Origin of the sequence: Agromyces binzhouensis (assembly GCF_042672355.1) — a bacterium.
In the GTDB taxonomy this organism is placed as follows: domain Bacteria; phylum Actinomycetota; class Actinomycetes; order Actinomycetales; family Microbacteriaceae; genus Agromyces; species Agromyces binzhouensis.
On the sequence record NZ_JBHXVJ010000001.1, the window covers coordinates 1 to 53,255 of the forward strand.

Genomic DNA, 53,255 nt, shown 5'->3' on the forward strand with positions numbered 1-53,255 from the left:
TCCTCGTCGAGGACGGCCGCGTCGCCTGGGTCGGCCCCGCCGCGCATGCGCCGGCGGACGCCGACGTCGAGGTCGTCGACCTCGGCGGGCGCGCCGTGGTCCCGGGCTTCGTCGACAGCCACACCCATCTCGTCTTCGGCGGCGACCGCGCCGAGGAGTTCGCGGCGCGCATGTCCGGACATGCATATGAAGCCGGCGGCATCCGCTCGACGGTCGCGGCCACGCGCGCAGCGACCGACGACGAGCTGCGCACTCGCCTGGCGGCATTGGTCGCCGAGCTGCGCCGCCAGGGCACCACGACGTTCGAGGTCAAGACGGGATACGGGCTCAGCGTCGACGACGAGGCGAGGCTCGCCCGACTCGCGGCCGAGGTCACCGACGAGGTCACATTCCTCGGTGCGCATGTGGTGCCGTTCGAGTACCGCGAACCGGATGGGCCGGGCGCCGACGCCTACGTCGACCTCGTCGTCGGCGAGATGCTCGAGGCCTGCGCGCCCCACGCGCGGTGGGTCGACGCATTCTGCGAACGCGGCGCGTTCACGGCCGAACAGTCCCGCCGCGTGCTCGAGGCGGGGCGCGCTGCGGGCCTCGGAGTGCGCGTGCACGGCAACCAGCTCGGCGACGGGCCGGGCGTCGCGCTTGCGGTCGAGCTCGGCGCGGCGTCCGTCGACCACTGCACCTACCTCTCAGACGAGGACGTCGCCGCCCTGGCCGGCTCGTCGACGGTCGCGACGCTGCTGCCGGGCGTGGAGTTCTCGACGCGCCAGCCCTACCCCGACGCGCGCCGGCTCATCGACGCGGGCGTCACCGTCGCCCTCGCGAGCGACTGCAACCCGGGCTCGAGCTTCACGAGCTCGATGCCGTTCTGCATCGCGGTCGCGGTGCGCGACATGGGGATGACGCCGGCCGAGGCGGTGTGGGCGTCGACCGCCGGAGGTGCGCTCGCGCTCCGGCGGTCCGACGTCGGCGCGCTCCGGCCGGGCATGCACGCCGACCTGGCTGTGCTCGATGCGCCGAGCAGCATCCATCTCGCGTACCGCCCGGGCGTGCCGATCGTCACGCAGACGTGGAAGGACGGGCGCCGGGTCGCCTGACCGCGCGCGACGTGGGCGTCACTCGTCGTCGGTGCGGCGGAGCCGTCGGCGCGCCGAGAGCAGCGTCACCTCGGGATGGGCCGCCACGAGCCGTTCGGCGCGATCGAGCACCTCGGTCACGCGGTCCGCCGCCGATCCCGCCACCGCGACGCCGAGCTCGACCCGCCGGTGCAGGTCATGCGCCCCGACCTCGGCGACCGAGGCCTCGGTCGCTCGCCGGAGCTCGGCGAGGATGGGCCGCACGATCGAGCGCTTCTGCTTGAGCGAGTGGACGTCGCCCAACAGCACGTCGAACTCGATCCAGCCGATCCACATCCGGACAGCATCCCACGACCACCCGCAGGCGACGAGCGCGCCCGTCGCGGGCGGGCTGGGCGGACCGGCGTCACGGCTCGGGCCGTCCGTCCCGTGGCATCCGGCTCCGCAGGAGCACGATGGACTCGGGGACTCCTCGAGGAGGTGGGGATCATGGATCTCGCCATCGACCGCGCTGCCGGAACCGAGCAGGTCCGCATCTGGGCCGGGCTGCAGGGGTTCGTGAGCATCGCGGCGCTCGTCGCGCTCGTCCTGTTCTTCGTGCTCGCGACGCCGTTCTCGACCCCGCACTCCAGGTGGTCGTGGCTCGGCCCCGTGAACGACTGGCTCGCGGTCATCGGCGCCCTGCCGTGGATCGTCGCGATGGTGCTGCTGGCCCGGTACGTCGTCGCCGGACCATGGCTGTGGGCGCTCACCGTGCTCGCCTGCGTCGGTGCCGCCGCCATCGCGATCGTGACGGTGCTCATGCTCGCCGGCGTGGCCGACCTGCTGGCACAGTCGATCGTCGCGGCCGCGGCGACGGTCGTCGCGTTCACCTGGTCGGCCGTCGTGTCGGCGGCAGCGCGCGATGCCGGCGTGCTGCCGGCCTGGCTGATGTCCTTCGCCATCGCCATGATCGCGGCGTTCGCGGTGGGCGCGATCGTGGGCGGCATCGCATCGGTCGTCGCGGAGGGGTCGGTGCTCCGCCCGACGCTGCTCGGGGTCGCCGTCGCGATCGGCGGCCTGGCGTGGGTCGCGTTCCCGATCTGGTGGCTCGCGGTCGCCTCGACCGTGACGTGATGCGGATCGGATCCGCGATCCGCTCCGTCGCGGGGCCTTCCCACGATGCTCCCGTCTCGACCGGTCGGCGTGGCGCCCGGGACCGGCGCGGGCGCGTCCGACCCTCTGGTCTCGGGCGCCCGAGTCTGCGAGACTCGGCCGGGGGAAGGTGCAGCGACGCAGCTGCGCAGCGACAGGGGGTCCGCCATGTTCCGGAAGGTGTTCGCATCGATCGCCGCGGTGAGTGCGGCGACCCTGGTGGTGGCGGGTTCGGCCTCGGCCGCCGTACCCACCTTCGAGTCGACGGCGACCTCGCGCGAGATGGTCGTCACCGCGAACCCGCTCGCGACGGAGGCCGGCGAACGGGTCCTTCGATCCGGCGGCAGCGCGGTCGACGCGATGATCGCGGCGCAGACCGTGCTCGGCCTCGTCGAACCCCAGTCCAGCGGCATCGGCGGCGGCGCGTTCGTGGTCTACCACGATGCGGCGACCGGGACGACGACCACCTTCGACGCCCGCGAGAAGGCGCCGTCGGCCGCGACCGAGGACCGCTTCCTCGGCCTGGGATTCTTCGCAGCCTGGCAGAGCGGGCTCTCGGTGGGCGTGCCCGGCGTGCCGCGGCTCCTCGAGGACCTGCACGAACGGTACGGCGAGCGGCCGTGGCAGACACTGTTCAACCCGGCCAAGGCCCTCGCCCAGGACGGCTTCGCGCTCACCCAGCGGACCTCATCGCAGGCGGCGAGCCTGCTCGCGCTCAACGCGTCGTGCACCGACCGGCTGTTCTTCCGCGACCCCGCCGCCCTCGCCTACTTCGCCGACGCGGCGACGTGCGAGGCGAAGCCGGCCGGGACGATCGTCACCAACCCCGAGTACGCCGACGTGATGAAGGCCCTCGCCAAGGGCGGCGCCGACGCCTTCTACGAGGGGCCGATCGCCGAGGCGATCGCGGACGCGGTCCAGTCGGACCCGGCCATCCCCGGCGACATGACGACCGCGGATCTCGCCGCCTACGACGTCGTCGAGCGCGACCCGGTGTGCCTGGACTATCGCGGCAACGAGGTCTGCGGCATGGGGCCGCCCTCGTCCGGCGGCCTCGCCGTCGGCCAGATCCTCGGGATCCTCGAGAACTTCGACGTTTCGGGCGCGGGCGCCGGCGACCCGCTCGACGACGAGGTCGTCCACCTGTTCACACAGGCGGGCCGCCTCGCCTTCGCGGACCGCAACCTCTACGTCGGCGACCCCGACTTCGTGACCGTCCCCGCGGCCGGGATGCTCGACGAGGCCTACCTCGCGTCGCGGGCCGCCCTCATCACCGACGCCGACATGGGCACTGCCCTCCCGGGCACCCCGCCCGGCGAGTTCGACCCGACCGCGCCCGACGAGACCGCGAAGACGAGCGGCACCAGCCACATCTCGATCATCGACCGCTGGGGCAACGCGCTCTCGATGACGACGAGCGTCGAGAGCTCCTTCGGCAACGGCGTCATGGTGCACGGGTTCCTGCTCAACAACCAGCTCACCGACTTCTCGTTCGCCCCGGTCGCGGGCGACGGGACGCCGATCGCCAACCGCGTCCAGCCCGAGAAGCGTCCGCGCAGCTCGATGTCGCCCACGATCGTGTTCGACGCCACGGGCGCGGTCGAGCTGGTGACCGGATCGCCCGGCGGTTCGCGGATCATCGGCTACACCGCCCAGTCGATCGTCAACCACGTCGACTTCGGCCTCGACCCGCAGTACTCGATCGCCGTCCCGCACTACCAGAACCGCAACGGGTCGACCGAGATCGAGACGCCGGTGCCCGGCGTGACCCTCGACTACGACGCCGCCGCGCTCGCCGCGCAACTCCAGGCCCGTGGCCACAACGTATCGATCGCGACCCTGGAGAGCGGTCTGTCGATCATCGAGGTGACCCCAGACGGCCTCCTCGGCGGCGCCGACCTCCGCCGTGACGGGACGGTCGGCGGCCGCTGACCCCACCCCTACGACCGGATGGCCGCGACCACCGCGGCACCTCGGCCGTGCTCGCTCCACCGAGCTCGTCCTGTCTCCCGGTAGGAGTTCGACCGCAGAGGAACGCTCGTTCCGTGCAGCACAGGCCGGATGCCGCTGTGCCTCTGCTGCACAGGTCGACCGCGTGCCGCTTCACCGGGGAGCTGCAGTCGGACAGCTGGCGCGAGGGGACGTTCGACCCGTCCTCGGAGCGTGCGTTCCGCGTACCCTGACGGCATGTGGACCGCGATCGTAATCCTGCTCGTCGCGTGGGCGATCCTCTCGATCGTGGGCTTCGTCTTCGAGGGCCTCCTGTGGCTGGGCATCATCGGCATCGTGCTGTTCGTCGGGACGCTGATCGTGGGGTTCATCCGCCAGAGCGCCCGGAACCGCAAGGCAGAGTCGTGAGGTGCGCGCCGCCTGCCCGGACCGGCGGCGGCTGAGCCGTTGCCGGGTGGGAACGTCGTCACCATCGGCGGGTGCGAAGCCCGTTGGACCCACCGAAACCGACGACGATCGCCGCCGTCCATCCCCGGCTGAGGCGTCGCTATCGCTCGCCGCGCCGCCGCCGATCCAGCCCGAGATGGCCTGCGGGGCGACGACGAGAGTGAAGTCGTACGGAACCCTGGAGCGAATGGCGCTCAGGAACCCGCGCTCATGCTGAGACGCGTTCCTTCACCGCAGCATGGCCGGCTGGGACGGCCTCGTCGGCTTTCTTGACCCGGGTGGCTGATGGGAAGATCAGGATCGGGGCCGGCTCGTCGACGATGCGGAGCCCGCGGAGACTGGTCGCAGTCTTGCTCAGGGCCTCCAGCCAGTCACGGTTGATCGCGGCGTGGAACTCCGACTCGTATTCGAATCGGAGCGGGATCGACGAGTCCATCCAAAGGGAATGGGCGATGCCACCCTCGCTGTCGGGTGCGGTGAGGGCCAGGGCGAAGCGTTCGTTGCGCCGGAGCTTGCTGTAGATGACGAGTTCGAGGTGCGCCAGCGTGCGATCGTCGATGACGACCCTGTGCGAGTCGAATCCGTAGTAGATGATGCCCATGTCGTCTCCAGGGTCGTGTTGGCATTCGGCCAGTCGACCAGGGTCCGGGGGCAACTGTTCGGATAGTACGTCAGCGCAGGTCGCCCCACAATGCGATCGTCGGGCAGAGACCGGTCGGAAATCCGCGCGCGGCGGTCGACGGGAGAGGACTACTTGGCTCTGGCTCGAGCGGTTGCCGGCAGGGTGAGGGCGCGTTCGGCCACTTCCTCGGCGACGGTGCTGAGTTTGAGTTGATGGTGACGGGCGTAGTCGCGGAGGATCGTGAACGCGGTGTGCATGTCGACGCCGGTCTGCGCGGCGATCACGCCTTTGGCCTGCTCGATGATGACCCTGCTGTCGAGGGCGCGCTGCAGTTGGTCGGCCACCAGTGTCGAGTCCCGCAGGGAACGTTCCTGCAGGATGCCGATCGTGGCGACATCGGCCAGGGCTTGTGCGACGGCGACATCCGACTCGCTGAGCTCGCCGGTGGCGCCGCTGAAGAGTCCCATCGCGCCGATCGTCTGCCCGCGCAACCGCATCGGGAAGGCGTGCATCGACTGGAACCCCTGCCCGGTCGCGGCGGCACGGAACGCCGGCCACCGATCTTCCACGGACATGTCCGGGATGGTGACGCCCGCGCCGGTCTGGAACGCTTCCATGCACGGCCCCTCACCCGCGTCGAGTTGGATGACTTCCACGAACTCGGCCGCCTCGTTGGTGGACGCGACCAGCTGCAAGGTTCCCTCCGTGTCGGCGATCAGTAGCCCCCCGGCATCGGAATCGACCAGGATGACGCATTCCTGCGCCAGCGTGTCGAGCAGGTCGACCACGTCGTAATCGTCGATCAACGTGTCCGCCACCTTCACGAACGCAGCGCTGAGCCGGGCATCCCGGGATCGTTCGGCCATCATCATCGTCCTTCGCCCAGTCTGCTGCACATCATGCAGTCTCGCTATCTGTCGGGTCGTCAGTGAAGTCGAGAACCCCGGCGACCACATCACGAGCCACCTCGTCCACGCTTCGGCCGGCCGCGTACGCGTGCCCGCGAAGGCGGGCGAACGCGTCCGTGACCGACGTGTCCAATTGGACCGCCATCATGCCGGTCGCCTGGTGGACCTGGCGTCGCGTCCCCGCGACCAGCTCATCTCGTCCCTCGCCGTCGGCGTCCGCAGCCGCGTAGGCTGCCGCCTTCCCCGCGATCGCTCCGGCAAGCGCGGCAGCGTGGGCGAGGTCGAGGTCGGAGAGGTCACCCGGCGACAGTCGGTGCAAGTCCACGACGCCCACGGTCACCGCCCCGATGCGCAGCGGGAACGAGAACACCGCCCTCGCCTCGGTCTGCACGACAGCCTGCCCGAACATGGGCCATGCCGAGTGATCGGCCGATCGCACGTCGGCCACCAGTACGGGCTTTCGACTCTCGAGCGCCCGATAATGCGGCCCCTCCCCGAGGTCGAACTGGAGCTGCTCGAGACGGGTGGCCAGCGCATCGCTGGAAGAGACCGTGGAATGGCTCCCAGCAACCGTCACCACGGACACCGACGCGCCATCGACGGGCAGGCGCGCCAGGAAACTGGCGTGCAACGGAACGGGCTGCAGCGGGCCGGATGCGCCGGCACCACTTCCAGTGCCCACCATCAGCCTCCTCGCCCTCGAAACCAGCAGAGGACGCACACTCGTTCTGCCGGGCCGCGCGGACCCGGCGTCCTGGTCGTGACTCTACAGGCCCAAGCTCCCAGCGGCCGCGGATCGGGTTGCGTCGTCACGCTCGTCCCTAGATGGCCCGTCGCTGCGCGATGAGGGGGCAGTCGAATGGGTCGCGCTCGCCGAGACCGACACGATCGATGTACCGCAGGACGACACCGTAGGACTGGAACAGCCCGGTCTCCGTGTAGGGGATGTCACGCTCCCGGCAATAGGCCTTGACGATCGGGGCGGCACGACGCAGGTGCGGTCGCGGCATCGATGGGAAGAGGTGGTGTTCGACCTGGTAATTGAGGCCGCCCATGAGGGTATCGATGACGCGGCTCCCGCGAATGTTCCTGCTCATGAGGACCTGGCGTCGGAGGAAGTCGAGTCGTGCGGTCCTCGGTACGAGCGGCATGCCCTTGTGGTTGGGGGCGAAGGACGCTCCCATGTACACGCCGAAGACGGCGAGCTGCACCGCGAGGAACGCGGCCGCGACTCCTGGCGACAGGATGATGAACACCAGCGCGACGAAGCCGCCGAGCCGGACGCTGAGGAGGAGGATCTCCACCCAGCGCCGGTCCACCTGTTCACGCTTGAGGACGCGAGCGACGCTCGACGCGTGCAGGGAGAGCCCTTCGAGGGTCAGCACCGGGAAGAAGAACAGACCCTGGTGGGCGATGAGCCACGCGGTCACCGGATTGCGCCGGCGTCCCGCCTGTTCGGGCGTGAAGGAGATGACGGGCAGCTCGAGGTCGGGATCGGTGCCGACCTTGTTGGGGTTCGCGTGGTGGCGTGTGTGCTTGTGCCGCCACCATCCATAGCTCATCCCGACGAAGAGATCGCCGAGAAGCAGGCTGATCCAATCGTTCCACCGCCCTGACAGGAAGATCTGTCGATGGGCGGCGTCGTGACCCAGGAAGGCGATCTGGGTGAAGAGGATACCGAAGCCGACGGCCGTGAACATCTGCCACCACGTGTCGCCGAGTACGACGAAGAGCACGATCGCGCCGGCGAGGAGCACCGGTACGAGGATGAGTTTCGCCCAGTAGTAGCCGTACCGGCGTCGCATCAACCCGGCCTCTTGGATGAGCATGGCGAGACCCGAGAAATCACTGGCCTGCCCGGCCCGGTCAACGGCAGCCGAACCGGCGGGTGTGGTCCGGACCATGGAATACCGGCCTTTCGAATCGTGGTGGCCGGGGTCCGGGGCCGAGATGTGCGGAGGAATGTGTGATCAGGCCGGGACACGGTGCTTTCTGTCGTCGGCTGATCCGGCGGCGAGGAGCGCGTCCTCGACCGAGGTCGGAGGCGCGGGGACGTTGCGAAGCCGTTCGGCGTCGACGCTGACTGCGCCAGCGCACGCGACCATCCTCGGTTCACGTCGTGGCATGCCGAGGCGGCGAACTCGAAACGAACCGGGTCAGCGGTGTCGACCTCGAGCGCATACCCGTCCGGGCCGGACACGAGCTTGCCCATGAGATCCCCCAGCCGTGAGCGAATGACTTTCAGCGGCCGGGATCTGGGGCAACTGCTAGGGAAGGTACTCCGCCGCCTCTACCGACGACAGGGGGTGACGTCCTCCGCAGCGCGTGTTACGATCCGGCGCCGCGACCGGCGCACGAGGCGGGCGGGTGTTCTGGTCGAGGTACCTCCCGAACGTGTCCGGTGGTCGTTCGGGACTGCTCGCCGGCGCCGTGGGCCTCGTTGCGCCCGATGCGTCGGCGTCGTTCGAGTGGTTCGCGGGACGACGCGCTGCCCGCTCGCCGGCATGTGCGGAGAGGGACCAGGAGGCCGCGATGGTCGGCTGGCGGGCTAGAGAGATGGTGCGGGCGGGCCTGCGTTCGTATCGGCGCGCCAGGGCGAGCGCCAGTCCGCGGCCGGCCAGCCATCCATGATGTAGATGCGCTCGTGGGCGATCTTGTCGTCCCTGAACTCGATGAGATTGACGGTGTACATCCACGGGTCCCCGTTGTAGCTGATCAGGTTCTCCGCCACCACGAAGTCATCGCGGTGGGTGATCCGCCGAATGTGGAACCTCAGCTTCGCGGGGTACTGGCTGCGCCATTCCTTGAAGTTCTTCAGGCCCTCGAAGCGCTCCCCCGACTGCGGGAACTCGAGCACGGCATCGTCGTGATAGATCTCATGACAGGGAGCGCACCGAGTTGGCCGACGCCCAGTCGTGACCGAGGCGGAACTCGCTCCCGGTGTCATCGCCTGGGCATCGCTCGAGCCGGTTCGTGGTCGGGAGCAGGGTGGCCACAGGCCGGTGCTGGTGATCGCCTCCGCCGGATACCTGGACGCGGTCACGACCCTCGCGATCGTGCTGCCGATCACGACCACCGACCGCGGATGGCCCAACCACGTCCGGGTCGACGGGCACAGCGGTCTCGATCGGCCGTCATGGATCATGACCGAGCAACCGCGAACCCTCTCGCGTGACCGGCTGACGAGGATCTCGGGTCAGGTATCGCCCGAGTGCCTCGAAGCCGTGCGGATGTGGCTCGGTGACTTCCTCGATCTCTGACCACGACCGGCACCCGACATCATCCGCGGCCTCCACGTCGCGCTGAGGGATCCTGTGCGCCTAGCGTGGCGATTCAATTCGACGCCAGCGGAGCGCCCCGCGAGTACACGATGGTCGGCATCCCGTTCGACGACGGACCGACCCGCGTCTCCCGATAGGAGGAAGCCGTCCACATCATCCGCGCTCTGCATCGCGGGGACACGGTGACCCAGTCCGGCCGGTTCTACCACCTCGACGAAGCCGAGCTCCTCTTGGAGCCCGTGGAGCAGCCGATCCCGCTGCTCCTCGGCGGCGGCGGCCCCCACATGACCCGCTTCGCCGCCCGCAACGCCGACATCATCGGGTTCGTGCCTCGCTCACTGCCCGACGGCGGACTCGACCCCGCCGAGTCCGCCGTGCACGCTCTTGGTTCGCCTTGAACCAGCGCGACCGTGGGCACCATCACCTGCCCCGCGGTGCGCTGTCAGTTCCTCTCTACGCGGGCGACGGGCTCATTCTCCTGCTGCAGCGGTACGGAAGCGGGCGCGCCGGCCCGCGCCGGCTCGTTCGCCTTGCTGAGCTGGATTCCGACCAGGATGAGCCAGAGGACCACGAGCGGACCGGAGACTCGCAGCAGCAGGAGAGCGGACTCCGTGAAGCCGCCACCGAGGGAGGCGCCAGCCATCCCGAGCGCGACGATGAAGCCGACCCATTGAGACACGCCGCTCTGCCTCAAGCTCGCACCGAAGAACCACGTGGCGGCGGCAAGATGGATGCCCCAGCGAAGCGGATTGATGATCTCTGCGCTCGTGCTGTACAGCGTCAGCATCAAGATCATGTTGTCGACGACGACCCAGACGTAGCCCGACGCGGTCGCCCAAGCCGGAGCCGGAAGGGCGGAGATCACGGGCAACAGCGCGAAGTGGAATGCCAACCCGGCGAACACATACACGATCACGCTTGGCGGTGGTGAGCCTTCGAACTCATTCTGCACTCCCGGACCGATGATCACGATCATCCCGAGAACAAAGAAGAGTGCGGCAGCGAAAGCGGACGTGGAGGCGATGGTGTGGCTGATGCTGTTCCGATCGCTGGGTGTCGTCTTGCTTCGGCGTCTGCCCGCGAGTGCAGCGGCGATTCCGATCGCGAGGGTCGCGACGCCGATCAGGAGAGACGTGACGGCTGGCCCGGCGTGATCGATGAACATCCATGGCGTCGGCTCGCCTCGGGCTTCTGAGATGATCCAGAAGCCCGCAGCCTGGACGAGAGAGAGCGCGCCGATCGTCCACATCACGATCGCCGCGGCCACCCACCATCGGTTGGTTCTGATGCCCTCCATCGTCTGTTCCCCTTCTTCCGGCTTCGCACAGCGGACCTTGTGGCGGTCGTTGGGGCAGCGATCCCATGATCAGCACTTCTTGAAATGAAGCATGCTCCTTGAATTGCCACGTAGTTCAGAGCTTAGAGTATGACTTCACTGAGTACAATGAGCTCATGTCATCGACTTCGTCGCGGAAGCCAAGTCTGCGTGAGTTGCAGAAGGAGGCGGGTCGCGCGCACATCTCCGAAGCGGCGGGACTGCTGTTCCTGCAGGAGGGCTACGCGAAGACCACCGTTCGAGACATCGCCCGGGCCGCCGGCGTCGCGGAGGGGACGATCTACAACCTCTTCGGCGACAAGGCGACGCTTCTCATCGAGGCGCTCAAGCGTCGGCTCATCGAGGCGCTCAAGAATCGGGCGCCGTCGGCACCACACGATCTCCAAACGATCCTCGCGGGGATGGATGCCGCGGCCACCGGCTCGGACATCATCGACCGCTTCGTCGAGCACGACCTCGAGGTGGCAATGCAGGCCACAGGAATGGCCAGGCTCCTGCTCGAGGCTGCCGCTCTCGATCCGATCGTCGCCGAGCACTGGCGCCGCCAGGAAGAGGCCCGATTCGAATCGCAGCAATGGATCATCGACGTGCTCGAGCAACGAGGATTTCTGCGGGAGGACCGCCCCCGGGAGGAGCTGGCCAGATTCCTGTGGATGACCGTATCGCCGGAGACCTGGGTCAAGGTCATTGACAGCGGCATCTCGCGCGACGTGCTCCAAGAGTGGAAGGCAGAGACGCTCAAGTCCGTGCTCCTGAAGGCAGACTAGACACCGCCTACGAGGATCATGGCAGGTCGGCCGGGAGATCGGGATACCTCGACCGCGGCCTCAGGGTTTCAGCTGTGCGCCGCGCCGAGTTCGCCCTTGCGGTCGAGGACTTCATACGACCCCGGACGCTTTCGACGCCACACGAAATACAGCACCGCCGGCTGGATGATGCGCAAGCTCGACTATGAGGATCTCCGGCCAACTGTCGGCAGATTGCCTCGGGGCCGTGCGGATGTGGCTGGGGGATTTCCTCGACCTCTGACGACGGCCCGGCATCACCCTCGACTTCCCGTCCGCTGAGTGATCGTGGATGCGCGCTGCAGGGTCGTCGAGCCAGGTTGGGGACCGCTCGATGTTCTCGTCCGACCGGTGATCGGGTGGGCCACGGCGTGGAGTTACGACCGGCTCCGGATCTGGCTCGAGCAAGGTGCGCCGCCGGAGCGTTGGCCGCTGGCGAGCGCGGCCTGTGATGAGTGAGGTTCGGCGCGGCCCGTGGTGGACCGTGCCGTTCCTGCAGATCGGCCAGCGGCGAAGGTTCGACCGACGACGATCCTGGTCGGCTGGGGGGCTAGAGAGATGGTGCGGGCGGGTCTGCGTTCGTATCGGCGCGCCAGGGCGAGCGCCAGTCCGCGGCCGGCCAGCCATCCATGATGTAGATGCGCTCGTGGGCGATCTTGTCGTCCCTGAACTCGATGAGATTGACGGTGTACATCCACGGGTCGCCGTTGTAGCTGATCAGGTTCTCCGCCACCACGAAGTCATCGCGGTGGGTGATCCGCCGAATGTGGAACCTCAGCTTCGCGGGGTACTGGCTGCGCCATTCCTTGAAGTTCTTCAGGCCCTCGAAGCGCTCCCCCGACTGCGGGAACTCGAGCACGGCATCGTCGTGATAGATCTCATGCGAGATGTCGTAGTCCTTGCCCTCGTAGTCCCAGTGGCGTTCCAAGGCCACGAGCAGGTCCGGTTCGCTGAGCATCTGCACCACACTCCTCACGGTCCGTCTGCGCTGACGCCGTCGGGTTCGCGGCCACCCGGTGCACTGCCGCGCGCCCCACGTGACTGCCGTGTCACCGCACCCCGGCACGCGCCAGTGTCCTCCCCGGAACGGCAGCACGCAAGGGGGACGGCCGCAGGCCCGACAGTGGACCTCCGGAATCCAGCCTCGTGGCGACGAAGGCGTCGCCATCGCGGCAGGCCGCCATGGCCCGTCGAAGCCCGGCCGTCCGCGATTCGTTCCGGTCGGCTAGCGCCGCACCTCGATCGCGGTGACCCCGCCGAAGTCGATCCAGGCGCGCTCGCCGGTGTCGACGAGCACCGCGAGCACGTTGTCGCACGTCGCGCACCGCACCACCGTGCCCGCGCCGCTGACGTAGACCATCGCCCGAGCGAGTTCGGCGACGGTGCCGCAGGCCCTGCAGCGGCCGGTCGCCGTCGTGATGTCGAAGGAGAAGAAGTCGGCGAGCGGTCCGGCGATCGCGTTGCCGTCGACATGGCCGGTCATCAGGTGCCTCCGAAGCGCTCGGTGCGGATGTCGCGGGGATCGTGCCCGAGCTCGATGAGCCAGGCCGCGACCTGCTCGACGAAGCCCGTCGATCCGCAGACGAACACGACGGGTCGATCGGCCGCGGGGATCACCGCCGCCTCGAGCTGCTCGCGCGTGATCCTGCCCGGCGGCGTGGGCCAGCCGTCCGGGGCGCGGCGCGAGTAGATCACCTCGAACCGGAACGGCGAGCGCGCGTCGGCCAGTGCTGCGAGTTCGTCGGCGAAGTACACGTCGTCGGGCGTTCGCACGGCGTACAGCAACCGGAACGGCGTCGGGTCGTCGGCATCGGCGTGGGCCTGCGCCATGGCGAAGAGCGGGACGACGCCGGACCCGCCGGCGATGAGCTGCACCGGGCGGGCATCGCCACCCATCGACGGCGGCCGCCACACGAAGAACGCCCCGAGCGGCCCGTGCACCTCGAGCATGTCGCCCGCGCGCAGGACCTCGACGAGGAACGGCGAGACTTCGCCGTCGGGCAATTCGTCGACCGCGAGGACGACCCGGGAGCCGGCACCCGACGAGGCGATCGAGTACGACCGAGTCGCCGTGTAGCCGTCCTCCGCCGTGAGGCGCACGTCGAGGTGCTGTCCGGCGGCGTTGCCCGGCCAGCCGTCGACGTCGAGCTCGATCCGCGCGGCGCTGGGGGTCTCCCGCCTGGTGCGGGCGACGGTCGCGACGTGCCATCCCGCGCGCGACACGGGGGGAGCAGCGCTCACCAGTACCGCTCCTCCTTCCACGGGTCGCCCCGCAGGTGGTACCCGTTCTGCTCCCAGAACCCGGGTTCGTCGTCCTCCATCATCTCGAGCCCCCGCACCCACTTGGCGCTCTTCCAGAAGTAGAGGTGCGGCACGAGCAGCCGCGCCGGCCCGCCGTGCTCGGGATCGAGCGGCTCGCCGTCGAACTCGAACGCGATCCAGGCCTTGCCGTCGAGCAGGTCCTCGAGCGGCACGTTCGTCGTGTAGCCGCCGTAGCTGTGCGCCATCGTGAACGCGTAGTCGGTGTCGACGTCCTCGAACAGCGTGTCGAGGGCGACCCCGCGCCATCCGGTGCCCAGCTTCGACCAGTGCGTGACGCAGTGGATGTCGGTCGTGACGTCCTCGATCGGCAACGCCATCAACTGGTCCCAGTTCCAGGAGTGCTGGGCGCCCGACTCGGTGCGGATCGTGAACTCCCACTCCGCGGTGTCGACCTCCGGCGTCGGACCGGCCGACAGCACCGGGAAGTCGCCCACGAGCGTCTGCCCCGGGGGCAGCCGATCGTCGCGCTCGCGTGAACGTCCTGAGAAGCCCCTCGTGATGAACGACATGGCGCCCCCTCCCCCATCGGTCTCACGATAGTGACGGCGGGCACGGATGTCACCGGTCGATCCGCTTCGTCATCTTCACGAAACGTGAGACGGGCGCGCACCGGCGGTGCGCTGCGTAGGGTGGGGACATGGCTGCCATCGCGCTCGGCATCCCGGCCGTCCGCCGGGGTGGCTCCGACGTGCCGTCGATGGCGGGCCGACCGGATGTCGCGGGGCTCGTCGACCGCTTCGGGCGCGTCGCGCACGACCTCCGGATCTCGATCACGTCGGCGTGCTCGCTGCGCTGCACGTACTGCATGCCGGCCGAGGGCCTGCCGGTGATCCCCCGTGACGAGCTCCTGTCCGCAGCCGAGATCGGTCGCCTGGTCGGCATCGCGGTGCACGAGCTCGGCGTCCGCGAGGTGCGCTTCACCGGCGGCGAGCCGCTGACGCGCGGCGACCTCGTCGAGATCGTGCGGCGCAGCGCCGAGGCGGCACCGGGCACGCCGCTCGCGCTGACCACCAACGGGATCGGCCTCGACAAGCGCGCCGAGGCGCTGCGCGACGCGGGGCTCTCGCGCGTGAACGTCTCCCTCGACACCCTCGACCGCGAGCACTTCGCCCGCCTGACGCGGCGCGATCGACTGCCCGCCGTGCTCGCAGGGATCGCCGGCGCCCACCGGGCGGGCCTCGGGCCGCTGAAGGTCAACGCGGTGCTCATGCGCGAGACGCTCCACGACGCCCCCGCGCTGCTCGAGTGGGCGATCGAGCACGGGTGCCGGCTCCGCTTCATCGAGCAGATGCCGCTCGACGCCGACGAGGCGTGGCGACGCGAGCACATGGTCGACGCCGAGGAACTGCTCGCGGTGCTCGGCGCGCGCTTCGCGCTCACGCCGGTCGGACGCGAGGACCCGGCGGCGCCCGCCGAGGAATGGCTCGTCGACGGCGGCCCCGCGACGGTCGGCATCATCGCGTCGGTGACCCGCCCGTTCTGCGGCGCGTGCGACCGGACGCGGCTGACCGCGGAGGGCTCGGTCCGTTCGTGCCTGTTCGGCGACGACGAGACCGACCTGCGGGGACTGCTGCGCGCGGGCGCGGGAGACGACGAGATCGCCGAGGTCTGGCGCGCGGCGATGTGGGCGAAGAAGGCGGGCCACGGCATCGACGACGTCGACTTCGTGCGACCGGTCCGGACGATGGGGGGCATCGGTGGCTGACACGGCGACGACCGGAACGACGACCGTGCTCGTGCGCTACTTCGCTGCGGCGGCCGAGGCGGCCGGAGCCGAGGAGGAGCGGATCGACATGCCGGGCGACGGCGGCGCCGCCACGGTGGGCGCCCTCGCCGACCTGCTCGTCGCGCGCTACGGTCCGGCGATGGCGCGCGTGGTCGCGAATGGCTCGTTCCTCGTCGACGGCGTGGTGCGCCGCGACCGCGCGGCCTCGATCGGCGCGCAGGTCGACGTGCTGCCGCCGTTCGCGGGCGGCTGATCGCCGAGCCGGACGACGCCGGCCGTCAGAGGTTCACCCACTCGCTCGTGCCGCCGTCGAGGTGCTGCCGCTTCCAGATCGGCGTGCGCTCCTTGATCCGGTCGACGAGCAGGGCGCACGCGGCGAACGCCTCGGCACGATGCGGTGCGGCGACGGATGCCACGAGGGCGACGTCCCCGATCCCGAGCGCGCCGACGCGGTGCGCGGCCGCGACCGCGAGGCCCGTCTCGTGCGCGACCTCGGTGCACGTCTCGCGCAGGAACCGCTCCGCGTCGGGGTGCGCCGAGTAGTCGAGCGCCGACACGGTCTCGCCGTGGTCGTGGTCGCGGATGACGCCCTCGAACGTGACGAGCGCGCCGTCGCGCCGCGAGAGCACGAAGGCCTCGACGGCCGCGCGGTCGAGCGGCGCGTCGGTGACGACGGCGTAGACGTCGGGGGCGACGCGCGGCGTCGCGGAGTCGGACGGCGGACCCTGCTCAGGCATGCGGGGCTCCCCCGTGTTCCATCCGCTCGGACTCGCCGACGGGCTCGTCGCCCCCGGCGCCGGCGATCGGACGGCCCGCGTGGTCGCCGCCGGCGACCTGGTCGACGAGGTGCGGGAGGAGCTCGTCGAGCACGGCCAGGCCGTCGGCGACCCCTCCGCGTGAGCCGGGGAGGTTGACGACGATCGTGCGGCCGGCCACGCCGGCGAGGGCACGGCTCAGTGCCGCCGTCGGCGTCGCGGCGCGACCCGCGGTGCGGATCGCCTCGGCGACGCCCGGCAGCTCCCGGTCGATGACGGCGTGCGTCGCCTCGGGCGTGCGGTCCGTCGGGCTCACGCCCGTGCCGCCGGTGGTGAGCACGACGGCGGGCTGCTCGTCGACGGCGGCGCGGAGCGCCTCCGCGATGTCGGCATCGGCGACCACGCGCGGCTCGGCCGCGTCGAATCCGCGCGAGCCGAGCCATCCGGCGATCACCGGGCCCGTCGTATCGACGGCGGTGCCGGCCGCGGCGCGGGTCGACGCGACGAGCACGATCGCCCGCCGCGAGGCGCCATCCGATGCGAGCGCATCGTGCTCGGGCGACGCCAGCGCGTCCGCCCGCCAGACGCCCCGCTTGCCGCCGCGCTTCTCGACGAGCCGGATGCCGCCGAGCTGCGCGGCCGGGTCGACGGCCTTGACCATGTCGTGCAGGGTGAGGCCTGCCACGGCCACGGCGGTCAGCGCCTCCATCTCGACGCCCGTGCGACCCGTGGTCGACGCGGTCGCGCGGATCGTCACGGCGGCCTCCTCGAAGCCGAACTCGATCGACACGGCGTCGAGCGGCACGATGTGCGCGAGCGGGATGAGCTCGCTCGTGCGCTTGGCCGCGGAGATGCCGGCGATGCGGGCGGTCGGCAGTACGTCGGCCTTCTTCAGCCCGTCGGACTGCACGAGGCCGACGACCTCGGCCGTGGTGTCGAGGCGACCCGCCGCGATCGCGATCCGGCGCGTCACGGGCTTGCCGCCGACGTCGACCATGCGTGCGCGGCCGTCGTCGTCGAGGTGCGTGAGCTCGCTCATAGGAACACGGTATCGACCAGGTCGCCGGCCGCCAGGGCCTCGACGTCATCGGGGATCACGATGAGCAGCTCGGATGCCGCGAGCGCGGCGACGAGGTGCGAGCCCGGTCCGCCGACGGCCAGGGCGAGCCCTCCCTCGGTGCGGGTCCCGCGCAGGAACTGTCGCTTCCCGGGGACGGAGCGCACGGCGTCGGCGAGGGGCATCCGCTCGGTGCGGGCCGGCGGCAGCCCGGCGATCGCGCGCAGCGACGGCGCGACGAAGAGCGCGAACGAGAGTTGCGCGCTGACCGGGTTGCCGGGGAAGCCGATGAGCGGCACCCCGCGGTACACGCCGGTGGCCTGGGGTCCGCCGGGCTGCATGGCGACCGAGCCGACCCACGCGCCGAGCGGCTCGATGAGCTCTCGCACGACCTCGTACGCGCCCTGCGAGATCCCGCCGCTCGTGAGGACGAGCTCGGCCCCCGCGTCGATCGCGGCGTCGAGTTCGGCGCGGAGCCGGGCGACCTCGTCGCGGACGCGTCCGGCGTGCACGACGACGGCCCCGCACGCGGCGACCGCTGAGCGCAGTGCGATGCCGTTCGCGTCGGGAAGTTCGCCCGGTCCGAGCGGTGCGCCCGGTTCGACGAGCTCGCTGCCCGTGCTGATCACGGCGACGCGGACGCGCTCGCGAACGAGCAGCTCGGTGAGTCCCGAGGCCGCGGCCGCGGCGAGGTGACGCGGCGCCAGCCGGATGCCCGCGGGCAGCACGTCGTCGCCGGCGACGAGGTCGGACCCGGCCGCGCGGACGTACTCGCCCGCCGAGCGGGAACGGAGGACGCGCACGAGCTCGGAACCGTCGATCGCCTCCGTGTCCTCGACCGGGACGACCGCGTCGGCCCCCTCCGGCACCGGCGCTCCGGTCATGATCCGCACGGCGGTCCCGGCCGCGAGCGGAGCCGGCGTACCGGGGGCCGCCGCCGACTCGCCGACGACCGGAAGCTCGACGGGCGCGCCCGCGACGTCCGCCGCCCGCACCGCCAGGCCGTCCATCTGCGCGTTCCGGAAGGGCGGGAGGTCGATCGGCGACTCGACGGGCGAGGCGGTGATGCGCCCGAGCGCATCGCCCACTGCGACCCGCTCCGTCGGCCGGGCGCCGAGCGGGGCGAGCAGGGACCGCACGAACCGGGCGTGCTCGTCGAACGGGATGCGCGTCATCAGTACCTCGTCAGTTCGGGGTCGACGGTGAGCGACCACGCGTCGATGCCGCCGGTCAGGTTGCGCACCTCGGCGAACCCCGCGGCGATGAGGTGCTCGGCGGCGAGCCGCGAGCGCACGCCGAGGTGGCAGTACACGACGACGGATGCCGCGGGGTCGAGCTCCCTCGTGCGGGCGCCGAGCTCGTGCAACGGGATCAGGATCGAGCCGGCGATCGCGACCAGGTCGGCCTCCCACGGTTCGCGCACGTCGAGCAGCAGCGGGGGCGCGCCCGAGGCGAGCTCCGCGGCGAGCGCGGCCGCGTCGACCTCGCCGGGCGCGGAGGGCGCGGAGGGCGCGCTCGCCCCGGCGTGCGCCGGCACCGCGGGCGGCTGAGGCGCGGGCGCGTCATCCGCCCGCGCGTACACGATCTCGCGAGTGCGACCGGCCAGCGCGTCGTAGACCGCCACCCGTCCGAGCAGGGGCTCGCCGAGTCCGGTCAGCAGCTTCAGCACCTCCCCGGCCATGAGCCCGCCGGTCACGGTGCAGACGGTGGGGAGGATGCCGTCGACCTCGCAGCTCAGCCCCGCGTCGGCCGGCGGCTCGGGGAAGAGGTCGCGGTACGAGACGCCCCGCGCCTCCCACGACACCCCGACCTGGCCGGAGAACCTCGCGGCCGAGCCCCAGACGAGCGGGATCCCGGCGCGCGCGGCCGCGTCGTCGGCGACATACCTCGTGAGGATGTCGTCGGTGCCGTCGACCACGAGATCGGCGCCGGAGAGCAGGTCGTCGGCGTTGCCCGCATCGAATCGCGCACAGAACGGCCGGACCTCGGCGTCGGGCGCGAGGAGCAGTGCGGCATCCGTCGCGGAGTCGACCTTGGCCCGCCCGACGTCGGCGTCGTGGTGCAGCGTCTGGCGGTGGAGGTTGGTCGGCTCGACCACGTCGTCGTCGACGAGCGTGAGGCGCCCCACGCCCGCCGCGGCGAGCGCGGGGACCACGGCGCTGCCGAGCCCGCCCATGCCGAGCACCACGACGTGGGCTCCGGCGAGTCGGCGCTGGCCTGCCCCGCCCACGCCCGGGAGCACGCGCTGCCGCGCGAACCGCGGCGAATCGGGATCGATGGGCATGGCTCGATTCTTCCAGCAGGGCTAGGCCATCGGGCCGCCCGAGGCAATCCCTGTCGTCCTCACAGGAAGGCCGCCTAGCGTCGAGGGTCAGGCCGTGCCGGCGGGGTGGCGCGGTCCGAGCACCGCAAGACACCGACTTCCGGGTCTTGCGCGCTGCGAACGAATGCGGGAGCGTGATGAGGGGGCCTCGATGAGCCGCACGACAGGAGCACCGCCCGGCGCCGGGCCGGACCGGTCGCGAGACCGGTCGACCGACGTGATGCGCCTGATCCGCGACCTCGTCCCGCAGCGCCCGCGCTTCCTGCGCGGACCGCGCATCCCGGATGGGGTGCGCTCCCCCGTCATCGTCACGGAGCGCCTCACGCTGCGCCCGCACCGGCTGGCCGATGCCGCCGCCTGGTACGAGCTGCAGTCGGATCCGGCGGTGGTCGAGCACCTCTCGTGGCCGTTGCGGACGCGCGCCGAGTCGTTCGTGCACCTGCTCAACCGGACGCACCACAGCCGGCTCGAGCAGCGCGACGACTTCCTCGCCCTCGCGGTGCTCCTCGACGACCAGCTGATCGGCGATGCGTCGCTGCACCTGCGCTCGCTCGATCCGGCCGCACGTCGGGTCGAGGTCGGCTGGGTGATCGGTCCGCGGTGGCAGGGCAGGGGCTACGCCTCCGAGGCGGGACTCGCGATGCTCGGGCTGGCGTTCGGCCAGCTCAGGGCGTCGGTCGCCGAGGCGCACATGACGCCCGGCAACGCCGCCTCGAAGGCGCTCGCCGAGCGGCTCGGCTTCGAGGAGGTCGGGAACGACGGCACGACGCGCGTGCTGGCCATCGACGCGGAACGGTACGCGGCACTGCACGGCAGCTGACCCGGCGACGATCGTGCGCCCGATCCGGTCGGGAGCGGCGCTGGATCGCTTCCGCAGGTGCGGGTATCCTCACACTATGGTGACGCATTCGCGGGAAGAACGATGACGTCGTTCCGCATCAGCGAGGCAGCAGCCCTCCTCGGGGTGAGTGACGACACGGTCCGCCGGTGGGCCGACGCGGGTCGCCTCGAGCTCGAACGCGGCCCGAACGGCATCCGCATGGTCGCGGGGTCCGAACTCGTCCGGCTGCTCGGCGACGAACCCGACGGCGGCGCGCTCGCCCGGGCGTTCCCGCTCGCGCGCGCCTCGACGCGCAACCGCTTCGTCGGCCTCGTCACCGCCGTCGAGCGCGACGGCGTGATGGCCCAGGTGGAACTCCGCGCGGGACCGTTCCGGATCGTCTCCCTCATGAGCCGCGAGGCCGCCGACGAGCTCGGCCTCGAACCCGGCATGCTCGCCGCCGCGAGCGCGAAGGCCACCGTGGTCTCGATCGAGCTCCCGGGCGGGGTCGACGCGTGAGCCGAAGCGCCCGAGACGGCGGGCGGCGGATGCTCCGCTCCCGCGTCGCCGCGGTCGTGCTCGCCGGTGCGGGGCTCGCCGGGCTCGCGGCGTGCGCGGGCGGCACCGGCGGGTCCGCCGAGCGGGGCGGGTCGGCGGGCCAGTCGATCGTCGCGATCGAGTCGGGCACGATCACGGTGTTCGCGGCCGCGTCGCTCACCGAGGCGTTCGAGGAGCTCGCCGATCGGTTCGAGCAGCGGCATCCCGAGGTCGACGTCGTCCTGAACCTCGGCGGGAGCGCCGCGCTCGCGCAGCAGATCGTCGCGGGCGCCCCGGCCGACGTCTTCGCCGCCGCCGCCGAACCCCCCATGGCGAGGATCGTCGACGCGGAACTCGCCGACGGCGCGACGGTCTTCGCGACGAACACGCTCGGACTCGCCGTGCCGGCCGGCAACCCGGCCGGCATCACCGGCCTCGCCGACCTCGCCCGCGACGAGTTCCGGATCGCGCTGTGCGACGAGAGCGTCCCCTGCGGCGCCGCCGCCGCGTCGCTGCTCGACGACGAGGGGGTCGACGCGGCTCCCGACACGCTCGAGTCCGACGTGAGGGCCGTGCTCACGAAGGTCGCCCTCGGCGAGGTCGACGCGGGACTCGTCTACCTGACGGACATCCGCTCGGCCGGCGATGCGGTGGAGGGCATCGGGGTGCCGGCCGCGGCATCCGTCGTCAACCGCTACCCGATCGCCGACCTCGTCGACGCGCCGCATCCGGCAGCGGCAGCCGCGTTCCGGGACTTCGTCACCGGCCGGGACGGTCGCGACGTGCTCGAGCGGTTCGGGTTCGGCGCGCCGTGACCGCGCGGCAGGCGTCGCCGCGCGCGCCCGCACGGCGGGGCGTCGCCCGCTCCCACGGCGGCCTCGCGTGGCCGGTCGCCCTGCTCGCCGGCGTCGGACTGGCGGTGCTCGTGCTGCCCCTCGTCGCGCTCGTCGCCCGCGCCCCGTGGGGCGAGCTCGGGGATCTGCTCGCACGCGAGTCCGTGCTCGAGGCGCTCGTGCTCTCCCTCGGCACCGCGATCGCGGCGACGGGCGCGTGCCTGGTGCTCGGCGTGCCGCTCGCGGTCCTCCTCGCGCGCGCCGCATCGTGGCCGGCACCGGGACGACGCTTGCTCCGGGCGGCCGTGACCGTGCCGCTCGTCCTGCCGCCCGTCGTCGGAGGGATCGCCCTGCTGCTCCTCCTCGGCCGCCGCGGGGTGCTCGGTGGCGCCCTCGGCGACCTGTTCGGCATCACCGTGCCGTTCACGACCGGGGCGGTGGTGCTCGCGCAGGTCTTCGTCGCGCTGCCCTTCCTCGTGTTCGCGGTCGAGGGTGCGCTGCGCTCGGCCGATCGGCGCACCGAGCTCGCGGCGGCGACGCTCGGGGCGTCGCGCTGGCAGGTGTTCCGCCATGTCACGCTGCCGCTCGTCGCGCCCGGGGTCGCCGCGGGCGCCGTGCTCTGCTTCACGCGGGCGCTCGGCGAGTTCGGGGCGACGATCACCTTCGCCGGGTCCCTGCCCGGCGTCACCCGGACCCTGCCGATCGCGAGCTACCTCGCGATGCAGACCGATCCCGACGAGGCGATCGCGCTCGCGCTCCTGCTGCTCGCCGTGTCGGTCGGCGTGCTCCTGCTCCTCCGCGACCGCTGGCTGCCGGGGGTGCGCGGATGACGGCGGCGACGCCCGCGCACCGGCCGGGGCCGTCCGACGCGCGCCCGGCGTTGCACGCCGAGGTGACCGTCACGCGCGGCACGCATCGGGTCGAGGCGTCGTTCGAGGCGCTGCCGAGGCATCCGCTCGCCGTCATCGGGCCGAACGGCGCCGGCAAGTCGACCCTGCTCGCCGCGATCGCGGGCCTCGTGCCGATCGACGCGGGGCGCGTGCGGATCGGATCCCGCGACGTCGATCGCCTCCCGCCGGAACGACGGCGGATCGGCGTGCTGTTCCAGGACTACGTGCTGTTCCCGCACCTCACGGTGCGCGACAACATCGCGTTCGCCGCGCGCATGCGCGGGTCCCGGCACGCCGCCCGGGCCGCCGCCGAGCCGTGGCTCGAACGCTACGGCCTGACCGCGCTCGCCGAGCGGCTGCCCGGCGAACTGTCGGGCGGGCAGGCGCAGCGCGTCGCGCTCGCCAGGGCGCTGGCGGCCGAGCCCGAGGTGCTCCTGCTCGACGAGCCGATGTCGGCGCTCGACGTCGAGCTCAGGCACGACATGCGGGCCGAGCTCGCCGCGCACGTGCGCGAGTTCGGCGGCGCGACCGTGGTCGTGACGCACAGCCGGGCGGATGCCGCGACCCTCGCCGACCACGTGCTCGTACTCGAGTCGGGCCGCGTGACGCAGCGGGGCACGCTCGACGAGCTCGCCGCGGCACCCGCGACGCCGTACGTGCGGCGGATGCTCGCGCGCCCGGACGACGTGGACTGAGCGCTCAGTGCGGCGTGTCGAGGTGCACCGCGACGGCGTCGGCGTCGGCGACCTCGGGCCACGACCACACCGCGAACCGGAACTCCGCGACGGCGCAGGTGGGCATGTGCTCGATCTCACCTGACAGCCGGTAGGCGAGGTCGGACATGCCCGGGTCGTGCGCGACCACCATCGCGGTGCCGACCTCCTCGTCGAGCTCGGCGACGACGCCGAGGATCGTGTCGGGCCCGGCGCCGTAGAGGCGCTCGTCGAGCACGAGCACGTCGGCGGGCAGGGCGAGGGCGTCCGCCATCGCCTCGGCGGTGGTCCGTGCCCGCACGGCGGTGCTCGATCGGATCGCCTCGGGAACGACGCCGCGTTCGCGGAGCCTGACCGCCATCGCGGGGGCGTCGCGTCGACCGCGGTCGTTCAACGGCCGATCGTGGTCGGCGAGGGTCGGATCGCCCCACGCCGACTTCGCGTGACGCACGAGCACGAGGGTCTTCATGGGGCGAGTCTGCCACTGCGGGCGGGCCGCGTCGCGGGCGGGTCCGTGTCGGGCGGGCCGTCGTGCGGGGTCGGCGGGTCCGGACGCCCCGACGCGCGCTACTCCGACGCGGTCGCGGTGGGCTCCGCCGGCCCGGGCGCCATCCGACGCGCGACGCCCGCCGCGAACTCGAGCACGCAGAGCGCCGCGAGCCGCACGGTGCGCCCGTCGGCCGCGTCGGCGGTGGCATCGATCTCGACGAGGTCGGCGCTCCGCACGCGAGGGTCGGATGCCGCGGCGCGCACGAGCGCGCGGAGCTCCCACGCCGCGAGGCCGCCGGGCACCGACGCGGGGCACGCGGGCACGACGGCTCGATCGCACGCGTCGACGTCGACGTCGAGGTGCACCGGCCCGCCGGCCGCCCCGGCGATCTCGAGCGCCTCCGCCATCGCGAGGTGCGGGAGGCGGTGGTGCAGTTCGTCGCGGTGGATGACGGTGATCCCGAGGTCGGCCGCGCGCCGCGCGTAGGCGGCGGAGTTGGCGAAGTCCTGGATGCCGATCTGCACGATGCGGCTCGGGTCCAGTCCGGCCTCGACGAGGCGGCGCACGGGCGACCCGTTGGAGACGCCGTCTCGGAGGTCGTAGTGCGCGTCGATCGTGACCAGCCCGGCCGTGCCCAGGTCGGCGCCCCAGGCCCCCAGCGCGGTCGCGAACGTCACCGAGTTGTCGCCGCCGAGTGCGACGAGCGCCTCGGACCGCGCGAGCACTTGGGTGACACGAGACCGCGTGCGCGCCTCGCCCGCCTCGCCGTCGGGCTCGTGGATGTCGCCCGCGTCGACGAGGTCCAGCTCGCCGAGGTCCGCGCCGCCCGCGAGCGGCGAGTCGAACGGGTCGCGGGAGCGGTCGGGGACGAGCGCCGGGCTGTACCGCCGCAGCGCCTCGCGGATCGCGGCGGGCGTCGCGTGCGCGGCCGTCGGCGACAGCGAGGTGCGCCACGCGGGAACGCCGAGGATCGCGAGCGCCGCCCGGACGCCCTCGGGCGACTCGTCGAACGCCGGCCAGTCCCCCGCGCGCGGCCAGAGCGGATCGTGCGAGAGTGCGGCGGACTCGGTCATGGTGCCGACGGTAGCAACGACGGATGCCGCGGGCCCACGCCTCAGCGCGGCCGCGTGTCTGCGATCCCGGACGGCCGGACTGCGACGCCTGCCGCGCCGCGCGCCCGGCGACGCGCGATCATCCGGATGGCGAGCTTGCGGAGTTCCTCCACCCAGAGCACCGACGACGCCATCGCCACGCAGACGGCCCAGTGCATGGCATCCAGCGCCGTCGTGCCGAAGGCGACCTGCAGGGGCGCCCACGAGACGACCGCGACCTGGAGGACGACGGCGAGCGCGACCGCACCCCACAGCCAGCGGTTCGCGAAGACGCCGCGGAACGCGCTCGAGGTCGCCGACCGCGCCGTGAACGCGGTGAACAGCCCGGCGAACACCAGCGTCGTGAACCCTGCGGTGCGCGCCGTCTCGAACGTGTCGGTTCCGCCCGGGATCAGCCCGCCCGGCAGGAACGCGTCCATCGTGAGCAGCGTCGCGACCGCGATGACGACGCCCGTGGTCGCGATGCCGACCCACATGCCGAGGTCGATCGCGCGATCGTGCAGGCCGCGCGGCGGCCTCGCCATGACGTCGTCGACCTCGGGGTCCACGCCCATCGCGAGCGCGGGACCGGAGTCGGTGACGAGGTTGATCCAGAGGATCTGGGTCGCGAGCAGCGGCAGCACGACCGCCTCGTCGGAGGCGCCCGCGAACCCGAGCGCCCCGGCGAACACGACGCCGAGGAACACCGTGAGCACCTCGCCCATGTTGGAGTACAGCAGGTAGCGCAGGAACTTCCGGATGTTGTCGAAGATCACCCGGCCCTCGCGCACCGCGTGGACGATCGTCGCGAAGTCGTCGTCGGCGAGGATCATCTTCGCCGCCTCCTTCGTGACCTCGGTGCCCGTGACGCCCATCGCGATCCCGATGTCCGCGGACTTCAGCGCGGGTGCGTCGTTCACGCCGTCGCCGGTCATCGCGACGACGAGCCCCTCGGCCTGCAGGGCGTCGACGATGCGGAGCTTGTGCTGGGGCGCGACGCGCGCGAACACCGACACCGTCCGCACGGCGTCGCGCAGCTGCCGTTCGTCCATGCCGTCGAGGCGCGCACCGGGGAGGGCGATGCCGTCCTCGTCGATGATGCCGAGGTCGCGCGCGATGCGCGCCGCCGTGGCCGGGTGGTCCCCCGTGATCATGACGACGCGGATGCCGGCGGCGCGCGCCTCCGCGATCGCGGGTCGCACCTCGGGCCGCGGCGGGTCGATGATGCCCACGACCCCCGCGTAGACGAGGTCCTCCTCGGCGGCCTCGTCGAGCCCCGCGGCATCCGCCTGCGCGTCGTCGCCGGCGAGTTCGGGCGCAGGCCGGTACGCGACCGCGAGCGTGCGGAACGCCTCCTCCGACAGCGCCTCGATCTCCGCGAGCGCGTGGGCGCGGCGCACCGCGTCGAGCGGCACGACCTCGTCGCCGACCCGCAGGCGCGTGCAGTGGCGGAGCAGCACGTCCGGTGCGCCCTTGCTGAGCACGACGACGTCCCCGCCCTCGTGCCGGTGCGCGGTCGACATCATCTTGCGCTCGGAGCTGAAGGGCACCTCGCCGACGCGCCCGTACCGGGCCGCCTCCTCCGTGGTGCCGGCGATCTTCCGCGCGGCGACGAGGAACGCCGCCTCGGTCGGGTCGCCCTCGATCTCCCAGGTGCCGTCGCGCTCGGCCAGCTGGGCGTCGTTCGCGAGCGAACCGGCGCGGAGCACGAGCTGGGCCTCGGCGCGCAGCGGCCCCTCGGCGAGCGGTCGCCCCTTCGAGGTGGCCGCCCCCACGGGCGCGTAACCGACGCCGCCGAGGTCGACGACGCCCGAGGCCGTGACGATCCGCTGGATCGTCATCTGGTTGGTCGTCAGCGTTCCCGTCTTGTCGGTGCAGATGACGGATGCCGACCCGAGCGTCTCCACGCTCGAGAGCTGCTTGACGACGGCGTTCCTGCGCGCCATCCGCTGCACGCCGAGCGCGAGCACGAGCGACATGATCGCCGGGAGCCCCTCGGGCACGGCCGCGACCGCGAGCGAGACGCCGAGCAGCAGCACGGTCACGAACCCGGCCGGCGTGTCGACGCCCTGGACGATGGTCACGGTGAGCATCACGACGATCGCGATGGCGACGACGATGCGACCGAGCATGCGCCCGAGGTGCGCGACCTCGACCTGCAGCGGGGTGGGCTCCTCGACGGTCTCGTCGAGCATCGTCGCGATCGCGCCCATCTCGGTCGCCATGCCCGTCCCGGTCACGATCGCGCGCCCCGTGCCGCGGCTGACCGCGGTGCCCGCGAACACCATGTCGTGCCGGTCGCCGAGCGGCACGCGCCCCTCGAGCGTCGACGGGTCCTTCTCGACGGGCTCGCTCTCGCCGGTGAGGGATGCCTCGGCCACGCGCAGCGCGTTCGCGCGCACGAGTCGCGCATCCGCGCCGACCCGGTCGCCCTCGGCGAGCGCGAGCACGTCGCCGGGCACGAGGGCGTCGCTCGCCACGGTCCGGAGCTCGCCGTCCCGGAGGACCGTCGAGTGCGCCCTGGTCATCACGGCGAGCGCGGCGACCGCCCGCTCCGCGCGGGACTCCTGCACCAGCCCGAGCACGGCGTTCAGCACGATGATGGCGAGGATCACGACCGCGTCGATCGGCCAGCCGTGCGCCCCCTCGATGAGCCATGCGGCGACCGAGACGACGACCGCCGCGAACAGGAGCAGGATGAGCGGGTCCGCGAGCTGGGCGACGACCCGGCGCCAGAACGGCACCCGGCGTGCGGGCCTCAGCTCGTTCGGGCCGTGCGTCCGGAGCCGCTCCCCCGCCTCGGCCGCGGCGAGCCCGACGTCGGGGTCGACGCCGAGGCGACCGGCGACCTCGGCCGGGTTCTCGCAGGCGGGGTCGAAGTCGCGGGGGGTCGCCATGGATCCATGGTGTGCACGCCCGCCGACGGCATGCAACGGCCGAACGACCCCCGCTGCGCGACGGCGCGCGGCGGCGGCCGACGGCGTAGGCTCGCGGCATGGAAGACGAGTCCATCGCCGTGCTCGTGACCGGATCGGAACGCCGGCTGCTCGAGCCCGAGACCCGACGGGACCCCGCGGCCCTCGAGGACCTGCTCCACGAGTCGTTCCGCGAGATCGGACGCAGCGGACGCCTGTGGACGCGCGACGAGCTCATCGACGTCATGACCGGGCCCGACGCGGTCGACGTGCAGTCGGCGGTCGTGACCGGAGAGCACGTCGAGCTCGTCGGACCCGACCTCGCCCTCCTGACGTACACGCTCGACGCCGACGGCATGCGGAGCCGCCGCAGCTCGCTCTGGCGGCTCACGGGCGGCCGGCCGAGGATGCTGTTCCACCAGGGGACGCCACTCGGCCCGCACGTCGGCTGACCGCGCAGCGTCGCCGCACCGGCGTCAGCGTGCCGGCGTCAGCGTGCCGGCGCCGCGGGCACGGCGAGGGCGAGGAGATGGTTCACGTCGGTGAGGATCGCGTCGTGGAGCACCGAGGAGAGCTCCGGCCGACGTGCGGCACCGCTCAGGACGCCGACGACCCACCCGGCTCCGGCGGCGCGGCCCGCCTCGAGCATCGCGATGGAGTCCCCCGCGACGAGCACCTGGCGCACGTCCAGCGTGCCGACGAGTTCCATCGCGTGGTGCACGGCGAACGGCGCGGGCGGGGCGGCCGCCACGTCGTCGACGGCCACGACGGCGTCGACCGCTCCCGGCGCGCGGAGGTCGCCCGACACCGACCAGCCGAGGCGCGCGAGCGCGTCGACCGCGACGCCGTGCGGTCCCTCGCACACCAGCACGACGCGCACGCCCCGGCGGCGCAGCTCGGCGAGCGTCGACTCGACGCCCCTGACGGGCACCGGCGGCGCCGCGGCATCCGTCGACCGCCGGACCACCGCACCCTCGAAGGCCAGCACGGCGAGGGTGATCATCGATCCGCCTCGGCGGGGTGCGATCGCGTGAGCGGCGTGCGACGGTCGACCTCGTTCTCGATCGTGAAGGTCGCGAGCTCGGGCCGGTACCGGTCGTCGGCGTAGGCGAGCGGCCGCCGCGCCGAGTCGAACGTGATGCGGCGCTCGCGGAGGAGCGGGCTGCCGGCGTCGACCTCCAGGAGCTCGGAGTCGAGGGGGTTGGCGGCGACCGCGTCGATCGTGTGGCGCGCGCGTCGCAGGTCGACCCCCCGCGACACCAGGTGCGCGTGCAACGAGCCCCGGTCGCAGTCGAGGTCGTCGAGCAGCGCGCCGATCTCGGGCGGGAACGAGCTGCGCTCGACCATCGTCGGCACGCCGTCGAGCAGTCGGACGCGAACCACCTGGGTCACCGTCGCGCCCTCGTCGAGCCCGAGGAAGCCCGCGACGGTCGACGGAGCCGGCCGGGCGCCCGCCTCGAGAGTCCGCTGCCCCGGCTCGCGCCCGATCGCGCGCGCCCACTCGGTGAACGAGGTGAACGTCGAGAACGGCTGCGTCGGAACGACGCGACCGACGAGCGGGGGTCGCCCCCTGCCCCCGACGACGTATCCCTCCTCGCGCAGCACTGCGAGCGCCCGGCGCACCGGGCCGCGGCTCGTGCCGAACTCGCGGCACAGCGCCGCCTCGCTCGGCAGTCGCATGCCCGCGGTCCAGTCGCCGCGTCCGATGCGCTCGCGCAGGGTGTCGTGCACCCGCTCGTGGAGCGGCAGCTCGGTGGACATGCCTCGACCGTACGGAGTCGGCGCATGCCACGGGGTGGGCACGATGCGACAGGACGGTGAAGCTTCGGTGAACCGCGGGCGACGCGCTCGGACGACGCCTCGCGCCGCCGACCGCGACGCGGCTCAGCGCACGTCGGGCGTCAGCTCCCTCGCCCTCCGGAGCACCCGGACGAAGGCCTCGAGGTCGAGTCGATCGAGCCTCGGAACCGCGATCGCGGCGGACCCGACCTTCACGCGCCCGAGCTCGGACGCGTGTCGCTGCACCAGGTGGGCGCCCTCCTCAGCGGCGTTCACGTAGATGCTCAGGTGCTTCGCCTGGTCGGCGAGCCCGACGAGGAACCAGTCGACCGCTCCCCCCTTCGGACGGGACTGGGTGATCGCGCCGTAGCCGATGATCGCCTGCTCGGTGCCGCCCCAGAAGACGCCCTCCCAGAGCGCGCGTTCGAGCCCGGCGAACTCGGCAGCGATGATGCGGTCGAGCGCTCGCAGGTCGTCGGCCCGCTCGCCACGCTGCGCCGCCAGGAGTTCGTCGACGTCGCGATCGGTGCGTTCCATGCCTCGATCCTGCCACCCGCCGCGGACGCGCCGGCGGCGTGGGCGTCACCTGCTCGGCCCGACGGCCAGAGCCTCGATCGCGGCCAGACGCTGGTTCCGGTTCCCGGTGATCTCGACGACTTCCGGACGTTCGCCGACGACGTCCGGGTCGTCGATGAGATCGAGGAGGGCGTCGTTCATCGCGTCTCGGAGCGCCAGGTGCTCGTCAGCACCGGCGGCGATCCCATCCATCGTCGTGAGCGGCAGGACGACCAGGAGGTCGACGTGCTGGAGCGCCTCTCGGGTGATCGATTCCGATCGCTTCAGGAGATCGCGTGAGACGGACGTGCCTGCGAGCTCGTCCAGGGCGTGCAGGTATGCGAGGAAGTCGATGGGGCCGCGCTCGGCGATGAACTGCTCGGCGGACTCGTCCGGGTGGAGCCGGGACGCGGAGAGGCGAAGCTGCGTGGCGAACAGGCCGGCGTTCGGGTCGTCCCACGCCTCGTCCACGAGCTCGAACGGATCGGGCAGCACCGCGAACTCCGGGTGGCGAACGGAGAAGTCGGAGATGAGCGTGCTCTTCCCGCTCGCGTGGGTCCCGGAGACGACGATCCGCATGTCGCGACTCTAGGACGTGGAGTGATTCGGCCGCGCACGCGAGCGGTGCAGGTGGATCTCGTGGGCGCAGTGCTGGGCCCGCCCGGGCACGTCGGCCGGGTCCTCAACCCGACCAGGGCAGGGGCAGCGCCTCGACCGATGCGCCCGCCGCGACGCCGCCCGGCGGGACGACGAGCACGACGTCGGCCACGGCGAGGCCGCGAAGCATCCCCGAACCGACGTGCGAGACCGGGGCCGCCTCCCCGCCGACGAGGGTCGCGGGCACGAGGCCGGTGGAATGCGCTCGGCCGGGCAGCGCGCGTGCCGCGGCGACCGTGCGCGGGGCGGCCCCGATCCCGGTCCACGCGGCGAGGAGCGGCGCGCCGAGCGCGACCAGGCCGAGCATCGCGGCGAGGGGGTTGCCCGGCAGGCCGAGCACGAGGCGACCGCCGGCGCCGGGAAGGCGGGCGAGCAACGTCGGCCCGCCCGGCCGCGTCGCGAGGCCGGGCACCACGAGGTCGGCGCCGTCGGCGGCGAGCGCGGTGCGGACGTGGTCGGCGCTCGAGCGGCCCGTGCCGCCGGTGGTCACGACGAGGTCGACGTCGTCGGCCGCGAGGGCGACCCGTGTCGCCGGCTCGTCGTCGCCGACGCGGTGGATCGCGACGACCTCGGCGCCGAGCGCGCGCAGGGCGGCCGGAACGGCCACGCCGAAGCTGTCGCGCACCTCCCCGGACGCGGGCACGCCGGACTCGACGACCTCGTCGCCCGTGAGGATCAGGGCCACGCGCGGCCGGCGACGCACGGCGAGGTCGTCGGCGCCGGTCGCAGCGGCGAGCGCGATGCGCGGCGGCGTCAGGACCGCGCCGGCATCGAGCAGGCGATCGCCGATCGCCGCCTCGACGCCCGCCGGACGGATGTGCCGCCGCCCCTCGACGTCGTGACGACCGGTCTCGCCGACGGGTTCGAGGATGCCGCCGTCGACCCGCCCCGCCTCGACCCGCAGCACGGCCTCGGCGCCGGGCGGCACCGGCGCGCCCGTCACGATCACGACGGCCTCGCCTGCCCCGAGCTCCGCCGGAGACGCGGCCGGCCGCAGCCGCCACGGCGCCCGGCCGCACACCGCCCAGCCGTCCATCGCCGCCGAGGCGAAGTGCGGCAGGGGGATGGCGGTGACGAGCGGTTCGGCGAGCACGCGACCGAGCGCCTCCGCGAGCGGCACGCGCTCGGTGGTCGGCGCGGGCGCGGCCGAGCGCGCGAGCGCGCGCGCCTCGCTGAACGCGACGGGCCTGCTCACGATCCGGCGAGCCGGCGTGCCCGCTCCAGCGCGTCGGCCGCGGCGGCATCCGGATCGGCACCTGCGGCCGCAGCGAGGCCCGCGGCGTAGCCCGCGAGGTACGTCGTCACAGGGGCGGCGGGCCGGACCACCGCGTGCGCGGCCACGCCGGCGACGCCGAGCACGAGGTCGAGGTCGAGCGGGGCACCGGTGATGTCGAGCTCGGCACGCACGCGGTCGGCCCAGTCGGACAGCACCCGGTGCAGGTCGTCCTGTTCGCTCATGTCGATGCTCCTTCCGTCGTGGGGCCCGGCGCGGCGCCGGTCGCGCTGCGCGACCCGAGATGCGCGTCACCGGCCCCGCCTGCTGTCGCGCCGACGGCCCGTGCGTCGGCCCACGTGTCCACGTCCATCGTGGCGCGTCCGGGCAGTCGGACGTCGGCCAGGCGCAACGCGGCGACCAATCGGCGCATCGACGCACCCTCGAGCCGGCCCGCCCCGGCGATCGCCGCGTCGAGCGCGCGACGGCGGACGACGCTCGTCAGGTACTGGGCCCGCCCGTCGTCATCGACGCCCTGCACGCCGTCGACCCGTTCGGCGTCGGACCCTGCCAGCGCCGCGAGGAGCGGCCCGATCGCCTCGTCGGCGAACGGCTGGTCGCCCGCGAGCAGCAGCACCGCGTCGTCCTCGGCCTCGGCCTCGGAGCGGGGCGGCAGCGCGGCCACGCCCGCCGCCACCGCGGCCGCGGGACCGGAGAACGCGGGCTCCTCCCGCACGACGACCACGTCGGGCGGCAGCCGCGAGGCCCCGACCTCGCCGACCACGACCCGCCGCCGCGCGACGCCGGCGGCGGACACCACGCGCTCGAGCAGCGTCCGCCCCTCGACGCGCAGGTCGCCCTTGGCGATGCCGCCGAGCCGCTCGGCACGCCCGCCCATGAGGATCACCGCATCGACCACGACCACGCGTTCACTGTAGATCGCCCGGTCCGGGTCGGGGCGTGATAGGCAGGGGGCATGGGCAGGATCACCGCGAGGACGCGGGTCACACGGGTCACCGTCGGCGGCGCGACATCCCGGCGGGAGGACCACCTCGCGGTCGAGGAGCCGCTCGAGATCCGGGTCGGCGGGCGCCGACTCGCGGTCACCATGCGCACGCCGGGGCACGACGTCGACCTCGCCACCGGCTTCCTCGTCTCCGAAGGGGTCGTCTCGCGAGGCGACCAGGTCGCCGCCGCCATCCACTGCGGCGCACCCGGCGAGAACACCTACAACGTGCTCGACGTCGGCCTCGCGGCCGGCGTGCCGGCACCGGATGCCTCGACGGAGCGGAACTTCACGGTGACCAGCTCCTGCGGCGTGTGCGGCAAGGCGAGCATCGACGCCGTGCGGACGCGGTCGGCCTACGACGCCGGCGGCGACGCCTTCCGGCTCGACCCGGCCCGGCTCGCGGGCTTCCCCGACCGGATGCGCGCCGGGCAGGCGGTCTTCGAGCGCACCGGGGGCCTGCACGCGGCGGCACTCTTCGACGGCCGGACGGGCGAGCTCCTCGTGCTGCGCGAGGACGTGGGCCGCCACAACGCCGTCGACAAGGTCGTCGGCTGGGCCGCACGCGAGGGCCTGCTGCCGCTCCGCGGCACGGTCCTGCAGGTCTCGGGTCGCGCGAGCTTCGAGCTCGCCCAGAAGGCGACGATGGCCGGCATCCCCGTGCTCGCGGCCGTGTCGGCGCCGTCGTCGCTCGCGGTCGAGCACGCGGCGGCGGCCGGCCTGACCCTCATCGGGTTCCTGCGCGGCGAGTCGATGGTCGTCTACGCCGGCGGCGAGCGCATCGAGGAGCCGATCGGCGCGGCGGTGCGCGGCACGGCGACCGAGGCGGTGGCGGGCTGATGGACGAGCGGACGCCGGAGTCGTACCCCGACCTCGAGGTCGGGCACCCGAAGGAATGGGCCGTCGGCGTCCCGGGGATCCTGCACTCGATCGAGCCCGCGCTCGCCGGCATGGGCCTCTCGCGCACCGCGCGGCTCGCCCTCGCCATCAACCAGAAGGACGGCTTCGACTGCATGAGCTGTGCGTGGCCCGACCCCGGCCACCGCAACCGGCTCGAGTTCTGCGAGAACGGCATGAAGGCGACGACGTGGGAGGCCACGCCGATCACCGTGCCCCGCGAGTTCTGGGCCGAGCACTCGCTCACGAACCTCGCCGACCGGGGCGAGTACTGGCTCGGTCGACAGGGCCGGCTCACCGAGCCCGTGCACAAGCCCGCCGGCTCCGATCACTACGAGCCGATCTCGTGGGACGACGCGTTCCGCATCATCGCGGAGCGGCTGAACGCGCTCGAGTCCCCCGACCGGGCCGCGTTCTACACGAGCGGTCGCACCGCGAACGAGACCGCGTTCCTCTACCAGCTCTTCGTCCGGGCGTTCGGCACGAACAACCTCCCCGACTGCTCGAACATGTGCCACGAGTCGACCGGCACGGCCCTGCTCTCCACGATCGGCATCGGCAAGTCGACCGTGCACTACGACGACTTCGCGAAGGCAGACCTCGTCATCGTCATGGGCCAGAACCCGGGCACGAACCATCCGCGCATGCTCACGGCCCTCGAGGAGACCAAGCGGGCGGGCGGGCGGGTCGTGAGCGTCAACGTGCTCCCCGAGGCCGGGCTCATCCGGTACAAGAACCCGCAGCGGGTGCGCGGCATCCTCGGGAAGGGCACGGCGATCGCCGACCGGTTCCTGCAGATCCGCTCCGGCGGCGACATGGCCCTGCTGCAGGCCGTCTCCCGGCGCGTGCTCGACGCCGAGGAGGCCGCGCCCGGCACGGTGCTCGACCACGACTTCCTCGACCGGCACACGGTTGGGCTGGAGGCCTTCCGTGCGCACCTCGCCGACCTCGACGAGGCGGCCGTGCTCGCCGCGACCGCGCTGCGCGCCGACGAGATCGACGCGCTCGCGGCCGACTACCTCGCCGCCGATCGCGTCATCATCACCTGGGCGATGGGCCTCACGCAGCAGCGGAAGGCGGTCCCCACGATCCGGGAGATCGTGAACCTGCTGCTGCTCCGCGGCAACATCGGGAAGCCGGGCGCCGGGGCCTCCCCGATCCGCGGGCACAGCAACGTGCAGGGGGACCGCACGATGGGCATCTGGGAGAAGATGCCCGAGCGGTTCCTCGCGGCGCTCGAGGACGAGTTCCGCTTCCCCGTGCCGCGGAGGGAGGGCGCCGACTCGCTGCAGACGGTGCGGGGCCTGCAGCGCGGCGACATCGAGGTGTTCGTCGCGATGGGCGGCAACTTCGTCGGCGCGATCTCCGACACGGATGCCGCGGAGCGGGCCATGCGCGGGGCGAAGCTGACGGTGCAGGTCTCGACCAAGCTCAACCGCTCCCACGTCGTCACGGGCGAGGAGGCGATCATCCTGCCGACCCTCGGCCGCACCGAGGTCGACCTCCAGGACGGCCGGCCGCAGTTCGTCTCCGTCGAGGACAGCGTGTGCGCGGTGCACGCGAGCCACGGCGCGATCCCGCCCGTCGCCGAGGGCCTGCTCTCCGAGGTCGCGATCGTGTGCCGGCTCGCCGAGTCGACGCTCGGCGACCGCCACGGCATCCCGTGGCGCGAGTTCGCACGCGACTACGACCTGATCCGCGATCGGATCGCACGCGTCGTGCCCGGGTTCGAGTCCTTCAACGACGACGTGCGGCGGAAGGGCGGGTTCGTCCTGCCGAACGGCCCGCGCGACGAGCGGCGCTTCGACACCCCCACGGGCCGGGCGGTGATCACCGTCAACGAGCTCGAGCACCTCGAACGGCCCGAGGGTCGGCTGATCCTGCAGACCCTGCGCTCGCACGACCAGTTCAACACGACCATCTACAGCCTGAACGACCGCTACCGCGGCATCCGGAAGGGCCGCGACGTGGTGTTCGTGCACCCCGACGACCTCGCCGAACTCGGCATCGCCGACGGGCAGCGCGTCGACGTCGTGAGCGAGTGGCCGGGCGAGCCCGACCGGCGCATGCCGAACCAGCGCGTGGTCGCGTACCCGACGGCGCGCGGCTGCGCGGCCGCGTACTACCCGGAGGCCAACGTGCTGGTCCCGTTGGCGAGCGCTGCCGAGGAGAGCAACACCCCGGTCTCGAAGGCGGTCATCGTGCGACTCGAGCCGGTGGCGGCGGGAGCCGGAGCGGACGTCAGCTGACGGGCTTCCGGCCGGGGCCGGCGTCCCCGTCCGGGTCGTCCGGTGCGCCGTCGTCGCCGTCGGTGTCGTCGGTGCCGTCGGTGCCGGAGCCGTCGGCGCCGCCGGTGTCGTCGGTGTCGCCCACCGTCGCGTCACCCGCGTCGGCGTCCCCGTGCCCGGAGGCATCGGCGGCGTCGGCGTTCCCGTCCGGACGCTCCTCGGCGACGGGCGGGGCCTGCCCCGCCATCGCCATCGCCGGGGCCGGGGCCGGCTCTGCCGCCTGTTTCGCCGCGCGCCGCTCGCGCCGCCGCTCGCGCCCGCCCTCGACGAGGTCGTACAGCGACGGCAGGACGAGGAGCGTCAGCACGGTGGACGACAGGAGGCCGCCGATCACGACGAGCGCCAGCGGCTGCGAGATGAACCCGCCGCTGCCGGTGATGCCGAGCGCGAGCGGCAGCAGCGCGAAGATCGTCGCGAGCGCCGTCATGAGGATCGGACGGAGTCGCCTCGACGCGCCGTGCAGCAGCGCGTCGCGCACGGTCATCCCCCGGTCGCGGTACTGGTTGACGAGGTCGATGAGCACGATCGCGTTCGTGACCACGATCCCGACGAGCATGAGCACGCCGACGAGCGACGCGACGCCGAGCGGGATGCCCGTCACGACCTGCAGGAGGATCGCGCCCGTCGCCGCGAACGGCACCGACACGAGCAGGAGCAGCGGCTGCAGCAGGGAGCGGAACGTGGCGACCATCACCACGTAGACGATGAGGATGGCGGCGAGCAGCGCGAGCCCGAGCTGCGAGAACGACTCCTGCTGGTCGGCCGTGACACCGCCGAGCGAGGCCGACGTGCCCTCGGGGAGGTCCACCGCGGCCACGGCGCCCTGCACGTCGGCGCTCGCGGTGCCGAGGTCGTCGCCCGCGGGCGTGGCCGCGACGGTCGCGCTGCGCAGGCCCTGCACGGTGGTGACGGACGACGGCCCCTCGACCTGCTCGACGGTCGCGAGATCGTCGAGTCGGACCGGGCCGGTCGGCGTGGGCACCTCGAGCGCCCGGAGGCCGTCGAGTGTGGTCGGCGGCTCGTCCGACGCGAGGTAGATCGTGAGGGTCTGCTCGTCGATGACGATCGACCCGGCGGACTGCGGCTGCATGGCGGCCGACACGACGGTGCCCAGCGCGACCTCGGAGTAGCCGGCCTCGGCGGCCGCGGCGCGGTCGACCTCGATCGCGATGTACGGCTGCGACGCCTCGAGGTTCGACGTGACCTGCGTCAGCGAGTCGAGCCCCGCCAGCTCGCCGACCACCGCGTCGGTCGCCGCCTGCAGGTCGGCCTCGTTCGCGGCCGTGATGTCGACCTCGATGTCGCTCGAGGCGCCGAAGCCGCTCTGCGCGGCGAGGGTGATCTCGCCGACGTCCTCGAGGTCGCCGAGTTCGGCCCTGACCTCCTCCTGGAGGGCGAGCTGGTCGGCGTCCTCGTCGGTCGTGACGTTGTAGGCGACGGTGGTGCCGCCGCCGCCGAACGCGGCGAGCGCGCCGCCGCCGGTCGAAGTGCCGATGGAGGCCTGCACGGTCTCGACGCCCTCGACGCCGCGGATGGCCTCCTCGACCGGCTCGGACGCCGCCGCCATGTACTCCAGGCTCGAGCCGACGGGCAGCTCCTGCGTGACCCGGAACGTGTTCTGCCCGCTGTCGCCGAGGAAGTTCGTCTTCATGAACGGTGCGAGCGCGACCGTGCCGCCGAGGATGAGCACGGCGACGACGATGGTCACCGCGGAATGCCGCAGCGTCCACGAGAGGATCGGCAGGAAGCCCTTCTGCAGCCGCGACGGGTGCTCCAGCTCGTCCTGCGGCGGCACGTTCGCCCGGGGGGCCTCGGGCGCGGCGACCGCGGCGGGAGCGGCCGTCGCGGTGGTGCCGGCCGACGCCCGGCCGAGCCCCGTCGCGCCGTCGGCGTCGCGCAGTTCGGGCGCGAGCCAGACGTCGTCGCTGGGGAGCGAGGACGTCGCGGCGACCGGAGCGGCGGGCGCGCTCGGCGCGGGAGCGACACGCACCTCGTCGACGAACGCGGCCTCGGCCGCGGCATCCGCCTCGGTCTGGCCCTTGCGCGGCTTCGCGGGCTTCAGGAACCAGTACGCCAGCACGGGGACGATCGTGAGCGAGACGAGGAGGGAGGCGAGCAGCGCGATCGTCACGGTCAACGAGAACGGCCGGAACAGCTCGCCCGTGACGCCCTCGACGAGCGCGATCGGGAGGAACACCGCGACCGTCGTGATCGTCGACGCCGTGATGGCGCCGGCGACCTCGCGGACGGCGTGCACGATCGTCGACGCCTTGTCGACGCCCGCGACGAGGTGCCGCTTGATGTTCTCGATGACGACGATCGAGTCGTCGACGACGCGTCCGACCGAGATCGTGAGCGCGCCCAGGGTGAGGATGTTGAGCGTGTAGTCGGCGGCCTGCAGCCCGATGAACGTGATGAGCACCGACGTCGGGATCGAGATCGCGGTCACGAGCGTCGCCCGCACCGACATCAGGAACACGAGGATCACGAGCACGGCGAAGACGAGGCCGAGCAGGCCCTCGACCGCGAGCGACTCGATCGAGTGCTCGATGTAGGGCGCCTGGTCGAAGACCACGGTGAACTCGGTGCCCGGGTTGGTCGTGTCGAGCGAGGCCTGCAGGTCGGGGAGGGCCGCGGCGACCGCGTTGGAGACCTCGACCGTGTTCGCCGAGGGGAGCTTGGTGACGGAGATCGCGAGGGCGGGCTCGCCGTTCACTCGCGAGATGCTCGTCTCCGGGTTCTCGGTGAGCTCGACGGATGACACGTCGCCGATCGTGAGCGCGACGGGCACGGCGACCGTGGCGGTCGTGCCATCGGTTCCGGGGATCACGGTCGTACCGTCGGGCGCTCCCGTGCCGTCGGTGCCGGGCTCCGTGCCGTCCGTTCCGGTGCCCGTGCCGTCGGGCGGCGTGCCGTCGGGCACCGTCCCGTCTGGCACCGTCCCGTCGGACACCGGCTGCTGCTCGGTCGCGCCCACGAGGGGCAGCGCGCTCACGTCGTCGACGCTGCCGAGACGCGTGCCCGCCTGCACGGCGAAGGTCGAGTCGCCCTCGGTGATCTGGCCGGCGGGGAGCAGCACGCCGTTCTGCTGGAGGGCGTCGCGGATCGCCTGGGTCGTGAGCCCGTACCGTGCGAGCTCCGCCACGTCGGGGGTGATCACGACGCGCTGTCCCCGGTCGCCGACCAGGGTGGCGTCGCGGACCCCGTCGATGTCGCGCAGTTCGGGCAGCGTCGTCCTGGTGATCTCGTCGGAGAGCGTCGTGGGGTCGTCGGCCCCGGTCACCGCGACCGCCAGCACCGGCAGGTCGTCGAAGCTGAACGCGATGACCTGCGGGTCGACGTCGTCGGGGAGCGTCGGTGCGATGCGGTTCACCGACGAGAGCAGCTTCTGCTCGGCGAACGCGAGGTCGGTGCCGAACGTGAAGCTCGCCACGACGCGCGAGACGCCCGTCGAACTCGTGGTCGACGTGGACTCGAGCCCGGTGATGCCCTGGATCGCGGTCTCGATCGGGGTCGAGACGTCCGCGTTGACGATGTCGGGCGACGCACCCGGGTAGGCCGTGATGATCGACAGCTGCGGCAGCTGGATCGACGGCGCCAGCTCCTGCTTGAGCCCGTTCAGCGCGATGCCGCCGAAGATCGCGACGACGACGGTGACGAGCGCGATGAGCGCTCGGTTGCGCATGCTGAGCTTCGCGAGGAGGGACATGGGTTCGATTCTCGCAGCGGACGGCGGCGTCCGGATAACGGGAAGCTGGGAGACCGGCGCGTGTGTTCTGGACCCGCGTCCCCCGTTCGGGGTAGGGTCCGATCCACGACGCCTTTCCGAGACGCCATGGGGGTGCGGATGCGAACGGCCGCGGTGGACCGCACGTTCCCGCTGACGCGCGCGCTCCTGCTCGGCACCGGCCTCGCCGCCGCCTGGGTCGTCGTGAGCCTCGTCGCCTCACCATCGAGCGCATCGGCCGACGAACGGCCCGACGGCCTGCTCGGGGCCGTCGGCTCGGTCGTCGGCGTGGTCGACGACACGGTCGACGGGGTCGTCGCGCAGGTCGTCGACCCGATGCCGGAGCCGGTGCCCGACCCGGTCGCGACGACCGTCGACGCCGTGACAGGTGCCGCGCCCGCGCCGGTCGCTCCCGTCGTCGAGCAGGTGGCCGAGCCGATCGACGCGCTGGTGCCCGCCGCCGCCGGAGTGGTCGACGCCGTCGACGACACCGTTGCGGAGGTCGTCGACGGCACCGCCTCGGTGGTCTCCGACGTCGCGAGCGACCGACCGGTCGGCACGATCACGACCCCGGTCGTCGACACGCTCGACGGCGTCGTCGGGGCACTGCCGATCGTCGGCTCCGTCCTCGACGACGACACGCTGAGCGGCGTGCTCGGGCCGGTCGTCGGCGTGGTCGACGACACCCTCGACGTGGTGGTCGGCGACCTCGGGCCGCTGCCCGACGACGGCCTGCTGCCGTCGCTGCCGGTTCCGGGTGATCCCGGCGACCCCGTCGTGGTGGTCCCGCCCGGTGCTCCCGGTGATGCGACGGCGACGGATGCCACGGCCGGGCGGGCCGCGATCGATTCCGGGGCGACATCCGCCGTGCCTCCGGGCGACGCCGTCACCGCGGCATCGATCGCCGCCCTCGACGCCGGGCCGCCGGGTGCCTCACCGGGCACGCTCGCGCCCGCGAACCCGCCCCGCGGCGCCGAGGCACCGCTCGGCTCGGGCGCGCCCGGGTCCGGCAGCAGCGCCTCCGGCTCCGGTTCGGGAACCGCCTCCGGTTCCGACGCCGGACTCGGCGCCATCGAACTCGACGCGCTCGCGTCGCTGGTGCTCTCCGCGGTCGACGACGAACTGCCGTCGTCGCCCGTCCACGACACCGACACCACCCCTGACTGACGGGTGCCGTCCCGCCTGCCCGCAGGCGGACACGGTCGCCGCTCGCCGTCCGCGAGCGGATCCACACCCAAACAGTCAGGAGCATTCACCATGCACACGTACGTCTCGAGGGCGCTCACCGCGACCCTCTTCACCGGGGGGCTCATGCTCCTCGGCGCCGGCGTGGCCCACGCCACCGAGTCGACCGGGGAGGACGGCATCCTGTCGGGCACCCAGGTCGGGATCTCGATCGACCTGCCCGTCACCATCGGCGGCAACGCGCTGTCGGTGATCGGCGACGCCGAGTCGACGGATTCCACGACCGAGGTCGTGACGGATGACGCGGCCTCCGCGGAGCCCGTCGCAGTGACCTCGGGCGATGACGGCATCGGCTCGGGGAGCCAGGCCGTCGTCGACGTGTCGGCACCCGTCACCATCGGCGGCAACGCCGTCTCGGTGATCGGCGACTCCCACTCGGAGGACGCCACCACCGAGGTCACGACCGGCACCGGCTCGGGAACGGAAGCCTGGACCACCGGCGAGGACTCGATCCTCGGCGGCACCCAGGCACTCGTCGGGCTGGACGCACCGATCACGATCGGCGGCAACGCCGTCTCGGTGATCGGCGACTCCCACTCGGAGGGCTCGACGACGGTCGTGACGCCCGGCGGCCCGACGGACCCGATCGCCCCGACCGACCCCGTGGACCCGGTCGACCCGACGGAGCCGACGACGCCGGGCTCGCCCGGTGACGGCGGCGACTCGGGCAGCGCGGGCTCGGGCGGTTCGGGCACGACGGTCGCTGCGATGGGCACGGCGTCCATCGCGACCGGCTCCGGATCGCTCGCCTCGACCGGGCTCGACGCCGGGTTCTGGGAGCGGCTGGCGCTCTTCCTCCTGCTGACGGGCGGCCTGCTCGTCGGCGCACGGCGGTTCGCAGCGCGCCGCTGATGGGTGACGGCCCGGCGCCGCCCTACCGGCGCCGGGTCCGTCGTCGGCGGCGTGCCCGCCCCGCGCCGACTACGAGGCCGCGGAGATCGCGTAGAGCGTCGTGGTACCCGAGACCTCGTTCGCCACTGCGAGCATGGGCTCGCCGGTGGGGCTCGTCGCCGCGGGGATGAAGGTCAGGCCCTCCGGGCCGAGGTCGCCGGCATCCGAGAGCCGCTCGACGCCGTCGTCCTCGACCGAGACCGAGAAGTCCCGGTTGTTGAGGTAGGTCACGAACGCGGATGAGGCCGGATCCGTGATGTCGTACACGATGACGCCGCCGACGCGCTCGAAGCCGATGAACGCGTACGTGCGCCCGTCGACCTCGCCGATGGCGAGGCTCTCCGGCTCGGGGCCCTTGTCGTCGCTCCGACCTTCGAGGTTCGACTCGCTGTGGTTCGAGTTGAAGGACTCCGGCGCCGCCTCGTGCGTGATGCGCTCGAAGTCCTCGCCCGAGTCGAAGACCTGCTCGCCGTCGGTCGTCCAGATCGAGAACGATCGCGATCCGAAGGCGTAGAGCTCCTCGTAGCAGGTGCCGTCCTCGCTCAGCCCCATCGCGGTGGAGACGTTCAGCCGGCCGAGGTCGCCGTCGCCCGTGAGGGTGGCGGCCGGGCTCGTCTCGCAGAGCGGCGCGTGGCCGTCGTCGCCGAGGTCCTTCACGCGGGCGTTCTCCGCGTAGTCGCCCCACTCGCGCGCGTCGCCCTCGTTCGCCGAGACGAGGTAGGCCTCGCCTGCGGCCCGGTAGGCGACGAGGCCGTCGGGGAGGTACATGCCCTTCAGGCCGGCGAAGGTCCGGACGCCGAAGGTCGGCGCATCCCGGGGGTCCCGATCCGACGGGTCGATGCCGTGTCCGGCCTCGGAGTGGTCGACGAATCCGAACGGAACGACCGCCTCGACCGTCGCGGCCTCGAGATCCACCACGGCGAACGCGTTCGCCTCCTGCAGCGCGACGTACGCGGTGTCGCCGTCGATCGCGACGTACTCGGGCTCGAGGTTGCGCGAGACCGGCAGGTCGGCCTCGGGGGTCGGGCCGAATACGCGCACCTCCTCCGGCAGCGGCTTCGCGCCGCCCGCCTCGAACTCGTGGAAGTCCGCGATGCGGACGTCGACCTCGCTCGCGGCCGACACCGTGGCGGGCAGGTCGATCACCGCGATCGAGCCCTCGGGGTCGCTCGAGAAGTCGTCGGCCGGCTCGCCCTCGTTCGCGACGACCGCCCGTGTGCCGTCCTCGGAGATGGCGACCATGTCGGGCAGTGCGCCGACGACGACCGAGCCGAGCACGCGCGGCGTCTTCTTCCTGGCGTCGAAGAAGACGGCCCGACCGGGGGCGGTCTTGTCGTCGCCGTCCTCGACTGCGACGACGCCGAGCCCGTCCGCGCGGATCGCGACCGAGTTGGCGATGCCGTCGCTCGCGACCTCGCCGACCTTCTTCGGCTTCGACGGCTTCTTCACGTCGATCACCTCGACGAGACCGGCCTGGGCGTTCACGACGTAGAGCCGGCCGTCGTACGACGCGACGATCTCGGCCGCCGACTCGTCGAACACCCCGGTCTCGTACGTGCCGACGGGCGACAGGCTCAGTTCGGCACCGTCGGCGACGACCTCGACGGGCGCGTCGACGATGGCGGTGCGGACGGGCAGCGCGACCGCCGGGGCCGCTGCGAGGCAGCCGGCGACGACGGCGCCCACGAGGATCGGCGCCGCGGCGCGCCGGATGCGGGGTCGGGTGGAGAGCATGGATCACCTTCGGTCAGGGGACGGGACGGCCCTCACTCTCGTCCCGCACGGCGAACCGCGGATTGCCGCGAGGTGAACGTTCGGACCCGCTCAGACGACCGCCGCGAGCACGCTCTGCTCGGGCACGGGCGTGCGCGCGAGCGAGCCCCACGCCCTCGTGAGGGCCTGCACCGCGGCATCCGTCGTCTCGGCGTCGTAGCAGATCGGCAGTCGCAGGAACCGCTCGAACGCGCCGTCGATCCCGAACCGCGGGCCCGCCGCGACGATGAGTCCCTGCGTGCGCGCGGCGAGCGCGAGCTGCGAGCTCACGGGCGCGCCGAGGCCGACCCACGTCGCGATGCCGCCGTCGACGTGCGGAACGTGCCAGCCGGGGAACGCGTCGGCGAGTCGCCGCTCGAGGTGGTCACGGCCGGCGCGGAGCTGCTCGCGGCGCTCGTCGAGGATGTCGTCCATCCGGGCGAGCAGTCGCGCGACGATGAGCTGCTCGAGGATCGGCGTGCCGAGGTCGCCCGGCGATCGCACGGCGAGGAGCCGGCGGATGAGCGGGCGGTCCGCGCGGATCCAGCCGACGCGCACGCCGCCCCACACGGTCTTGCCCACGGAGCCGACCATGACCGCCGGGCCGTAGGCCGCGAGCGGCTTGAGGTCGAGCCCTCGGTCGATGTCGAGTTCGGCGGTCGTCTCGTCGGCGATCACGACGGTGCCCTGGCGCGCCGCGGCATCGAGCACGCGCTCGCGGGCCTCGGCGTCGAGCGAGCGCCCGGTGGGGTTGTGGAAGTCGGGCATGAGGTACGCGGCGACGGGGTTCGCGTGGCCCATCGCGCGGACGAGGTCGCCCGCCTCGTCGACGGCGCCGAACCCGTCCGGTCCGACGTCGTTCGGCGCCGTCGCGACGGTGACGAGCCGGGCGCCCGCGGCACGGAGCGCCTCGTAGGCGTGGGGGTAGGTGGGCGCCTCGATGACGGCGCGGTCGCCGCGCCCGACGACGGCGCGGGAGAGCAGGGCGATCGCGTGCTGCGCGCCGAGGGTGACCATCACCTGCTCGGGGTCGGTGGGCAGGCCGCGGGTCGTGTAGCGGTCGGCGATCGCCGCCCGCAGCTGCGGGATGCCGATCGGGTCGAAGCCCGGGTCGCCGAGATGCGCGGGGAGGTCCTCGACCGCCTCGCGGGCGACCTCCGCGAGCCACGGCAGTGCGGGGAGGGCGGCCTTGGAGAAGTCGACGTAGTCGGCCGCGGGCGGCACGGGGAGGACGGCGGGCGCGCCCGGCAGCCGGGCGACGCTTCCGGAGCCCCGGAGGCTGCGGAGCATCCGCTGCTCGCGCAGTTCGCGATAGGCCGCGGTGACGGTGGTGCGGCTGAGACCGAGCCGCGCGGCGAGGTCGCGTTCGGCGGGGAGGCGGGTGCCGACGGGGATCCGCCCGTCGAGGATCAGCAGGCGGATGCGGTCGGCGAGCGTCCGGTAGGCGCTGCCGCCGTCGGCGCGCCAGTCGCCGAGGAGGGTCTCGAGGGCGCGAGCGCTCAGGGTGGCTTCCATGGTGCGGGCCACTTTAGAGCAATTGGCTTCTTGCCGAAAGGCCAATTCGGAGATTGGATTGCCATCATGCCGTTCCGACTCCCTCGCACCACCGACTCCGCACCCGTGTTCGGGCGCCGCCTCGTGCAGCTGTTCGGCGGCCTGTACCTCTACGGGCTCGGCATCGCGCTGATCGTGCGCGGCGAGCTCGGCGTCGCCCCGTGGGACGTGCTCACGCAGGGCATCGCGAAGCAGACCGGGCTCGGCTTCGGGCTCATCACCGTGATCACGAGCGGGATCGTGCTGCTGCTCTGGATCCCGATCCGGCAGAAGCCCGGCTTCGGCACGCTCATGAACGCGCTCCTCGTGGGGCCCTTCGCCGACCTCTCGCTGTGGATGATCCCGACGGGACTGGACCTCTGGGTGCGCATCGTCATGCTCTTCGGCGGCATCGTCGTGCTCGCCGCGGCGACCGGCCTCTACATCGGCGCCCACTTCGGCCCCGGGCCGCGCGACGGGCTGATGACCGGCCTCCACCGCCGCACCGGATGGAAGATCTGGATCGTCCGCACCGGGATCGAGGTGACCGTGCTCGTGACCGGGTTCCTGCTCGGCGGCAATGTGGGCATCGGCACGCTCGCGTTCGCGCTCCTCATCGGCCCGCTCTGCGGGTGGACGATCCCGCTGTTCGCGGTGCGCCGCGGCCCGGCCGTCCGTCGCAGGACGCGGGACCGGGACATCCCGCACCCCGCGACGGGCGCCGCACCCGCGCAGGCCTGACCGCTCGGCCGCCGTCGGCGGATCGAGTCTCGTCGCCGGGTCGGAGCGGCATCGCAGGGTGGAACACCCCACGAGACGGACGCGAAGCCAGCCCCAATCCGGGGGATTCCACCCGGTTCGGGCCGACTGCTAGCGTGCGGCCAGCCGTCGCAGACGCGGCCGACGCAGACCGAGGATCCTCGCGACGTACCTCTGGAGGAGACACCATGCGCACTCGCACGATCCTCGCCGCCGCCGGCGCCCTCGCCGCCATCGGCGCACTCGGCCTCGCGACCCCCGCGATCGCCGCCGAACCGAAGGTGAACCCGAACGCATCGTGCGTCGGGCTCACCTTCGTGCCCCAGGCCGTGGGCGAGCCCGGGGCGATCGCCCATCGGATCGCGGAGATCAAGGGCTTCATCGACATCCCGTTCGGAGCCGTCATCGGCGACTTCGCCCGCTGGGACCAGTCGGAGTGCTGAGTCGCGCCCGACGGGGCGCAGTGCCGGCCGACCGATGAGCGGATGCCGCGGGGCGCGTGCCCCGCGGCATCCGTCGTCTCGAGCGCGGCAGCGCCTACAGGTTCGCCTCGGCGAACACCCGCAGCGCATCGCGCACGAACGCCGCACCCTGCTCGCCGCCGTAGTTGGCCGCGAAGCGCGGGTCGGCGACGTACATCTCGCCGAGCCCGATGACGTACGCCCTCACGTCGCCGCCGGGTGTGCCCGCCGGCGTGCCCGGGATGCCCGTCAGCCACGCGACGTGGCGCTTCGCGAGCGCCTGCGCCTCCACGGAGTCCGGCGCGACGCCCGAGTCGGCGGCCGCGGTCCAGTCGCGTCCGAGTGCCGCGCTGCGCTCCTTCCACGCGGCGCGCTCGTCGTCGCGCATGCCGCGCCACCAGCGGTCGCCGGCGGCGTACGCGTCGGCGCCCCAGCGCTCCTCGACCTCCTCGCGGTACTGCGTGTGGTCGAAGCCGTCCAGCATGTCCTTCGCCATGATCTCCTCACCTCCCTCCAATGCCTCGATCGTCCGTTCGACCGACGCGACCTGGCGCGCCAGCCGGTCCTGCTCGTGGCGGAGCCACGCGAGGTGCCCCTCGAGCGCGCGCGCCTCGCCGGTCTGCCCGGCGAGCACGTCGGCGATCGCCGGGAGCCCCAGACCCAGTTCGCGCAGCAGCAGGATGCGCTGCAGGCGCACGAGCGCGGCCCGGTCGTAGTACCGGTACCCGTTGCCGCCGATGCGGCTCGGCGGCAGCAGCCCCAGGTCGTCGTAGTGACGCAGCGTGCGGCTCGTCGTGCCGGCGAGCTTCGCGATCTCCTGGATCGACCAGTCCATGGGCCGCCTCCTCTCGTGTCCGTCGGTGTCTCCACGGTAGAACTTGACGTAGCGTCAAGGTCAAGCGGATGCCGCAGCCGCGACGCACTCGCCTGAAACGCGATATATCTTGACTTGCCCGGAAACGCGATATATCGTGATTCCGAACCGTCCATCAGAAGGAGCACGCACATGGCCATCGAGAAGTGGGTCGTGAACCCCGGGGAGAACCGGGTCATCGACCTCGAACTCGTCCGCAAGCTCAAGGTCAGCCTCATCGGCGGCAAGGTCGACGTCATCGCGCACGACGAACCCGGCGCCCGGGTCGAGGTGTCGAACGTCACCGGCAAGGACCTGATGATCCGGATCGACGGGGACTCGCTCGAGATCGACCACCCGCAGCTGCGGTGGGACAACTTCCTCGAGGTCTTCAAGGGCTTCACGGGCAGCGCCAAGGCCGAGGTGTCGATCCTCGCGCCGCGGCACGTCGCCATGAAGCTCGGCGTCGTCTCGGGCGACGCGCTCGTATCGGGCTTCGACAACGACGGCAGGTTCAGCTCGGTCTCGGGCGACCTCGTCATCGACAACCACGCGGGCGACGTCGAGTGCTCGAGCGTCTCGGGCGAGATCTCGGTCGGCGACCACACCGGCAGGGTCACCGCGCACACCGTCTCGGGCGACGTGACGGTGACCGGCGAGGTCGGCTCCTTCAACGTCGACACGGTCTCCGGCGACATGGTGCTCGACGCGAAGGGCACGCCGAGCCGGGTCGACACCAACAGCGTGTCGGGCGACCTCACGCTCCGCTTCGACCCCGGCAGCGGCGCCCGCTACCGCGTGAACACGGTGAGCGGCAAGCTGCTGCTCGACGACACGCAGATCAAGGGCACGCTGGGCAAGGGCTTCGAGCGCGTCACGGGCGAACTCGAGGGCACCTGGCTCGACCTCGGCGCGAACAGCGTGTCGGGCAGCATCTCGGTGATCCGGCGCCAGCCGGCGACGGCTCCCGCCGACTCCGGCGAGGCCTCGGCATGAACCCCCCGGTGTTCGCCCACGGGAACCTGCGCCTCTACCTGCTCGCCCTGCTCGAGGAGCAGCCCCGTCACGGGTACGAGCTGATCCAGGCGCTGTCCGACCGTTTCGGCGGCACGTACTCGCCGAGCGCCGGCACGATCTACCCGCGCCTCGCCAAGCTCGAGGAGGAGGGACTCGTGACCAAGCGCACCGACGGCCGCAAGTCGGTGTACGAGATCACCGACGCCGGCCGCGCCGAGCTCGAGTCCCGCCGGCACGAGCTCGACGCCATCGAGGACGACATGACCGACTCGATCCGGCGCCTCGCCGAGGGCGTCCGCGCCGAGGTCGACTCGGCCATGCGCACGCTCAGGGCCGAGCTGGCGAGCGCGGCCCGCGAGGCGCGCAAGGCCGCGACGACCGAACCGGCGACCCCCCAGCCGACGGCCGAGTCGACCCGTGCGATGCACGAGGCCGACCTCGCCATCACCGAGTTCCGCCAGCAGATCCGGCTGGAACTGCGCAACCAGGCCAATCGCGGTCGCGTGAACGCCGACACGGTGTCGCTGCTGCGCACTCGGCTCGCCGACGTTCGCGCCGAGGTCCTGCAGGAACTCGCGCAGGGGTGATCCGGCGCGTGCGGATGTCGGCGGCATCCGCTTGCATGTGAGCATGACGGATGTCGCGCTCCGCCCGTGGTCGGCAGTCGACCTCGACCTGCTGCGGCGCAACAACGCGCCCGAGCTGATGGAACACCTGGGTGGTCCGGAGTCCGAGGCCAAGCTGCTCGCGCGACACGCGCGCTACCTCCGCGGCTGGGAGGACGGCTCGTCTCGCATGTTCGCGATCGTCACGCCGGAGCACCCCGAGGGGGTCGGCGCGATCGGGTTCTGGCCGCGCGACGAGGGCGGGCGAGAGCTGTTCGAGGTCGGCTGGGCCGTGCAGGCGGCGTTCCAGGGGCGCGGGTACGCCCGGGCGGCGCTCGCGCAGGTGATCGCCGAAGCCCATCGCGTCGACCCCGCCCGCGCCATCGCCGCGTACCCGCGCGTCGACAACGACCCGTCCAACGCGCTCTGCCGCCGCGCGGGCTTCGTACTCGAGGGCGTCGAGGAGTTCGAGTTCCCCAAGGGCACGTGGCTGCCGTCGAACGTGTGGGTGCTGCCCGCCCCCGCGCCGGGCACGGCGTAGCCTCGACGGGTGCCCCCCTCGCTCGCGGTCTTCGTCGGCGGTCTCGCCGGAACGGGCCTGCGCCTCGCGCTCGACACCGCGCTGCCGCACGCCGACGACGGATTCCCGTGGTCGACCTTCATCGCGAACCTCGTGGGCACGTTCGTGCTCGGCTGGCTCGCGGGCGGGCTCTGGACCCGTCCGTCGACGCCCGCGTGGATGAAGGCGGGCATCGGCTCGGGACTCATCGGCTCGTTCACCACCCTGTCGGCCGTGATGGGCGCGGTCGCGATCCTCGACCGCGAGGAGGCGACGGCCCTCGCGGCCCTCTACCTCGGCGCCTCGCTCGTCGCCGGCCTCGCGCTCGCCGCCGCAGGCCTGAAGCTCGGCTCGGCACTCGCGCATCGCCCCATGCCCACGGAGGTCACGGACGACGGGGCGACGCTGTGAGCGCGCTCGTCGTCGCGGCCGTGCTCGTCGCGGGCGCCGTCGGCGCGGTCATCCGGTACCTGCTCTCGAAGGCCTACCCGGTGCGTCCGGGCCACCTGCCGGGCGGCATCCTCGTCGTCAACCTCGTCGGTTCCGGCCTCGCCGGCGCCGTCATCGGGCTCGCCGAACGCGCCGCCGTCTCCGACGACGTGCGCCTCGTGCTCGTCAGCGGATTCTGCGGCGGACTGACCACGTTCAGCACCTGGTGCGTCGAGACGATCGAGCTCGCCGACGGCGGCCGTTGGCGCGCGGCCGTGCTGAACGTGCTGGTCACGCTCGCGCTCGGCATCGGCGCGGCCCTCGGCCTCTACCTCCTGGCCAGGGGGTGACCGGTCCGCTCAGATCATCGCCATGATCTGGCGCGCGATCATGCGCCCGGCGCGACTCGCCCCGATCGTCGACGCCTGCGGCCCGTAGCCGGCCAGGAAGATCCGCGGATCGTGCCAGGCGGCGCCCTGCCCGACCGTCACGCCGCCGGCCTTCTCGCGGAGCTTCAGCGGGGCGAGGTGGCGCAGCTCGGGCCGGAAGCCGGTCGCCCAGATGATGGCATCCGCCTTCGCCTCGCTGCCGTCGGACCAGACCACGCGGTCGGCCTCGATGCGGTCGAACATCGGCTTCGCGGAGAGCAGCCCGCGTTCGATCCCGGCCGCGATGCGCCGGTTCTTCGGAACGCCGGTCCCGCTCACGACCGACGGCAGCGCGCGACCGGCGCGGGCCGCCTCGTCCTGCCTGGACACCGCCGCCGACGCGCCCTCGAGGTCGAGCTCCTGCCGGTCGAGCCAGTCGATCGGGCGGCGCGAGACCCACGTGAGACCGGATGCCACGCCCTCGAGTTCGAGCATGAAGCCGATCGCCGAGGTCCCGCCGCCGACCACCACGACGTCCTCGTCGCGGAAGTCCTCGGCCGAGGCGAAGTCGGAGGTGTGCACGTGACGCCCGCGGAAGTCGCCCATGCCCGGGTAGTACGGCACGAACGGCGAGCCCCACGTCCCGGTGGCGTTGACGAGGTACTGGGTGTGCAGTTCGCCCCGCGGCGCGGGCGGCGGCGCCGCCGCCTCGAAGGTCTTGCGCCGGCGACCGAAGAAGCCGCGGCTCTTCAGCTCCTCGGCGGGCTGCGGGCTCAGGTCCTCGTACTCGATGCGCAGGTCGACGCCGTCGTTGGTGATGCGCCGGACGTCGACGGGACGATGCACGTTCAAGCGGTAGTGCTCCTCGAACCGGCCGTAGTAGTCGGCGACGACCTCCTTGGCGGGAAGCGTCCGGTCGGCGGTCTCGAAGCTGATGCCGAGCTCCCCCATGCCCGGCAGGTCGTTCACCTTGTGCGCCGTGCCCAGGCGCAGGGACGACCAGCGATGCTGCCACGCGCCACCCGGTCCGGGGGCGCGATCGAGCATGACGAAGTCCTCGTCGGCGACGAGTTCGAAGCGTCGCAGGTAATAGGCGACAGACAGCCCCGCCTGTCCGGCACCGATCACCGCGACCTTCACGCGGTCGGGGATCGTATCCACCCCACCATCCCACCATGCCCGGAGGGGTGCTGGTCGCCACGGCGTGGCGCGCAGGGCACCTCCACAGCGCCGCCGTGGCATCCGATCGGCGCCCGGCGCGGTGGTAAACTACCAGCCGGGATTGTTCATTATCAAAGAGCCGGGTGACGTCCATCCCATCCGGCCAGACGTCGTAAGGGGGTCACGCATGGGGCGCGGCCGTCAGAAAGCCAAGCACACCAAGGTCGCTCGGGAGCTGAAGTACTTCAGCCCGGCCACCGATTACAGCGCGCTCGAGCGCGAGCTCACGGCTTCGAATCACGACCACACCGACGAGGAGATGTCGAAGTGGGCGGAATACGCCGACGACGAGTCCTACGTCCACGACGACGGGTCCCACCGCTCCTGATCATCCCCGGCTGAGCGGTCTCACCCGAGAGTGGCGCCGCGCCGGGGGTTCTCGCATGCCCGGAGGGCCGCAGCGCGCCCTCCGGTGCAGTGCGGGCGTCGGTGCACTTGCGGGTCATCCCCGGAGCATCCGCCTGAGACCGAGGCCCGTCACGAACGCGATCGTGAGGGCCATCAGCACGCCTGACGCCGCGAAGAGCGCGAAGACCGCCGGAGCCGGGGTGCCCACGTCGACGATCGGCGACGGCGCGAACGTGAACGGCAGGCCCGCGAGCCAGGCGACCATGCCGAGCGGCACCCACCGCCACGGTCGCGGTACGCCGGACGCCGCCAGGACGGGCCATTGCGCGAGCGGGATGCTCGCGAGCAGTGCGAGGCCGGCGAACCCGACGACCACCCACGTCGCAGGCAGGGTCCAGTCGATCCCGACGCCGGCGTCGTCGAGCGTCGACGGCAGCATCCCGAGCGCCCAGGCAGCGGATGCCGCGGCCGCCGTCGCGGCGACCCACCTGCCGACGGGCACCGCGGCCGGTCCGCGACGCAGCGCGAGCGACTGGCCGAGACCCAGGAGCGCGCCCTCCCCCGCGCCGAACACGACCAGCAGGAGCCATGCCGTCCACCCGCCGAGGCCGGTGGCATCGGCGAGCGCGAAGCCCGTGACCGGGACGAGGAATCCGACGCTCTCGCCGAGGGTCGTGCCCGTCACCCAGCGGGCGAGCCCGAACGTCCCCGAGGCGGTGCCGCGACCGCTGCGCACCGGAGACGCGTCGCCCATGCGGCGACGGTAGCGGGCCGGACGACACGGCGCACGGCCGATGGTCCCGCGGGCGCGGCTCGCGCGGCGGCTCAGGCGGCCGGCTCAGGCGCCGGCCTGCTCCGAACGCCACTGCGCCGTGGTCTCCGCGAAGCGCTCGAGCTCCTCGAGCGTGCCGCCGGCCGTGATGGCACGCAGCACGATCTCGTCGACGATCCCGTCGTAGGCGTGCAGGGCCGAGCTGCGGTCGATCGTCGCATCGATCGGCTGGATGCCGAGTCGCGCGAAGTTCGCGGCGTAGGACGCGTACGACCCGTATCGATCGGCCTCCTTCTGCAGCGCCGCGCGCGC

At 72.6% G+C, this 53,255-nt stretch carries 58 protein-coding genes and 1 pseudogene (1 of these 59 running past the window's edge); 27 read left to right on the top strand and 32 right to left on the bottom strand.

Annotated elements, in window-relative coordinates:
- Positions 1-1,094: imidazolonepropionase (gene hutI / locus ACFVHK_RS00005; RefSeq protein ID WP_376927028.1), on the top strand; the 1,094-nt coding region annotated here is incomplete at its 5' end.
- A gap of 18 nt (positions 1,095-1,112) precedes the next feature.
- Here the strand turns inward: hutI and ACFVHK_RS00010 are convergent.
- Positions 1,113-1,409, bottom strand: a complete 297-nt coding sequence (locus ACFVHK_RS00010) for a DUF503 domain-containing protein (protein WP_129233245.1) — start codon at positions 1,407-1,409, stop codon at positions 1,113-1,115.
- A gap of 153 nt (positions 1,410-1,562) precedes the next feature.
- Here ACFVHK_RS00010 and ACFVHK_RS00015 point away from each other — a divergent pair, with 153 nt between their 5' ends.
- From ACFVHK_RS00015 to ACFVHK_RS00025, 3 genes are all read left to right on the top strand, one after another.
- Complete coding sequence (locus tag ACFVHK_RS00015; RefSeq protein WP_376927029.1) at positions 1,563-2,189, top strand: hypothetical protein; 627 nt, start codon at positions 1,563-1,565, stop codon at positions 2,187-2,189.
- A gap of 186 nt (positions 2,190-2,375) precedes the next feature.
- A complete protein-coding gene (gene ggt, locus ACFVHK_RS00020) occupies positions 2,376-4,139 on the top strand; it encodes a gamma-glutamyltransferase (protein ID WP_376927030.1) in 1,764 nt (587 codons plus the stop codon).
- Between the two features lie 255 nt (positions 4,140-4,394).
- Positions 4,395-4,565 (top strand): hypothetical protein, encoded by a 171-nt coding sequence (locus tag ACFVHK_RS00025; protein WP_165307231.1) that lies wholly within the window; start codon positions 4,395-4,397, stop codon positions 4,563-4,565.
- 247 nt (positions 4,566-4,812) lie between these two features.
- On the opposite strand, the gene ACFVHK_RS00030 is transcribed toward ACFVHK_RS00025, so the two are convergent.
- From ACFVHK_RS00030 to ACFVHK_RS00050, 5 genes are all read right to left on the bottom strand, one after another.
- Complete coding sequence (locus ACFVHK_RS00030) at positions 4,813-5,205, bottom strand: DUF7882 family protein (RefSeq protein WP_129233243.1); 393 nt, start codon at positions 5,203-5,205, stop codon at positions 4,813-4,815.
- Positions 5,206-5,354: 149 nt separating this feature from the next.
- Complete coding sequence (locus ACFVHK_RS00035) at positions 5,355-6,092, bottom strand: GAF and ANTAR domain-containing protein (protein ID WP_129233242.1); 738 nt, start codon at positions 6,090-6,092, stop codon at positions 5,355-5,357.
- Between the two features lie 31 nt (positions 6,093-6,123).
- Complete coding sequence (locus ACFVHK_RS00040) at positions 6,124-6,819, bottom strand: GAF and ANTAR domain-containing protein (RefSeq protein ID WP_376927031.1); 696 nt, start codon at positions 6,817-6,819, stop codon at positions 6,124-6,126.
- A 136-nt stretch (positions 6,820-6,955) separates the two neighbouring features.
- On the bottom strand, positions 6,956-8,038 hold the full coding sequence (locus ACFVHK_RS00045; protein ID WP_376927032.1) for a fatty acid desaturase family protein: 1,083 nt from the start codon (positions 8,036-8,038) through the stop codon (positions 6,956-6,958).
- A gap of 644 nt (positions 8,039-8,682) precedes the next feature.
- Positions 8,683-9,081, bottom strand: a complete 399-nt coding sequence (locus tag ACFVHK_RS00050; RefSeq protein WP_376927033.1) for a nuclear transport factor 2 family protein — start codon at positions 9,079-9,081, stop codon at positions 8,683-8,685.
- On the opposite strand from ACFVHK_RS00050, the gene ACFVHK_RS00055 reads away from it, so the two are divergent.
- Both ACFVHK_RS00055 and ACFVHK_RS00060 read left to right on the top strand, forming a co-directional pair.
- A complete protein-coding gene (locus tag ACFVHK_RS00055; protein WP_376927034.1) occupies positions 9,050-9,394 on the top strand; it encodes a type II toxin-antitoxin system PemK/MazF family toxin in 345 nt (114 codons plus the stop codon). The genes ACFVHK_RS00050 and ACFVHK_RS00055 overlap by 32 nt on opposite strands.
- 170 nt (positions 9,395-9,564) lie before the next feature.
- Positions 9,565-9,813, top strand: a pseudogene (locus ACFVHK_RS00060) (LLM class flavin-dependent oxidoreductase); the annotation flags it as partial.
- 44 nt (positions 9,814-9,857) lie between these two features.
- Here ACFVHK_RS00060 and ACFVHK_RS00065 read toward each other — a convergent pair.
- Positions 9,858-10,712, bottom strand: a complete 855-nt coding sequence (locus ACFVHK_RS00065; protein ID WP_376927035.1) for a hypothetical protein — start codon at positions 10,710-10,712, stop codon at positions 9,858-9,860.
- 155 nt (positions 10,713-10,867) lie between these two features.
- On the opposite strand from ACFVHK_RS00065, the gene ACFVHK_RS00070 reads away from it, so the two are divergent.
- The gene (locus tag ACFVHK_RS00070; RefSeq protein WP_376927036.1) at positions 10,868-11,518 is read left to right on the top strand and encodes a TetR/AcrR family transcriptional regulator; all 651 of its coding nucleotides are present in this window, start codon (positions 10,868-10,870) and stop codon (positions 11,516-11,518) included.
- Between the two features lie 568 nt (positions 11,519-12,086).
- Here ACFVHK_RS00070 and ACFVHK_RS00075 read toward each other — a convergent pair.
- The 4 genes from ACFVHK_RS00075 to ACFVHK_RS00090 all read right to left on the bottom strand — a co-directional run bounded on the left by ACFVHK_RS00075 (position 12,087) and on the right by ACFVHK_RS00090 (position 14,367).
- A complete protein-coding gene (locus ACFVHK_RS00075) occupies positions 12,087-12,494 on the bottom strand; it encodes a nuclear transport factor 2 family protein (RefSeq protein ID WP_376927637.1) in 408 nt (135 codons plus the stop codon).
- Between the two features lie 267 nt (positions 12,495-12,761).
- On the bottom strand, positions 12,762-13,019 hold the full coding sequence (locus tag ACFVHK_RS00080; protein WP_207206982.1) for a DUF6510 family protein: 258 nt from the start codon (positions 13,017-13,019) through the stop codon (positions 12,762-12,764).
- Positions 13,019-13,777: an FAD-binding oxidoreductase gene (locus ACFVHK_RS00085; RefSeq protein WP_376927037.1), complete on the bottom strand. Its 759-nt coding sequence runs from the start codon at positions 13,775-13,777 to the stop codon at positions 13,019-13,021. Before ACFVHK_RS00085 ends, ACFVHK_RS00080 begins: the two co-directional genes overlap by 1 nt.
- Positions 13,774-14,367 (bottom strand): sulfite oxidase-like oxidoreductase, encoded by a 594-nt coding sequence (locus ACFVHK_RS00090; RefSeq protein ID WP_129233237.1) that lies wholly within the window; start codon positions 14,365-14,367, stop codon positions 13,774-13,776. The genes ACFVHK_RS00085 and ACFVHK_RS00090 overlap by 4 nt, the downstream gene beginning before the upstream one ends.
- A gap of 128 nt (positions 14,368-14,495) precedes the next feature.
- Between ACFVHK_RS00090 and moaA the strand changes: the two genes are divergently transcribed.
- Both moaA and ACFVHK_RS00100 read left to right on the top strand, forming a co-directional pair.
- A complete protein-coding gene (gene moaA / locus ACFVHK_RS00095; RefSeq protein WP_376927038.1) occupies positions 14,496-15,563 on the top strand; it encodes a GTP 3',8-cyclase MoaA in 1,068 nt (355 codons plus the stop codon).
- Positions 15,556-15,837, top strand: coding sequence for a MoaD/ThiS family protein (locus ACFVHK_RS00100; RefSeq protein ID WP_376927039.1), 282 nt, complete (start codon positions 15,556-15,558; stop codon positions 15,835-15,837). Before moaA ends, ACFVHK_RS00100 begins: the two co-directional genes overlap by 8 nt.
- A 25-nt stretch (positions 15,838-15,862) precedes the next feature.
- On the opposite strand, the gene ACFVHK_RS00105 is transcribed toward ACFVHK_RS00100, so the two are convergent.
- Genes ACFVHK_RS00105 through ACFVHK_RS00120 form a run of 4 tightly spaced genes read right to left on the bottom strand, consistent with a single transcriptional unit; the run spans position 15,863 to position 19,680 of the window.
- On the bottom strand, positions 15,863-16,321 hold the full coding sequence (locus ACFVHK_RS00105) for a molybdenum cofactor biosynthesis protein MoaE (protein ID WP_129233235.1): 459 nt from the start codon (positions 16,319-16,321) through the stop codon (positions 15,863-15,865).
- Positions 16,314-17,378, bottom strand: a complete 1,065-nt coding sequence (gene moaCB, locus ACFVHK_RS00110) for a bifunctional molybdenum cofactor biosynthesis protein MoaC/MoaB (protein WP_376927040.1) — start codon at positions 17,376-17,378, stop codon at positions 16,314-16,316. The genes ACFVHK_RS00105 and moaCB overlap by 8 nt, the downstream gene beginning before the upstream one ends.
- Positions 17,375-18,571, bottom strand: a complete 1,197-nt coding sequence (locus ACFVHK_RS00115) for a molybdopterin molybdotransferase MoeA (protein WP_376927041.1) — start codon at positions 18,569-18,571, stop codon at positions 17,375-17,377. The genes moaCB and ACFVHK_RS00115 overlap by 4 nt, the downstream gene beginning before the upstream one ends.
- Positions 18,571-19,680 carry a ThiF family adenylyltransferase gene (locus ACFVHK_RS00120; protein WP_376927042.1) on the bottom strand — a complete coding sequence of 370 codons (1,110 nt, stop codon included), beginning with the start codon at positions 19,678-19,680 and terminating at the stop codon, positions 18,571-18,573. The genes ACFVHK_RS00115 and ACFVHK_RS00120 overlap by 1 nt, the downstream gene beginning before the upstream one ends.
- A 190-nt stretch (positions 19,681-19,870) precedes the next feature.
- On the opposite strand from ACFVHK_RS00120, the gene ACFVHK_RS00125 reads away from it, so the two are divergent.
- The 5 genes from ACFVHK_RS00125 (at position 19,871) to ACFVHK_RS00145 (ending at position 23,494) form a co-directional block, all read left to right on the top strand.
- Entirely contained in the window at positions 19,871-20,539 is a 669-nt protein-coding gene (locus tag ACFVHK_RS00125; RefSeq protein ID WP_376927043.1) for a GNAT family N-acetyltransferase, read from the top strand.
- A 102-nt stretch (positions 20,540-20,641) separates the two neighbouring features.
- A complete protein-coding gene (locus ACFVHK_RS00130; RefSeq protein ID WP_376927044.1) occupies positions 20,642-21,058 on the top strand; it encodes a TOBE domain-containing protein in 417 nt (138 codons plus the stop codon).
- Positions 21,055-21,891, top strand: a complete 837-nt coding sequence (modA, locus tag ACFVHK_RS00135; RefSeq protein ID WP_376927045.1) for a molybdate ABC transporter substrate-binding protein — start codon at positions 21,055-21,057, stop codon at positions 21,889-21,891. The genes ACFVHK_RS00130 and modA overlap by 4 nt, the downstream gene beginning before the upstream one ends.
- Positions 21,888-22,739 carry an ABC transporter permease gene (locus ACFVHK_RS00140; RefSeq protein WP_376927046.1) on the top strand — a complete coding sequence of 284 codons (852 nt, stop codon included), beginning with the start codon at positions 21,888-21,890 and terminating at the stop codon, positions 22,737-22,739. Before modA ends, ACFVHK_RS00140 begins: the two co-directional genes overlap by 4 nt.
- Positions 22,736-23,494 carry an ABC transporter ATP-binding protein gene (locus tag ACFVHK_RS00145; protein WP_376927047.1) on the top strand — a complete coding sequence of 253 codons (759 nt, stop codon included), beginning with the start codon at positions 22,736-22,738 and terminating at the stop codon, positions 23,492-23,494. The genes ACFVHK_RS00140 and ACFVHK_RS00145 overlap by 4 nt, the downstream gene beginning before the upstream one ends.
- Before the next feature lie 4 nt (positions 23,495-23,498).
- Here the strand turns inward: ACFVHK_RS00145 and ACFVHK_RS00150 are convergent, their stop codons facing one another.
- The 3 genes from ACFVHK_RS00150 to ACFVHK_RS00160 form a co-directional block, all read right to left on the bottom strand.
- On the bottom strand, positions 23,499-23,981 hold the full coding sequence (locus tag ACFVHK_RS00150; protein WP_129236031.1) for a SixA phosphatase family protein: 483 nt from the start codon (positions 23,979-23,981) through the stop codon (positions 23,499-23,501).
- A gap of 98 nt (positions 23,982-24,079) precedes the next feature.
- Positions 24,080-25,075 carry an arginase family protein gene (locus ACFVHK_RS00155; RefSeq protein WP_376927048.1) on the bottom strand — a complete coding sequence of 332 codons (996 nt, stop codon included), beginning with the start codon at positions 25,073-25,075 and terminating at the stop codon, positions 24,080-24,082.
- Positions 25,076-25,116: 41 nt separating this feature from the next.
- Positions 25,117-27,990: a cation-translocating P-type ATPase gene (locus tag ACFVHK_RS00160; protein ID WP_376927049.1), complete on the bottom strand. Its 2,874-nt coding sequence runs from the start codon at positions 27,988-27,990 to the stop codon at positions 25,117-25,119.
- Between the two features lie 98 nt (positions 27,991-28,088).
- Here ACFVHK_RS00160 and ACFVHK_RS00165 point away from each other — a divergent pair, with 98 nt between their 5' ends.
- Positions 28,089-28,460 (top strand): nuclear transport factor 2 family protein, encoded by a 372-nt coding sequence (locus tag ACFVHK_RS00165; RefSeq protein ID WP_376927050.1) that lies wholly within the window; start codon positions 28,089-28,091, stop codon positions 28,458-28,460.
- A 38-nt stretch (positions 28,461-28,498) separates the two neighbouring features.
- Here ACFVHK_RS00165 and ACFVHK_RS00170 read toward each other — a convergent pair whose 3' ends face one another.
- The 7 genes from ACFVHK_RS00170 to mobA all read right to left on the bottom strand — a co-directional run bounded on the left by ACFVHK_RS00170 (position 28,499) and on the right by mobA (position 33,137).
- Positions 28,499-29,011 (bottom strand): HAD family hydrolase, encoded by a 513-nt coding sequence (locus ACFVHK_RS00170; protein WP_376927051.1) that lies wholly within the window; start codon positions 29,009-29,011, stop codon positions 28,499-28,501.
- Positions 29,008-29,769, bottom strand: coding sequence for a GntR family transcriptional regulator (locus ACFVHK_RS00175; RefSeq protein ID WP_129235778.1), 762 nt, complete (start codon positions 29,767-29,769; stop codon positions 29,008-29,010). The genes ACFVHK_RS00170 and ACFVHK_RS00175 overlap by 4 nt, the downstream gene beginning before the upstream one ends.
- 123 nt (positions 29,770-29,892) lie before the next feature.
- Complete coding sequence (locus tag ACFVHK_RS00180; protein WP_376927052.1) at positions 29,893-30,324, bottom strand: hypothetical protein; 432 nt, start codon at positions 30,322-30,324, stop codon at positions 29,893-29,895.
- 45 nt (positions 30,325-30,369) lie between these two features.
- Positions 30,370-30,921: a hypothetical protein gene (locus ACFVHK_RS00185; protein ID WP_376927053.1), complete on the bottom strand. Its 552-nt coding sequence runs from the start codon at positions 30,919-30,921 to the stop codon at positions 30,370-30,372.
- Between the two features lie 103 nt (positions 30,922-31,024).
- A complete protein-coding gene (locus tag ACFVHK_RS00190) occupies positions 31,025-32,194 on the bottom strand; it encodes a molybdopterin molybdotransferase MoeA (RefSeq protein ID WP_376927054.1) in 1,170 nt (389 codons plus the stop codon).
- A complete protein-coding gene (locus ACFVHK_RS00195) occupies positions 32,191-32,457 on the bottom strand; it encodes a DUF6457 domain-containing protein (protein WP_376927055.1) in 267 nt (88 codons plus the stop codon). Before ACFVHK_RS00195 ends, ACFVHK_RS00190 begins: the two co-directional genes overlap by 4 nt.
- Complete coding sequence (gene mobA / locus ACFVHK_RS00200; protein ID WP_376927056.1) at positions 32,454-33,137, bottom strand: molybdenum cofactor guanylyltransferase; 684 nt, start codon at positions 33,135-33,137, stop codon at positions 32,454-32,456. The genes ACFVHK_RS00195 and mobA overlap by 4 nt, the downstream gene beginning before the upstream one ends.
- A gap of 51 nt (positions 33,138-33,188) precedes the next feature.
- Here mobA and fdhD point away from each other — a divergent pair, with 51 nt between their 5' ends.
- Together fdhD and ACFVHK_RS00210 are read left to right on the top strand one after the other, a co-directional pair.
- Positions 33,189-34,058 carry a formate dehydrogenase accessory sulfurtransferase FdhD gene (gene fdhD / locus ACFVHK_RS00205; RefSeq protein ID WP_376927057.1) on the top strand — a complete coding sequence of 290 codons (870 nt, stop codon included), beginning with the start codon at positions 33,189-33,191 and terminating at the stop codon, positions 34,056-34,058.
- Positions 34,058-36,364 (top strand): FdhF/YdeP family oxidoreductase, encoded by a 2,307-nt coding sequence (locus ACFVHK_RS00210; protein ID WP_376927058.1) that lies wholly within the window; start codon positions 34,058-34,060, stop codon positions 36,362-36,364. The genes fdhD and ACFVHK_RS00210 overlap by 1 nt, the downstream gene beginning before the upstream one ends.
- Here ACFVHK_RS00210 and ACFVHK_RS00215 read toward each other — a convergent pair.
- Entirely contained in the window at positions 36,357-40,112 is a 3,756-nt protein-coding gene (locus ACFVHK_RS00215) for an efflux RND transporter permease subunit (RefSeq protein ID WP_376927059.1), read from the bottom strand. The genes ACFVHK_RS00210 and ACFVHK_RS00215 overlap by 8 nt on opposite strands.
- A gap of 138 nt (positions 40,113-40,250) precedes the next feature.
- Here ACFVHK_RS00215 and ACFVHK_RS00220 point away from each other — a divergent pair, with 138 nt between their 5' ends.
- Together ACFVHK_RS00220 and ACFVHK_RS00225 are read left to right on the top strand one after the other, a co-directional pair.
- Positions 40,251-41,297, top strand: a complete 1,047-nt coding sequence (locus ACFVHK_RS00220) for a hypothetical protein (RefSeq protein WP_376927060.1) — start codon at positions 40,251-40,253, stop codon at positions 41,295-41,297.
- 90 nt (positions 41,298-41,387) lie between these two features.
- The gene (locus tag ACFVHK_RS00225; protein WP_376927061.1) at positions 41,388-42,227 is read left to right on the top strand and encodes a chaplin family protein; all 840 of its coding nucleotides are present in this window, start codon (positions 41,388-41,390) and stop codon (positions 42,225-42,227) included.
- Between the two features lie 69 nt (positions 42,228-42,296).
- On the opposite strand, the gene ACFVHK_RS00230 is transcribed toward ACFVHK_RS00225, so the two are convergent.
- Positions 42,297-44,000, bottom strand: a complete 1,704-nt coding sequence (locus ACFVHK_RS00230) for a choice-of-anchor I family protein (RefSeq protein ID WP_376927062.1) — start codon at positions 43,998-44,000, stop codon at positions 42,297-42,299.
- Positions 44,001-44,090: 90 nt separating this feature from the next.
- Complete coding sequence (yczR, locus tag ACFVHK_RS00235; protein ID WP_376927063.1) at positions 44,091-45,533, bottom strand: MocR-like transcription factor YczR; 1,443 nt, start codon at positions 45,531-45,533, stop codon at positions 44,091-44,093.
- A gap of 66 nt (positions 45,534-45,599) precedes the next feature.
- Between yczR and yczE the strand changes: the two genes are divergently transcribed.
- Positions 45,600-46,292, top strand: coding sequence for a membrane protein YczE (gene yczE / locus ACFVHK_RS00240; RefSeq protein WP_376927064.1), 693 nt, complete (start codon positions 45,600-45,602; stop codon positions 46,290-46,292).
- Positions 46,293-46,498: 206 nt separating this feature from the next.
- Complete coding sequence (locus tag ACFVHK_RS00245; protein WP_376927065.1) at positions 46,499-46,753, top strand: hypothetical protein; 255 nt, start codon at positions 46,499-46,501, stop codon at positions 46,751-46,753.
- Positions 46,754-46,847: 94 nt separating this feature from the next.
- Here ACFVHK_RS00245 and ACFVHK_RS00250 read toward each other — a convergent pair whose 3' ends face one another.
- Positions 46,848-47,606, bottom strand: coding sequence for a MerR family transcriptional regulator (locus tag ACFVHK_RS00250; protein WP_376927066.1), 759 nt, complete (start codon positions 47,604-47,606; stop codon positions 46,848-46,850).
- Between the two features lie 171 nt (positions 47,607-47,777).
- Here ACFVHK_RS00250 and ACFVHK_RS00255 point away from each other — a divergent pair, with 171 nt between their 5' ends.
- Genes ACFVHK_RS00255 through crcB form a run of 5 tightly spaced genes read left to right on the top strand, consistent with a single transcriptional unit; the run spans position 47,778 to position 50,584 of the window.
- Positions 47,778-48,620, top strand: a complete 843-nt coding sequence (locus tag ACFVHK_RS00255) for a DUF4097 family beta strand repeat-containing protein (RefSeq protein ID WP_376927067.1) — start codon at positions 47,778-47,780, stop codon at positions 48,618-48,620.
- Complete coding sequence (locus tag ACFVHK_RS00260; protein WP_129234855.1) at positions 48,617-49,228, top strand: PadR family transcriptional regulator; 612 nt, start codon at positions 48,617-48,619, stop codon at positions 49,226-49,228. Before ACFVHK_RS00255 ends, ACFVHK_RS00260 begins: the two co-directional genes overlap by 4 nt.
- A gap of 43 nt (positions 49,229-49,271) precedes the next feature.
- On the top strand, positions 49,272-49,787 hold the full coding sequence (locus ACFVHK_RS00265; RefSeq protein WP_376927068.1) for a GNAT family N-acetyltransferase: 516 nt from the start codon (positions 49,272-49,274) through the stop codon (positions 49,785-49,787).
- A gap of 9 nt (positions 49,788-49,796) precedes the next feature.
- Positions 49,797-50,216 (top strand): FluC/FEX family fluoride channel, encoded by a 420-nt coding sequence (locus tag ACFVHK_RS00270; RefSeq protein ID WP_129234857.1) that lies wholly within the window; start codon positions 49,797-49,799, stop codon positions 50,214-50,216.
- On the top strand, positions 50,213-50,584 hold the full coding sequence (gene crcB / locus ACFVHK_RS00275; RefSeq protein WP_376927069.1) for a fluoride efflux transporter CrcB: 372 nt from the start codon (positions 50,213-50,215) through the stop codon (positions 50,582-50,584). The genes ACFVHK_RS00270 and crcB overlap by 4 nt, the downstream gene beginning before the upstream one ends.
- A gap of 9 nt (positions 50,585-50,593) precedes the next feature.
- Here the strand turns inward: crcB and ACFVHK_RS00280 are convergent, their stop codons facing one another.
- Entirely contained in the window at positions 50,594-51,763 is a 1,170-nt protein-coding gene (locus ACFVHK_RS00280; protein ID WP_376927070.1) for an NAD(P)-binding domain-containing protein, read from the bottom strand.
- A 187-nt stretch (positions 51,764-51,950) separates the two neighbouring features.
- Between ACFVHK_RS00280 and ACFVHK_RS00285 the strand changes: the two genes are divergently transcribed.
- The gene (locus ACFVHK_RS00285) at positions 51,951-52,151 is read left to right on the top strand and encodes a DUF3073 domain-containing protein (protein WP_129234860.1); all 201 of its coding nucleotides are present in this window, start codon (positions 51,951-51,953) and stop codon (positions 52,149-52,151) included.
- A 114-nt stretch (positions 52,152-52,265) separates the two neighbouring features.
- On the opposite strand, the gene ACFVHK_RS00290 is transcribed toward ACFVHK_RS00285, so the two are convergent.
- Positions 52,266-52,925 carry a hypothetical protein gene (locus ACFVHK_RS00290; protein ID WP_376927071.1) on the bottom strand — a complete coding sequence of 220 codons (660 nt, stop codon included), beginning with the start codon at positions 52,923-52,925 and terminating at the stop codon, positions 52,266-52,268.
- Between the two features lie 84 nt (positions 52,926-53,009).
- A protein-coding gene (locus ACFVHK_RS00295) for an LLM class flavin-dependent oxidoreductase (RefSeq protein WP_376927072.1) crosses the window boundary here: on the bottom strand, positions 53,010-53,255 show its end. 528 nt of this gene lie beyond the right edge of the window; only the last 246 of its 774 coding nucleotides appear in the window; its start codon lies beyond the right edge, outside the window — the gene reads right to left on this strand; it ends in the stop codon at positions 53,010-53,012.

What these genes read in the sequence shown, in the direction of transcription:
- ACFVHK_RS00010 (WP_129233245.1), bottom strand. Translation starts at nt 1,409, where the DNA reads ATGTGGATCGGCTGGATCGAGTTCGACGTGCTGTTGGGCGACGTCCAC.
- ACFVHK_RS00015 (WP_376927029.1), top strand. Translation starts at nt 1,563, where the DNA reads ATGGATCTCGCCATCGACCGCGCTGCCGGAACCGAGCAGGTCCGCATC.
- ggt (WP_376927030.1), top strand. Translation starts at nt 2,376, where the DNA reads ATGTTCCGGAAGGTGTTCGCATCGATCGCCGCGGTGAGTGCGGCGACC.
- ACFVHK_RS00025 (WP_165307231.1), top strand. Translation starts at nt 4,395, where the DNA reads ATGTGGACCGCGATCGTAATCCTGCTCGTCGCGTGGGCGATCCTCTCG.
- ACFVHK_RS00030 (WP_129233243.1), bottom strand. Translation starts at nt 5,205, where the DNA reads ATGGGCATCATCTACTACGGATTCGACTCGCACAGGGTCGTCATCGAC.
- ACFVHK_RS00035 (WP_129233242.1), bottom strand. Translation starts at nt 6,092, where the DNA reads ATGGCCGAACGATCCCGGGATGCCCGGCTCAGCGCTGCGTTCGTGAAG.
- ACFVHK_RS00040 (WP_376927031.1), bottom strand. Translation starts at nt 6,819, where the DNA reads ATGGTGGGCACTGGAAGTGGTGCCGGCGCATCCGGCCCGCTGCAGCCC.
- ACFVHK_RS00045 (WP_376927032.1), bottom strand. Translation starts at nt 8,038, where the DNA reads ATGGTCCGGACCACACCCGCCGGTTCGGCTGCCGTTGACCGGGCCGGG.
- ACFVHK_RS00050 (WP_376927033.1), bottom strand. Translation starts at nt 9,081, where the DNA reads ATGACACCGGGAGCGAGTTCCGCCTCGGTCACGACTGGGCGTCGGCCA.
- ACFVHK_RS00065 (WP_376927035.1), bottom strand. Translation starts at nt 10,712, where the DNA reads ATGGAGGGCATCAGAACCAACCGATGGTGGGTGGCCGCGGCGATCGTG.
- ACFVHK_RS00070 (WP_376927036.1), top strand. Translation starts at nt 10,868, where the DNA reads ATGTCATCGACTTCGTCGCGGAAGCCAAGTCTGCGTGAGTTGCAGAAG.
- ACFVHK_RS00075 (WP_376927637.1), bottom strand. Translation starts at nt 12,494, where the DNA reads ATGCTCAGCGAACCGGACCTGCTCGTGGCCTTGGAACGCCACTGGGAC.
- ACFVHK_RS00080 (WP_207206982.1), bottom strand. Translation starts at nt 13,019, where the DNA reads ATGACCGGCCATGTCGACGGCAACGCGATCGCCGGACCGCTCGCCGAC.
- ACFVHK_RS00090 (WP_129233237.1), bottom strand. Translation starts at nt 14,367, where the DNA reads ATGTCGTTCATCACGAGGGGCTTCTCAGGACGTTCACGCGAGCGCGAC.
- moaA (WP_376927038.1), top strand. Translation starts at nt 14,496, where the DNA reads ATGGCTGCCATCGCGCTCGGCATCCCGGCCGTCCGCCGGGGTGGCTCC.
- ACFVHK_RS00105 (WP_129233235.1), bottom strand. Translation starts at nt 16,321, where the DNA reads ATGCCTGAGCAGGGTCCGCCGTCCGACTCCGCGACGCCGCGCGTCGCC.
- moaCB (WP_376927040.1), bottom strand. Translation starts at nt 17,378, where the DNA reads ATGAGCGAGCTCACGCACCTCGACGACGACGGCCGCGCACGCATGGTC.
- ACFVHK_RS00115 (WP_376927041.1), bottom strand. Translation starts at nt 18,571, where the DNA reads ATGACGCGCATCCCGTTCGACGAGCACGCCCGGTTCGTGCGGTCCCTG.
- ACFVHK_RS00120 (WP_376927042.1), bottom strand. Translation starts at nt 19,680, where the DNA reads ATGCCCATCGATCCCGATTCGCCGCGGTTCGCGCGGCAGCGCGTGCTC.
- ACFVHK_RS00125 (WP_376927043.1), top strand. Translation starts at nt 19,871, where the DNA reads ATGAGCCGCACGACAGGAGCACCGCCCGGCGCCGGGCCGGACCGGTCG.
- ACFVHK_RS00130 (WP_376927044.1), top strand. Translation starts at nt 20,642, where the DNA reads ATGACGTCGTTCCGCATCAGCGAGGCAGCAGCCCTCCTCGGGGTGAGT.
- ACFVHK_RS00145 (WP_376927047.1), top strand. Translation starts at nt 22,736, where the DNA reads ATGACGGCGGCGACGCCCGCGCACCGGCCGGGGCCGTCCGACGCGCGC.
- ACFVHK_RS00150 (WP_129236031.1), bottom strand. Translation starts at nt 23,981, where the DNA reads ATGAAGACCCTCGTGCTCGTGCGTCACGCGAAGTCGGCGTGGGGCGAT.
- ACFVHK_RS00155 (WP_376927048.1), bottom strand. Translation starts at nt 25,075, where the DNA reads ATGACCGAGTCCGCCGCACTCTCGCACGATCCGCTCTGGCCGCGCGCG.
- ACFVHK_RS00160 (WP_376927049.1), bottom strand. Translation starts at nt 27,990, where the DNA reads ATGGCGACCCCCCGCGACTTCGACCCCGCCTGCGAGAACCCGGCCGAG.
- ACFVHK_RS00165 (WP_376927050.1), top strand. Translation starts at nt 28,089, where the DNA reads ATGGAAGACGAGTCCATCGCCGTGCTCGTGACCGGATCGGAACGCCGG.
- ACFVHK_RS00170 (WP_376927051.1), bottom strand. Translation starts at nt 29,011, where the DNA reads ATGATCACCCTCGCCGTGCTGGCCTTCGAGGGTGCGGTGGTCCGGCGG.
- ACFVHK_RS00175 (WP_129235778.1), bottom strand. Translation starts at nt 29,769, where the DNA reads ATGTCCACCGAGCTGCCGCTCCACGAGCGGGTGCACGACACCCTGCGC.
- ACFVHK_RS00180 (WP_376927052.1), bottom strand. Translation starts at nt 30,324, where the DNA reads ATGGAACGCACCGATCGCGACGTCGACGAACTCCTGGCGGCGCAGCGT.
- ACFVHK_RS00185 (WP_376927053.1), bottom strand. Translation starts at nt 30,921, where the DNA reads ATGCGGATCGTCGTCTCCGGGACCCACGCGAGCGGGAAGAGCACGCTC.
- ACFVHK_RS00195 (WP_376927055.1), bottom strand. Translation starts at nt 32,457, where the DNA reads ATGAGCGAACAGGACGACCTGCACCGGGTGCTGTCCGACTGGGCCGAC.
- fdhD (WP_376927057.1), top strand. Translation starts at nt 33,189, where the DNA reads ATGGGCAGGATCACCGCGAGGACGCGGGTCACACGGGTCACCGTCGGC.
- ACFVHK_RS00210 (WP_376927058.1), top strand. Translation starts at nt 34,058, where the DNA reads ATGGACGAGCGGACGCCGGAGTCGTACCCCGACCTCGAGGTCGGGCAC.
- ACFVHK_RS00215 (WP_376927059.1), bottom strand. Translation starts at nt 40,112, where the DNA reads ATGTCCCTCCTCGCGAAGCTCAGCATGCGCAACCGAGCGCTCATCGCG.
- ACFVHK_RS00220 (WP_376927060.1), top strand. Translation starts at nt 40,251, where the DNA reads ATGCGAACGGCCGCGGTGGACCGCACGTTCCCGCTGACGCGCGCGCTC.
- ACFVHK_RS00225 (WP_376927061.1), top strand. Translation starts at nt 41,388, where the DNA reads ATGCACACGTACGTCTCGAGGGCGCTCACCGCGACCCTCTTCACCGGG.
- ACFVHK_RS00230 (WP_376927062.1), bottom strand. Translation starts at nt 44,000, where the DNA reads ATGCTCTCCACCCGACCCCGCATCCGGCGCGCCGCGGCGCCGATCCTC.
- yczR (WP_376927063.1), bottom strand. Translation starts at nt 45,533, where the DNA reads ATGGAAGCCACCCTGAGCGCTCGCGCCCTCGAGACCCTCCTCGGCGAC.
- yczE (WP_376927064.1), top strand. Translation starts at nt 45,600, where the DNA reads ATGCCGTTCCGACTCCCTCGCACCACCGACTCCGCACCCGTGTTCGGG.
- ACFVHK_RS00245 (WP_376927065.1), top strand. Translation starts at nt 46,499, where the DNA reads ATGCGCACTCGCACGATCCTCGCCGCCGCCGGCGCCCTCGCCGCCATC.
- ACFVHK_RS00250 (WP_376927066.1), bottom strand. Translation starts at nt 47,606, where the DNA reads ATGGACTGGTCGATCCAGGAGATCGCGAAGCTCGCCGGCACGACGAGC.
- ACFVHK_RS00255 (WP_376927067.1), top strand. Translation starts at nt 47,778, where the DNA reads ATGGCCATCGAGAAGTGGGTCGTGAACCCCGGGGAGAACCGGGTCATC.
- ACFVHK_RS00260 (WP_129234855.1), top strand. Translation starts at nt 48,617, where the DNA reads ATGAACCCCCCGGTGTTCGCCCACGGGAACCTGCGCCTCTACCTGCTC.
- ACFVHK_RS00265 (WP_376927068.1), top strand. Translation starts at nt 49,272, where the DNA reads ATGACGGATGTCGCGCTCCGCCCGTGGTCGGCAGTCGACCTCGACCTG.
- ACFVHK_RS00285 (WP_129234860.1), top strand. Translation starts at nt 51,951, where the DNA reads ATGGGGCGCGGCCGTCAGAAAGCCAAGCACACCAAGGTCGCTCGGGAG.
- ACFVHK_RS00290 (WP_376927071.1), bottom strand. Translation starts at nt 52,925, where the DNA reads ATGGGCGACGCGTCTCCGGTGCGCAGCGGTCGCGGCACCGCCTCGGGG.